Annotated in this window: 51 protein-coding genes (2 of these 51 running past the window's edge); 28 read left to right on the top strand and 23 right to left on the bottom strand. The window is 73.4% G+C overall.

The features are described 5' to 3' along the window. The 15 genes from ACH495_RS11470 to ACH495_RS11400 all read right to left on the bottom strand — a co-directional run. Window positions 1-218 carry the 5' end (the start) of a class I SAM-dependent methyltransferase gene (locus ACH495_RS11470; RefSeq protein ID WP_396857625.1) on the bottom strand. It extends 895 nt beyond the left edge of the window, so 218 of the gene's 1,113 nt are visible here — the first part of the coding sequence; it begins with the start codon at window positions 216-218; the stop codon falls past the left edge of the window. A 54-nt stretch (window positions 219-272) separates the two neighbouring features. Beyond that, window positions 273-1,487: a cytochrome P450 gene (locus ACH495_RS11465; protein WP_396857624.1), complete on the bottom strand. Its 1,215-nt coding sequence runs from the start codon at window positions 1,485-1,487 to the stop codon at window positions 273-275. 42 nt (window positions 1,488-1,529) lie between these two features. Beyond that, window positions 1,530-1,841, bottom strand: a complete 312-nt coding sequence (locus tag ACH495_RS11460) for a hypothetical protein (protein ID WP_396857623.1) — start codon at window positions 1,839-1,841, stop codon at window positions 1,530-1,532. A 136-nt stretch (window positions 1,842-1,977) separates the two neighbouring features. Next, window positions 1,978-2,418: an SRPBCC domain-containing protein gene (locus tag ACH495_RS11455; RefSeq protein WP_396857622.1), complete on the bottom strand. Its 441-nt coding sequence runs from the start codon at window positions 2,416-2,418 to the stop codon at window positions 1,978-1,980. Next, a complete protein-coding gene (locus ACH495_RS11450; protein ID WP_396857621.1) occupies window positions 2,415-2,759 on the bottom strand; it encodes an ArsR/SmtB family transcription factor in 345 nt (114 codons plus the stop codon). The genes ACH495_RS11455 and ACH495_RS11450 overlap by 4 nt, the downstream gene beginning before the upstream one ends. 2 nt (window positions 2,760-2,761) lie before the next feature. Next, window positions 2,762-3,151 (bottom strand): VOC family protein, encoded by a 390-nt coding sequence (locus ACH495_RS11445; RefSeq protein ID WP_396857620.1) that lies wholly within the window; start codon window positions 3,149-3,151, stop codon window positions 2,762-2,764. 131 nt (window positions 3,152-3,282) lie between these two features. Beyond that, the gene (locus ACH495_RS11440) at window positions 3,283-4,092 is read right to left on the bottom strand and encodes an ABC transporter permease (RefSeq protein ID WP_396857619.1); all 810 of its coding nucleotides are present in this window, start codon (window positions 4,090-4,092) and stop codon (window positions 3,283-3,285) included. After that, a complete protein-coding gene (locus ACH495_RS11435) occupies window positions 4,089-5,093 on the bottom strand; it encodes an ATP-binding cassette domain-containing protein (RefSeq protein WP_396857618.1) in 1,005 nt (334 codons plus the stop codon). Before ACH495_RS11435 ends, ACH495_RS11440 begins: the two co-directional genes overlap by 4 nt. A 113-nt stretch (window positions 5,094-5,206) precedes the next feature. Next, entirely contained in the window at window positions 5,207-5,578 is a 372-nt protein-coding gene (locus ACH495_RS11430) for a VOC family protein (protein WP_396857617.1), read from the bottom strand. A gap of 26 nt (window positions 5,579-5,604) precedes the next feature. Beyond that, window positions 5,605-7,968 carry a xanthine dehydrogenase family protein molybdopterin-binding subunit gene (locus tag ACH495_RS11425; protein WP_396857616.1) on the bottom strand — a complete coding sequence of 788 codons (2,364 nt, stop codon included), beginning with the start codon at window positions 7,966-7,968 and terminating at the stop codon, window positions 5,605-5,607. After that, window positions 7,965-8,468: a (2Fe-2S)-binding protein gene (locus ACH495_RS11420; RefSeq protein ID WP_396857615.1), complete on the bottom strand. Its 504-nt coding sequence runs from the start codon at window positions 8,466-8,468 to the stop codon at window positions 7,965-7,967. Before ACH495_RS11420 ends, ACH495_RS11425 begins: the two co-directional genes overlap by 4 nt. A gap of 12 nt (window positions 8,469-8,480) precedes the next feature. Then, window positions 8,481-9,359, bottom strand: a complete 879-nt coding sequence (locus ACH495_RS11415) for an FAD binding domain-containing protein (protein ID WP_396857614.1) — start codon at window positions 9,357-9,359, stop codon at window positions 8,481-8,483. Between the two features lie 30 nt (window positions 9,360-9,389). Continuing rightward, the gene (locus ACH495_RS11410) at window positions 9,390-10,448 is read right to left on the bottom strand and encodes a methyltransferase (protein ID WP_396857613.1); all 1,059 of its coding nucleotides are present in this window, start codon (window positions 10,446-10,448) and stop codon (window positions 9,390-9,392) included. Window positions 10,449-10,536: 88 nt separating this feature from the next. After that, window positions 10,537-11,631, bottom strand: a complete 1,095-nt coding sequence (locus ACH495_RS11405) for a 12-oxophytodienoate reductase (RefSeq protein ID WP_396857612.1) — start codon at window positions 11,629-11,631, stop codon at window positions 10,537-10,539. Between the two features lie 28 nt (window positions 11,632-11,659). After that, a complete protein-coding gene (locus tag ACH495_RS11400) occupies window positions 11,660-12,043 on the bottom strand; it encodes a MerR family transcriptional regulator (protein ID WP_396857611.1) in 384 nt (127 codons plus the stop codon). A 132-nt stretch (window positions 12,044-12,175) separates the two neighbouring features. Between ACH495_RS11400 and ACH495_RS11395 the strand changes: the two genes are divergently transcribed. From ACH495_RS11395 to ACH495_RS11355, 9 genes are all read left to right on the top strand, one after another. Continuing rightward, window positions 12,176-13,108: an STM4015 family protein gene (locus tag ACH495_RS11395; protein ID WP_396857610.1), complete on the top strand. Its 933-nt coding sequence runs from the start codon at window positions 12,176-12,178 to the stop codon at window positions 13,106-13,108. A gap of 42 nt (window positions 13,109-13,150) precedes the next feature. Further along, a complete protein-coding gene (locus tag ACH495_RS11390) occupies window positions 13,151-14,257 on the top strand; it encodes an STM4014 family protein (RefSeq protein WP_396857609.1) in 1,107 nt (368 codons plus the stop codon). Continuing rightward, complete coding sequence (locus ACH495_RS11385) at window positions 14,245-15,048, top strand: STM4013/SEN3800 family hydrolase (protein ID WP_396857608.1); 804 nt, start codon at window positions 14,245-14,247, stop codon at window positions 15,046-15,048. The genes ACH495_RS11390 and ACH495_RS11385 overlap by 13 nt, the downstream gene beginning before the upstream one ends. Then, complete coding sequence (locus ACH495_RS11380; RefSeq protein WP_396857607.1) at window positions 15,045-16,370, top strand: STM4012 family radical SAM protein; 1,326 nt, start codon at window positions 15,045-15,047, stop codon at window positions 16,368-16,370. Before ACH495_RS11385 ends, ACH495_RS11380 begins: the two co-directional genes overlap by 4 nt. After that, window positions 16,367-17,236, top strand: coding sequence for an STM4011 family radical SAM protein (locus tag ACH495_RS11375; protein ID WP_396857606.1), 870 nt, complete (start codon window positions 16,367-16,369; stop codon window positions 17,234-17,236). The genes ACH495_RS11380 and ACH495_RS11375 overlap by 4 nt, the downstream gene beginning before the upstream one ends. A gap of 283 nt (window positions 17,237-17,519) precedes the next feature. Beyond that, the gene (locus tag ACH495_RS11370; protein WP_396858040.1) at window positions 17,520-18,959 is read left to right on the top strand and encodes an arabinofuranosidase catalytic domain-containing protein; all 1,440 of its coding nucleotides are present in this window, start codon (window positions 17,520-17,522) and stop codon (window positions 18,957-18,959) included. A gap of 92 nt (window positions 18,960-19,051) precedes the next feature. Further along, a complete protein-coding gene (locus tag ACH495_RS11365) occupies window positions 19,052-20,965 on the top strand; it encodes an alpha-L-fucosidase (RefSeq protein ID WP_396857605.1) in 1,914 nt (637 codons plus the stop codon). A gap of 37 nt (window positions 20,966-21,002) precedes the next feature. Further along, window positions 21,003-22,454 (top strand): arabinofuranosidase catalytic domain-containing protein, encoded by a 1,452-nt coding sequence (locus ACH495_RS11360; RefSeq protein WP_396857604.1) that lies wholly within the window; start codon window positions 21,003-21,005, stop codon window positions 22,452-22,454. A 205-nt stretch (window positions 22,455-22,659) separates the two neighbouring features. Next, window positions 22,660-24,366: a serine/threonine-protein kinase gene (locus ACH495_RS11355; protein WP_396857603.1), complete on the top strand. Its 1,707-nt coding sequence runs from the start codon at window positions 22,660-22,662 to the stop codon at window positions 24,364-24,366. 9 nt (window positions 24,367-24,375) lie between these two features. Here the strand turns inward: ACH495_RS11355 and rph are convergent, their stop codons facing one another. The 3 genes from rph to ACH495_RS11340 form a co-directional block, all read right to left on the bottom strand. Further along, window positions 24,376-26,976: a rifamycin-inactivating phosphotransferase gene (gene rph, locus ACH495_RS11350; protein WP_396857602.1), complete on the bottom strand. Its 2,601-nt coding sequence runs from the start codon at window positions 26,974-26,976 to the stop codon at window positions 24,376-24,378. Between the two features lie 163 nt (window positions 26,977-27,139). Beyond that, the gene (locus ACH495_RS11345; protein WP_396857601.1) at window positions 27,140-27,973 is read right to left on the bottom strand and encodes a YybH family protein; all 834 of its coding nucleotides are present in this window, start codon (window positions 27,971-27,973) and stop codon (window positions 27,140-27,142) included. Between the two features lie 56 nt (window positions 27,974-28,029). Then, complete coding sequence (locus ACH495_RS11340; protein WP_396857600.1) at window positions 28,030-29,034, bottom strand: sigma-70 family RNA polymerase sigma factor; 1,005 nt, start codon at window positions 29,032-29,034, stop codon at window positions 28,030-28,032. Between the two features lie 184 nt (window positions 29,035-29,218). Here ACH495_RS11340 and ACH495_RS11335 point away from each other — a divergent pair, with 184 nt between their 5' ends. The 8 genes from ACH495_RS11335 to ACH495_RS11300 all read left to right on the top strand — a co-directional run bounded on the left by ACH495_RS11335 (window position 29,219) and on the right by ACH495_RS11300 (window position 41,934). Beyond that, complete coding sequence (locus ACH495_RS11335) at window positions 29,219-33,373, top strand: SpoIIE family protein phosphatase (protein ID WP_396857599.1); 4,155 nt, start codon at window positions 29,219-29,221, stop codon at window positions 33,371-33,373. After that, window positions 33,370-33,720, top strand: a complete 351-nt coding sequence (locus tag ACH495_RS11330; protein WP_396857598.1) for an STAS domain-containing protein — start codon at window positions 33,370-33,372, stop codon at window positions 33,718-33,720. Before ACH495_RS11335 ends, ACH495_RS11330 begins: the two co-directional genes overlap by 4 nt. A gap of 289 nt (window positions 33,721-34,009) precedes the next feature. Then, window positions 34,010-35,992, top strand: a complete 1,983-nt coding sequence (locus ACH495_RS11325) for an alpha-L-fucosidase (protein ID WP_396857597.1) — start codon at window positions 34,010-34,012, stop codon at window positions 35,990-35,992. Window positions 35,993-36,027: 35 nt separating this feature from the next. Then, the gene (locus ACH495_RS11320) at window positions 36,028-37,098 is read left to right on the top strand and encodes a sugar ABC transporter substrate-binding protein (RefSeq protein WP_396857596.1); all 1,071 of its coding nucleotides are present in this window, start codon (window positions 36,028-36,030) and stop codon (window positions 37,096-37,098) included. Beyond that, complete coding sequence (locus tag ACH495_RS11315; RefSeq protein WP_396857595.1) at window positions 37,095-38,636, top strand: sugar ABC transporter ATP-binding protein; 1,542 nt, start codon at window positions 37,095-37,097, stop codon at window positions 38,634-38,636. The genes ACH495_RS11320 and ACH495_RS11315 overlap by 4 nt, the downstream gene beginning before the upstream one ends. Further along, the gene (locus ACH495_RS11310; RefSeq protein ID WP_396857594.1) at window positions 38,629-39,675 is read left to right on the top strand and encodes an ABC transporter permease; all 1,047 of its coding nucleotides are present in this window, start codon (window positions 38,629-38,631) and stop codon (window positions 39,673-39,675) included. Before ACH495_RS11315 ends, ACH495_RS11310 begins: the two co-directional genes overlap by 8 nt. A 61-nt stretch (window positions 39,676-39,736) precedes the next feature. Next, entirely contained in the window at window positions 39,737-41,056 is a 1,320-nt protein-coding gene (locus tag ACH495_RS11305; protein WP_396857593.1) for an enolase C-terminal domain-like protein, read from the top strand. Further along, window positions 41,053-41,934, top strand: a complete 882-nt coding sequence (locus ACH495_RS11300) for an amidohydrolase family protein (RefSeq protein ID WP_396857592.1) — start codon at window positions 41,053-41,055, stop codon at window positions 41,932-41,934. The genes ACH495_RS11305 and ACH495_RS11300 overlap by 4 nt, the downstream gene beginning before the upstream one ends. 9 nt (window positions 41,935-41,943) lie before the next feature. Here ACH495_RS11300 and ACH495_RS11295 read toward each other — a convergent pair whose 3' ends face one another. After that, window positions 41,944-42,639 (bottom strand): FadR/GntR family transcriptional regulator, encoded by a 696-nt coding sequence (locus ACH495_RS11295; RefSeq protein ID WP_396857591.1) that lies wholly within the window; start codon window positions 42,637-42,639, stop codon window positions 41,944-41,946. A 160-nt stretch (window positions 42,640-42,799) separates the two neighbouring features. On the opposite strand from ACH495_RS11295, the gene ACH495_RS11290 reads away from it, so the two are divergent. The 6 genes from ACH495_RS11290 to ACH495_RS11265 all read left to right on the top strand — a co-directional run bounded on the left by ACH495_RS11290 (window position 42,800) and on the right by ACH495_RS11265 (window position 47,876). Continuing rightward, window positions 42,800-43,744 (top strand): aldo/keto reductase, encoded by a 945-nt coding sequence (locus ACH495_RS11290; protein ID WP_396857590.1) that lies wholly within the window; start codon window positions 42,800-42,802, stop codon window positions 43,742-43,744. A 1-nt stretch (window position 43,745) separates the two neighbouring features. Continuing rightward, a complete protein-coding gene (locus ACH495_RS11285; RefSeq protein ID WP_396857589.1) occupies window positions 43,746-44,081 on the top strand; it encodes an L-rhamnose mutarotase in 336 nt (111 codons plus the stop codon). Beyond that, window positions 44,078-45,103, top strand: coding sequence for a zinc-binding dehydrogenase (locus ACH495_RS11280; RefSeq protein ID WP_396857588.1), 1,026 nt, complete (start codon window positions 44,078-44,080; stop codon window positions 45,101-45,103). The genes ACH495_RS11285 and ACH495_RS11280 overlap by 4 nt, the downstream gene beginning before the upstream one ends. Beyond that, window positions 45,100-45,861: an SDR family oxidoreductase gene (locus tag ACH495_RS11275; RefSeq protein WP_396857587.1), complete on the top strand. Its 762-nt coding sequence runs from the start codon at window positions 45,100-45,102 to the stop codon at window positions 45,859-45,861. Before ACH495_RS11280 ends, ACH495_RS11275 begins: the two co-directional genes overlap by 4 nt. Window positions 45,862-46,059: 198 nt before the next feature. Next, window positions 46,060-46,539, top strand: coding sequence for a hypothetical protein (locus ACH495_RS11270; protein ID WP_396857586.1), 480 nt, complete (start codon window positions 46,060-46,062; stop codon window positions 46,537-46,539). Between the two features lie 77 nt (window positions 46,540-46,616). Further along, window positions 46,617-47,876, top strand: coding sequence for an MFS transporter (locus ACH495_RS11265; protein ID WP_396857585.1), 1,260 nt, complete (start codon window positions 46,617-46,619; stop codon window positions 47,874-47,876). Here the strand turns inward: ACH495_RS11265 and ACH495_RS11260 are convergent. Then, window positions 47,798-47,977: a helix-turn-helix transcriptional regulator gene (locus tag ACH495_RS11260; protein WP_396857584.1), complete on the bottom strand. Its 180-nt coding sequence runs from the start codon at window positions 47,975-47,977 to the stop codon at window positions 47,798-47,800. The two genes, ACH495_RS11265 and ACH495_RS11260, sit on opposite strands and share 79 nt — an antisense overlap. Window positions 47,978-48,155: 178 nt before the next feature. Continuing rightward, window positions 48,156-50,333: a carbohydrate-binding module family 20 domain-containing protein gene (locus tag ACH495_RS11255; protein WP_396857583.1), complete on the bottom strand. Its 2,178-nt coding sequence runs from the start codon at window positions 50,331-50,333 to the stop codon at window positions 48,156-48,158. A 361-nt stretch (window positions 50,334-50,694) separates the two neighbouring features. On the opposite strand from ACH495_RS11255, the gene ACH495_RS11250 reads away from it, so the two are divergent. Beyond that, on the top strand, window positions 50,695-51,522 hold the full coding sequence (locus ACH495_RS11250) for a hypothetical protein (RefSeq protein ID WP_396857582.1): 828 nt from the start codon (window positions 50,695-50,697) through the stop codon (window positions 51,520-51,522). Window positions 51,523-51,597: 75 nt separating this feature from the next. Then, window positions 51,598-53,130, top strand: a complete 1,533-nt coding sequence (locus ACH495_RS11245) for a glycoside hydrolase family 43 protein (RefSeq protein WP_396857581.1) — start codon at window positions 51,598-51,600, stop codon at window positions 53,128-53,130. A gap of 26 nt (window positions 53,131-53,156) precedes the next feature. Here the strand turns inward: ACH495_RS11245 and ACH495_RS11240 are convergent, their stop codons facing one another. Next, the gene (locus ACH495_RS11240; protein ID WP_396857580.1) at window positions 53,157-53,855 is read right to left on the bottom strand and encodes a hypothetical protein; all 699 of its coding nucleotides are present in this window, start codon (window positions 53,853-53,855) and stop codon (window positions 53,157-53,159) included. Window positions 53,856-53,989: 134 nt separating this feature from the next. Between ACH495_RS11240 and ACH495_RS11235 the strand changes: the two genes are divergently transcribed. The 3 genes from ACH495_RS11235 to ACH495_RS11225 are packed head-to-tail and all read left to right on the top strand — an operon-like array spanning window position 53,990 to window position 56,470. Next, window positions 53,990-55,153, top strand: coding sequence for a sensor histidine kinase (locus ACH495_RS11235; protein ID WP_396857579.1), 1,164 nt, complete (start codon window positions 53,990-53,992; stop codon window positions 55,151-55,153). Then, complete coding sequence (locus ACH495_RS11230; RefSeq protein WP_396858039.1) at window positions 55,132-55,854, top strand: response regulator; 723 nt, start codon at window positions 55,132-55,134, stop codon at window positions 55,852-55,854. Before ACH495_RS11235 ends, ACH495_RS11230 begins: the two co-directional genes overlap by 22 nt. Before the next feature lie 52 nt (window positions 55,855-55,906). Further along, window positions 55,907-56,470: a GNAT family N-acetyltransferase gene (locus ACH495_RS11225; protein WP_396857578.1), complete on the top strand. Its 564-nt coding sequence runs from the start codon at window positions 55,907-55,909 to the stop codon at window positions 56,468-56,470. Window positions 56,471-56,544: 74 nt separating this feature from the next. Here ACH495_RS11225 and katG read toward each other — a convergent pair whose 3' ends face one another. Further along, window positions 56,545-57,671: the final stretch of a catalase/peroxidase HPI gene (gene katG / locus ACH495_RS11220; RefSeq protein ID WP_396857577.1), read on the bottom strand. Its footprint extends 1,150 nt past the window's final position; the window shows 1,127 of its 2,277 coding nt (coding positions 1,151-2,277); its start codon lies off the right edge, out of view — the gene reads right to left on this strand; its stop codon occupies window positions 56,545-56,547.

Here is a 57,671-nt window from a genome sequence, read left to right as displayed (position 1 = left end):
CCGGTGCGGTCGGCGAGTTCGGCCGCGGTGGCCGGCCCCGAGCGGACCAGTTCGGCGAAGAGGCCGAGCCGGCTGCCGATCGCGCACATGACGACGGTGCCGGCCGCCGACACGTCGGCGACGAAACGCTGCATGAAGGACATGAGCGCGCTCATGTCGAGCTGTCCCGGCGGCCCGGACGGCTGCGGGGCGTCGGAGGTCAGGGTGGGCTGGTTCACGTCATCACCTCTCGGAGGGGACGGGGCCGGTGGCCGGGACGGTCGGTGCGCGGTTCACCAGTGCACGGGGATCTCGCCCGGGGTCCGGAACGCGGGCACCGGCAGCCACTGGAGCTGGTCGGCCGGTACGGCCAGACGCAGCCCCGGGAAGTCCCGGGCGAGGCCGGCGAGCAGGGCGGTCAGCTCGATGCGGCCCAGCGGGGCGCCGAGGCAGTGGTGGATGCCCTGGGCGAAGGTCAGGTGCGGGTTGGGCCGCCGGGCCAGGTCGAGACGCCCGGCGTCGGGGAAGACCGACTCGTCGAAGTTGGCCGCGTTGAACGACGGGATCACCGGGTCGCCGGCCGGGATGGTGACCCCGGACAGCTCGACGTCGGCCATCGCGATCCGCACCGAGCCCAGCCCGCCGCCGGCCGACTGCGAGTGCCGGAGCAGCTCCTCCACCGCGGTCGGCACCAGCTCCGGCTCCGCGTGCAGGGCCGGCAGCCCGGCCGGGTCACGGAGCAGGTTGAGCAGCAGGTGCACGATCTCCGCGGTGACCGGCTGGTCCCCGGCGCCCACCAGGTCGAAGATCAACGCGATCAGCTCGGGGTCGGCGAGCTGGTCGTCGCCGTCCGGGCGGACCAGGTCGCTCAACGCGTCGTCGGCCGGTTCGTCCCGGCGGGCCCCGATCAGGTCGAGCAGGTACTGCTGGAGCCCGCCCATCGCCGCCATCTGCTCCTCGGGGGCGACGGCGCCGAAGCTGAACGCGGTCCGGATCAGCTCGGCGAACGGCGGGTACTCGTCGTCCGGTACGCCGAGGACGGTGGCGACCACCGCCAGCGGCAACGGGCGGGCCACCAGCCCGAGCACGTCCGCCGGCTGGTCCGCCCCGGCCAGCCGGTCGAGGTGCGCGGCGACCACCCGCTCGACGCGGGGGCGGAGCCGGGCCAGCCGGTCCGGGTCGAACGCGCGCGCGGCGAGCCGGCGGACCCGGGTGTGGTCCGGCGGGTCCAGGTAGAACAGCGACGGCAACGGGGGGATCGGCGCGAGCCGGGGCGCGTCGGGGCCGGTCAGCGCCCGCCGGCTGAACCGCTCGTCGCCGAGGACCGTCAGCACGTCCGCGTGGCGGGTCACCAGCCAGGCGCGGTCGCCGGTGGGCAGCACCACCGGGGTCACCGGCGCGTCGGCGCGGAGCGCCGCGTACTGCGGTGGCGGCAGGCACGGGTCGTCCTGCGGGAACGGGAAGGTCGTGACGGTGGTGGACTGCGCCGTCTCGGCTCGGGTGCTCATGCTGCGGCCTCCATTGTCGACATCGATGTGTGGCCCGTCGGATCACCAGGTGACCGGCAGCGCCCGAAGGCCCCGGACGGTGGGAGTTGGCATGCTGAGCAGCGACACCTGCGTCATCGGCCGGGGGAACGTCCGGGGCAGGTCCGCGCCGAGGATGCGGGCCCGGCCGAACCGCCGGTCGGCCAGCACGGCCCGGTTCGCGGCGGGGTCCCGCACGAGCCACGCCTCACCGCCGTACGGGGGCGTCACCGGGGAGATCGACTGCTCGTACGGGAGCCGCCGGTGGCGCTGGTCGATGGTGCGGCCGACGTCCCGGGTGAACGGGTACGCGGGCGCCGCGTCGTCACGGCTCACGGAGCCACCTGCCGTTTCCGGTGCACTGCGAGGGCGGACGCCGCGGTCGTGATCAGCGGCGTACGGCCACGCTATGCGGCCGGACGAGCGGCGGGCTTCCTCCACCTTGCTCCGGGTGGGAACCCGCGCCGGTGGGTCAGTGCTCCTGTTCGAGCACGGTGAGCATGGAGCGGATCACCGAGGAGCGCCAGCCGCTGCCCATCGTGCGGTGGGCGACCGCCTGGAAGGGGCTGTCCAGGTCGAACCCGTCGTGCTCCATCAGCATCCGGGTGCCCCGGCCCTCGGGGACCAGCCGCCAGGTGACGGTGGAGTCGAGGCCGTTGCCGCTGCGGTCGACCCAGGTGATCTGGAGGAGGCGCTCCGGCTCGACGGCGAGGACCTCGCAGTGGATCGTCCCGGCGAAGTGCAGGGCGGGCATCGGCTTGGCCTGGAAGGTGAAGCGGTGCCCGACGACCGGCTTGAAGTCGTTGGGCATCAGCCATCGGGCCATCAGATCGGGGTCCACCAGGATCCGCCACACCTGCGCCGGCGGATAGGGAAGGAACTGGTCGACTTCGATCCTGCCTGATTCGATCACTCGGGGTTCCCCTCGGACGCGGACTCCTCGGCGACCAGCGCGGCGAAGTCGCTCAGCCGCTCGCGCCAGAACCGCTCGTAGGGGGTGAGCCAGTCGCGCAGGTCCATCAACGGCGCCGGCTCCAGGCGGTAGAGCCGCTTGCGGCCGGCGCGGCGCTCGGAGACCAGGCCGGCGTCGCGGAGCACCTTGAGGTGCTCGGAGACGCTCGGGCGCCGCATGTCGAAGGAGGCGGCGAGATCCTGCACGGACTGCGGCCCACCGTCGCGCAGCAGCCGGATCAGGTCGCGTCGGACCGGGCTGGCCAGCGCGGCGAAGACGTCGACCCCGGTGGTGGCGGGCATGGTCAGCCGCCCGATTCGCGGGTCGCCGGGACCTCGCCGGTCACCAGGACGAAGCCGTTGCCGTCGGGATCGACGAAGGTGGCGTCCCGCCCCCACGGGCGGTCGTGCGGGCCGTCGACCTTCACCCCGGCGGCGCGCAGGCGCGCGCAGTCGGCGTCGAGGTCGTTGGTCTCCAACTGGACTCCCTGGAGGTCACCGGGCCCGAAGCCGGTGCGCCCCGGCACCAGAACGATACCAGTCGCGCCCTTCTCCGGCCCGACCTGCAACCAGCGCATGGGGCCCATCGTCAGGTCCTGGACGACCGTCAATCCCAACACGTCGGCGTAGAACTGCCGTGCCCGGTCCTGGTCCGACACGGAGACCGTGATGAGCCTGATCTGGGTGATGGTCATGAACAGGACGATAGGTAGGAGGTTTCCTACCTGTCAACCAGCGGGCCGGAACGTCGCAACCGGCGAGAAACATGCCGGCGGCCCGCGTCGCCCGGGACCGGGGCGACGCGGACCGCTGGCACGACAGCCGGTCAGCGGCTCCGGTACCGCGTGATCGCCAGGCCCGCGAAGACCACGATCAGCACCGCGATCCAGATCAGCGCCCGGGTCACGTAGTAGCCGGTGCTGTGGCCGAGCAACGCCTCGGCGGACGCACCCTGGGTGAGCGTCCGCACCGCGTTGACCACCACCGTGACCGGCTGGTGCTCGGTGAACGCCTGCAACCAGCCCGGCATGCTGGAGGTCGGCACGAACGCGCTGGACGCGAAGCTGATCGGCATCACGATGAAGGAGATGCCCTGCGCCGCCTGGACGCTGCCGGCCAGCAGCCCGATCGCCACGAAGATCCAGACGAAGGCGAACCCGAAGAGCACCAGCAGACCGAACGCGCCGAGCGCGGACGCCCAGTCGGTGTGCACCCGCATGCCGACCGCGAACGCGATGGCGATGGTGGGGATGAGCACCGCGACGGTCATCGCCAGGTCGGCGAGCACCCGGCCGGTCAGGACCGCGCTGCGCGGCATGGGCAGCGACCGGAGCCGGTCGAACAGGCCGCCGACGTGATCCTCGGCCACCCCCAGCGCGGTGCTGATGGTGGCGAACATGATGCCCACGGTGAGCAGGCCGGGCGCCATGAAGTCGACGTAGCGCATCGTGCCGGTGCCGATGGCCCCGCCGAAGACGTACCGGAAGATGAGCAGGAACGCCACCGACTGCACGATCCGCAGGATCAGCAGCTGCGGCGTCCGGCGGTAGATGCGCAGGGCACGCCCGGTGAGCACGCCGATGCTGGGAAACAGGCCGGCGGTGTTGGCCGGGTGCGGCGCGGCCACGGCGGTCATCGGGCACTCCTCGAAGCGGTCTCGGGCTCGACGCCCACGGGGGATCCGGACGGTCCCGACCCGGTGTCGGACGCGGACGACGACCCGGTCAGCGACAGGAAGACCTCGTCCAGCGTGGGCCGGCGGAGCGCGACGTCCTCGACGTGCACGCCCAGCTCGCCGACCTCCTGGAGCGCCTCCCGGAGCCGCTCCGGGCCCGCGTCGACCGCCACCGAGACCATCAGCGAGCCCTGGTCGACCACCGGCGCCTCGGCGCCGATGCGGGCCAGGGCACGGCTCGCCGGGTCGAGATCCTCCCGGTCACGGACGTGCAGCTCCACGATGTCGCGGCCGGCCCGGCTCTTCAGCTCCTTGCCGGTGCCGGAGGCGATGACCCGGCCGCGGTCGATGATCAGGATGGTGTTGGCGAGCCGGTCCGCCTCTTCCAGGTATTGCGTGGTGAGCAGCACGTCGGTGCCCTCCACGGTGAGCGCCCGGATGGTGTCCCACAGCTCGATCCGGCTCTGCGGGTCGAGGCCGGTGGTGGGCTCGTCGAGCAGCAGCACCTGCGGGCGGCCGACCAGGCTCGCGCCGAGGTCGAGGCGGCGCCGCATGCCGCCGGAGTAGGTGCGGACCAGGCGGTCGCCGGACTCACCGAGGCGGAGTCGGTCGAGCGTCTCCTCCGCCGCGGCCCGGGCCGCCCGGCGGCTGCGGCCGAACAACCGGGCGATCATCTCGAGGTTCTCCCGCCCGGTCAGCGCGGGCTCGACCGTGGCGTGCTGCCCGGCGAGGCCGATCATCTGGCGGACCCGGGCCGGCGCGGTGGTCACGTCGACCCCGCAGACACGCAGGACACCGGCGTCCGGCCGGGTCAGCGTGGAGATCATCCGGAGGAACGTCGTCTTGCCGGCGCCGTTCGGGCCGAGGATCGCGGCGACCTGGCCGGGCTCCAGGCGCACGTCGAGCCCGTCGAGCGCGACGACCTTACCGAAGGACTTGGTGAGGCCCACGGCCTCGATCATCAATGACATGGCACTCTCTCGACTGAGATCGGGTGTCCGCCGGGCCGGAACGGTCGCGGTGACCCCGCCCGGGGGGAGGGCGCCCGGGTCACCGCGACCGCGAAGGGGCCGGACTACTGGCCGCCGGGCGCCGACATGAGCACGAAGCCGTTGCCGTCCGGGTCGGAGAAGTTGGCGTCCCGGCCCCACGGCCGGGCGTTGGGACCGTCCACCTTGACGCCGGCGGCCCGCAGGCTCTCACAGTCGCCGTCGAGGTCGTCGGTGAACAGCTGGACACCCTTCAGGCCGCCCGCCGGCACACCCAGCACGCTCGGCAGCAGCGCGAAGCTGACCGGCGAGCCCTTGGGCGCGACCTCGAGCCAGCGCATGGGCCCCATCTGAGAGTCCTGAGACACCTCGAAACCGAGCTGTTCGACGTAGAACTGCTTGGCGGCGTCCTGGTCGGACACGGGCACGGTGATCATCTTGATTCCGTTGATGCTCATGCCGACGACAATAGGTAGGGAATCTCCTACGTGTCAAGCAGCCGCGCCGGCGACGCGCCGGTCTTACGCAGGGCCGCGAGCACGAACGCCGGCGTCACCGACTGCTGGGTGATCTCGGTGCCCAACGCGTCGGCGAGCGCGTTGGTGATGGCCGGCGGGGCGCAGATCGCGCCCCCCTCACCGACGCCCCGGTGGTCCGGCGGCCCCTCCCCCGGCTCCGGGCCCAGGTGCACGATCTCGATCGGCGGCACGTCCACGGCGGTGGGCAGCAGATAGTCCCGCAACGTCGCGGTCAGCGGCCGGCCCGCCGCGTCGTAGTCCAGGCGCTCGAACAGCACCCCGCCCAGGCCCTGCGCGGTGCCGCCCCGGATCTGGCCCTCGACGACCGCCGGGTTGATCATCGACCCGCAGTCCTCGACCACCAGGTAGCGGGTGATCGTCACCTGCCCGGTCCCCGGGTCGACCCGCACCCAGCAGCAGTGGGTGGCCTGCGCGAAACCCCCGTCCTCCCCGCCGTGGGTGGCGGTCGCGGCCAGCTCCGTCGGGGTGTCCGGCGGGAGGTACGCCGGGGCCAGCGACACCATGCCGGCGAGCTGCACCATGGTCAGCGCGGTGGTCGGCCGCTCCCGCACGTAGACCCGCCCGCCGCCCAGCGCCAGTTCCTCCGGCGGCGCGCCGAGCATCCCGGCGGCGAGCCGGAGCACCTGCTCGCGGACGGCCCGGGCGGCCCGGCGCGCGGCGCCGCTGCCGAACGTCGCGGCCCGGCTGCCCCCGGTGCCCACCATGCTGAACGGCGTGGCGTCGGTGTCGCCGTGCACCACCCGCACCGCGGTGTACGGCAGGTCGAACTCCGCCGCCACCACCTGGGCCAGCGTCGTCTCGTGCCCCTGGCCGTGCGGCACCTGGGAGGTGAACAGCGACACCTCGCCGGTCGGCTCGACGCGCACCCGGGCGGTCTCCTTGCCGCCGCCGGACATGGCGAGGAACTCCGCTCCGCCCGGCGCCGGCTCGATGAACGTGGCCAGCCCGAACCCGAGCACCTCGCCGCGTTCCCGGGCCCGCCGCTGAGCCACCCGGAACGCCGGCACGTCGGCCAGCTCCAGGGCCCGTTCCAGGGTGGCCGGCGCCCGGGTGTCCGCCAGCCGCCAGCCCGCCGCCGTCCGGTACGGCTGCTCCTCGACCGGCACCAGGTTGCGCCGGCGGATCTCCACCGGGGTCAGCCCCAGCTCGCCGGCGACGATGTCGAGCAGCACCTCCCGGGCCCAGGTCTCCACCGCCCACGGGCCCCGGTACGCGACGTACGGGCCCTTGTTCGTGCAGACCGTGGTCACCTCGAAGTCGTACGCCGGCACGCGGTAGGGGCCGGGGATCAGCAGGCGCAGCGCGAGCGTGAAGAACGCCGGGTTCATCGGGACCACCGAGTACGCCCCGACGTCCATCACCAGCGCGGCCCGCAGCCCGAGCAGCGTGCCGTCGGCCCGGACCGCCGCCTCCAGGCACATCGAATCGTCCCGGGCGTGGCCGCCGACCAGCAGGTTCTCCCGGCGGTCCTCGATCCACCGCACCGGCCGGCCGGTGCGCACGGCCGCCGCACAGATCAGCAGGTCCTCCCGGGTGATCCCCCACTTCGAGCCGAACGAGCCGCCCACGTCCGGCACCACCACCCGGATCCGGTTCGGCGCGATCCCGAGGTGGGCCGCGAGCACCATCCGCATCAGGTGCGGCGCGTGCACGGCGGCGTGGAACGTCAGCTCCCCGCCCGCCGGCTCGTACACCGCGAGCCCGCCCCGGGTCTCCAGCGGGGCGGCCATGTAGCGGTGCTGCCGCAGCGTCCGCGCGACCACGCGGTCGGCCGCGCGGAACGCCGCCGCGACGTCGCCGTAGCGGACGCGGTCGTGGTAGGGCACGTTGCCGGGCGCCACGTCGTACAGCGCTGGCGACGCCGGGTCCAGGGCGGTCGCCACGTCCGGCACCGGCGGCAGCTCCGTGTAGCGCACCTCGATCAGCTCCAGCGCGTCCTCGGCCAGGTAGCGGCTCTCCGCCACCACCATCGCGATCGGGTCGCCGACCAGCCGGACCCGGTCGTCGGCCAACGCCGGGTGCACCAACTGGGTCATCCCGGGGATGGAGGCGTCGAAACGCACCGGGGTCAGCGTCCCGACGAGGTCCGCCGCGGTGAACACCGCGACCACGCCGGGCGCGCGGCGCGCCGCGCGCACGTCCACGGTGACGGTGGCGTGCGGCACCGTGCTGCGCAGGAAGGCGACGTGCGCGAGGTGCGGCGCGGTCAGGTCGGCCACGTACCGGCCGCCGCCGGTGAGCAGCCGCGGGTCCTCCAGCCGTCGCGCCGGGCTGCCGACCCGCCCCCGCTCGGTGTCGTCGTCGGTCATCGCGCCGCTCCCTCCGTCCCGGGCACGGCGGCCGGGTCCGGGCGTCGCGCGGCGGCGAGCCGGACCGCGTCCACGATGCTCTGGTAGCCGGTGCACCGGCACAGGTTCCCGGCCAGCGCGGCCCGGATCGCCGGCTCGTCCGGCGTCGGCTCGTCGGCGAGCAGCGCGTGTGCCGCCAGCACCATGCCCGGCGTGCAGAAGCCGCACTGCACCGCGTGGCAGCGCCGGAACGCCTCCTGCACCGGCCCCAGCTCGCCGGGCGGGGCCAGCCCCTCCACGGTGGTGATCTCGTGCCCCCGGGCCTGCACCGCGAACATCAGGCAGGCGTACACCGGCTCGCCGTCGAGCAGCACCGTGCAGGCGCCGCAGGCGCCCTGCTCGCAGCCGACGTGCGTGCCGGTGAGCCCGAGCTCCTCGCGGAGGAAGTCGGCGAGCGTCCGCCGGGGTTCGGCCGGCGCGGCCCGCCGGACCCCGTTGACCACCAGTTCGACCGCGTCCATGCGTACCCCCGATCAGTGGGTGTGCGGCGCGGCCCGGCGCGCCGCGTCGGTCAGGGCGCGGCGCAGCAGCGTCACCAGCGCCTCGCGGCGGTGGGCCGCGTCGGCGGCGACGTCGCCGACCGGCGCCACCTCGTCCACCAGGCCGGCCGCCGCGTCGGCGAGCGCGGCGTCGTCGAGGGCGCCGCCACGCAGCGCCGCCTCCACGCCGGGCAGCCGGCGGGGCGCGGGGCCGCCGCCGAGCACCGCGACCCGGGCGTACGCGCAGCCGCCCGCGCCGTCCCGGCCGAGCACCACCGCGGCGCCGGCCAGCGCGAAGTCCCGGGCCCGGCGCCCCGTCTCGTGGAACCCGTGACCGGCGCCGGCCGGCGGGACCGGGAACCGGATCCGGGTCAGCACCTCGTCCGGGCCGGCGATCGAGCCGCCCTCGGGCGCGAAGAAGTCGCCGGCCGGCACCTCGCGTTCCCCGCCGGCCCGGGTCAGCACCAGCCGGGCGTCCAGCGCGAGCGCCACCGCCGGCAGCTCGGCCGCGGCGTGGCCGACGACGAGGCTGCCGCCGACCGTGCCCCGCGCGCGCACCTGCGGGTGGCCGATGTGGCCGACCGCGGCGGTGAGCAGCGGCAGCCGCGCGGCGATCGACGGCGAGCGTTCCACCGCGCGCTGGCGGACCAGCGCGCCCACGGTCACCTCGCGCGGGCCATCGGTGATCTCCGCCAGCCCGGCGACCCGGTTCAGGTCGACCAGCACGGCCGGGCGGGCCAGCCGCAGCGCCATCAGCGGGACCAGGCTCTGGCCGCCGGCGATCACTGCCGCGTCCGGCCCGTGCCGGGCGAGCAGGTCGTGCGCCTCGGCCAGACTGCGGGGGGCGTGGTACGCGAACGGCGCGGCCTTCACCGCCACCTCCCTCGGCTCGGCGGGTCAGCGTCAGTCGGCGGCCCGCGTCTCCAGGATGGAGTGCGTGGAGGCGGTCGGGTGGATCCGGACGAGTTCCAGCCCGGCCCGGTCGAGGACGTCCCGGAACTCCTGTTCGGTCCGCTCGTAGCCGCCCGGTGTGTTGAGCCGCACCCACATGCCGGCCATCAGGTACTTCAGCGGGCGGCGCGGTGGCGCCGGCACCAGGTGCGCGGCGACCAGGATCCGGCCGGACGGCGGCAGCACCTCGCGCACCCGGCGCAGGATCTCCACCGACTCGTCGTCGCTCCAGTCGTGCAGCACCTGCTTGAGCACGTACGCGTCCGCGCCGGCCGGGACGCCGTCGAAGAAGCTGCCCCCGACGCAGGTGTACCGGTCGGCGACCGCGCTCCCGGCGATCCGGGCCCGGGCCTGTTCCACCACCGGCGGCAGGTCGAACAGCACGCCCTCGATGCCCGGGTGCTTGAGCAGGATCTTCTCCAGGAAGGTGCCCTCGCCGCCCCCGAGGTCGACGAGGGTCTTCACGCCCTCGAAGTCGTACGCCTCGACGATCGCGTCGTCCTTCGGCCCGGAGAAGATCGTCTGGGCGCGGCTGAACACGGCGTACTGGTCCCGGTTCGCGGTCATGTAGGACCAGATGTCCTGCCCGAAGACGTGCTCGAAGGCCGGCTGCCCGGTCCGGATAGTGTGCAGCACCTCGTCCGGCTCCCACACCTTCGAGGCCCAGTCCGCGCCGAGCATCTCGGCGATGCCGTGCAACGAGTGGGGCGCGTCCCGGAGGAGGTAGCGCGACTCCTCGGTGTGCGCGAACACCCCCGGCTCGACCTCCTGGAAGATCGACTCGCTGGTCAACGCGCGCATGAACAGCAGGAGCACGTCCCGCTCGCCACCGATCTCGGCGGCCAACGCGTCGATGGACCTGGGCCCGTCCTTGAGCCGTTCCGGCAGGTCGAGGCCCACCGTGGCGACCTGGATGCAGACGGAGGTCAGCCGGCCCAGCACTTTCTCCAGCACCTTCTCCAGCACTGCCGTCGACATCGGCGGTGCGAACTGCTGCGGTGGGTTCTCCATCATCGGCCTCCTGCCGTCGCGAACGCCAGGCACCCCAGCTTTCCAGCGCGGACCGACCGGATCTTCTCCTGCGTTGCGGAACCGCGGCCTAGGGATACCGGTCCTCGTGCGCCTTGCGGTAGTCCTCGATCGCGGTGGCCCGCCCGGCCGCCGCGTGCGTCGCCCAGGCCGGGTTGCCGAGCAGCGCGCGGCCCAGCGCGACCAGGTCGAACTCGCCGTCGGTCAGCCGGCGGGTCAGCCCGGACACCGTCTCCGGCCCGCCCGGCCGCAGGAAGTCGCGGGTCAGGCCGACCGACCCCACGGTGATCGCGGGCAGCCCGGTGAGCCGCTTCGCCCAGCCGGCCAGGTTCAGCGCCGAGCCGGCGAACGCCGGCTCCCAGAAGCGGCGTTGCGACGCGTGCAGGGCGCCCGCGCCGGCGTCCGCGAACGCGTCGAGGACCTCGGCCAGCTCGGCCGGCGTGTCGGCGATGCGGGCGGCGTAGGCGCGCTCCTTGAACTGCGAGAACCGGACGATCACCGGGCGGTCCGCCGGCAGGTGCGCGCGGACCGCCCGCACCACCGCGGCCGGGAACGCCGCCCGCCGCGCCGGGGAGCCGCCGTACGCGTCGGTGCGCCGGTTGGTGTGCGGCCAGAGGAACTCGTCCAGCAGGTAGCCGTGCGCGGCGTGGATCTCCACCGCGTCGAACCCGGCCCGGCCGGCGACCCGCGCCGCGTCCGCGTACGACGCCAGCAGCTCGTCGGCGTCGGCGAGCGTCATCGCGTGCCCGGCCGGCCGCCCCGGCTCGGACACCCCGGACGGCGTCCACGCCGGACGGCCGTCGACCGGCTCGCGCCGGCTGCCCAGGTGCCAGAGTTGGGCGGCGATCCGGCCGCCGGCGTCGTGGACCGCGTCGACCACCCGCCGCCAGCCCGCCTCGGCCGGCCCGGCCGTCATCCGCGGCACGGTGTCCTCGTGGCCGGCGGTGGGATGGTCCACCAGCACGCCCTCGGTGACGATCAGCCCGATGCCCTGCTCGGCGCGGCGACGGTAGTAGTCGGCCGCCTCCCGGGCCGGCACCCCGCCGGGGGCGCGGTTGCGGGTCATCGGGGCCATCACGAGGCGGGATCGCAACGGCATCCCGGCGACGGTGACGGGCTCGGTCAGCGGCGCCACCGGCGATCCGGCGGCCAGGGTCGTGGTCATGGCCCGACGGTAGGAGGTGACACCGGTGTCAGGGGCAAGCCCGACCGGCGGCGGGGGTGCGGGCGGTGTCGTCGACCGTCATGTCGGTGACGATCTCGTCGAGCACCGAGACGGCGCGGGAGAGCTGCGCCATCTCGGCCGTCATCCGGGCCCGTTCCTCGCGCAGCCGGTCGGTGAGCCAGTGGGTGCGGATGTCCGGGTCGGTCACGCAGGGCAGCAGCTCGGACATCCGCCGGCTGCTCAACCCGGCCGCGAAGAGCCGCTGGATGAGCCGCACCCGCTCGACCGCCGACTCGGCGAACAGCCGCTGCCCGCTGGCCGTGCGCCGGGCCGCGAGCAGACCCTGCTGCTCGTAGTACCGGATGGACCGGGCGCTGACCCCGGTCCGCGCCGACAACTCCCCGATCCGCATCACGCCTCCCGCCGTCGCGTCCGACGCCCGGACCGAGCATGCCAGGAGCGGTGGCCGGCCGCCGCCCCTCGTCGTGTCGGGCCCGCCTGTTACGGTTCCGCCGCCCTTGCCGCTGCCGCACCGGAGGTTGGTGTGATCAACTCGCACGTCTCGTCGTTCGCCGGGTTGCCGGTCCTGCCGTTCACACCGGGCATGGCGCTGCCGGACGATCCGTCCGCCGTGGCCTGGCGGCTGGAGGTCGAGGAGTTCGACGCCGACCCGGCCGAGTTCGCCGGCCTGGTCCGCGCCATGCTCGACGAGGTGCCGGCCGAGGCGGTGCGGGCCGTGGTGGTGGGCGAGTGGGGTGAGGCGTACGAGCGCCCGCTGCCGGTCGACCTGCTGGTCGACGCCGCGTCGAAGTGGACCGGGCTGCGGGCGGTGTTCCTCGCCGACCTGGTCGCCGAGCAGTGCGAGATCTCCTGGCTGACCCACGGGGACGTCACCCCGCTGCTGGCGGCCTGCCCGGCGCTGGAGGTGCTGGGCATCCGCGGCGCGCAGGGGCTGCGGCTGGAGCCGGTCCGGCACCCCGCGCTGCGCGAGCTGCGGATCGAGTCCGGCGGCCTGCCGGCCGCAGTGGTACGGGCGGTAGGGGGTTGCGACCTGCCGGCGCTGCACCGGCTCGACCTGTGGCTCGGCGTCGCCGACTACGGCGGTGACGCCACCGTGGACGACCTGGCGGCGGTGCTGGCCGGCGACCAGCTCCCGGCGGTGCGGCACCTCGCGCTCTGCAACGCGGAGCAGGCCGACGCGATCGCCGCGGCGGTGGCGGACGCGCCGGTGGTCGGCCGGTTGGAGGTCCTCGACCTGTCCATGGGCGTGCTGGGCGACACCGGCGCGGCGGCGCTGCTGGCCGGCCAGCCGCTGACCCACCTGCGCCGGCTCGACCTGCACCACCACTTCCTCTCCGCGGAGGTGGCCGCCTCGGTGGTCGCCGCGCTGCCGGGCGTCGAGGTCGACGTCTCCGACCCGCAGTCCGCCGACGAGCACGACGGCCGCTACTACTACTTCACCGCGGTCGGGGAATGACCGCCGTCGGGCGCCAGCCGCGCGGGTGGGGTCGCCGGTGACATGCGGCTGACCGTGGTGGGCAACCCCGCCAACCGCCGGGTGGCGCTGTTCACCCGGGCGGTGCGCGCGGCGGGGCTGCCCGCGCCCGACGTGCTGCCCTGGGTCGACGTGCTGACCGGGGCCGCAGCGCCGTCGGCCGGCACGCTGGTGCGGGTCGACTCCGCGGGCGAGGACCCGCTGGTCGACCGGTTGCTGCGGCGCTCGCCCACCGCCGCCCGGCACGGCGAGCTGGTCGGTCTCGCCGACGCGTACGCCGGTCTGGTGGCCGGCCTCGCCCGGGTGGCCGCCGGCGGCGCGGAGCTGCTGAACCGGCCGGCGGACGTCGCGGTGCTCTGCGACAAGCGGCGCTGCCACGCGGTGCTGGCGGCCGCCGGCGTGCCGGTGCCGGCCGCGCTGCCGCCGGTCGGCGGCCCTGCCACGCTGCCCGCGGTCGGCGGTTACGCCGCGCTGCGCGAGGCGATGGCGGCGGCCGGTTGGCGGCGGGTGTTCGTCAAGCCGGCGCACGGCTCGTCCGCCGCCGGGGTGCTCGCGCTCGCGGTCGGCCCGCGCGGCGTGCAGGCCGACACCACCGTCGAGCCCACGCCGGACGGGTTGTTCAACTCGCTGCGGGTGCGCCGCCACACCGACGAGGCGACGATCGCCGCGATCGTCGACCGGCTGGCCCCGGACGGGCTGCACGTCGAGCGGTGGCTGCCCAAGGCCGGCCTGGGCGACCGGGTGGTCGACGTGCGGGTGCTGGTGGTGGCCGGGCGGCCGACGCACGCGGTGGTGCGCGCCGCCCGGGGGCCGCTGACCAACCTGCACCTCGGCAACGCCCGGGGCGACCTCGCCGAGCTGCGGGCCGCGGCCGGGCCGGCGGCCTGGTCGGCGGCGATGGAGACCTGCGAGCGGGTCGCCGCCTGCTTCGCCGGCTCGCTGCACGTCGGCGTCGACCTGATGTTCCTGGCCGGGTGGCGGCGGCACGCGGTCGCCGAGGTGAACGCGTTCGGCGACCTGCTGCCCGGCGTGCTGGCCGACGGCCGGGACAGCTACGCCGAGCAGGTGCACGCGCTGACCACCGGCCGGTGGCGGCGGTGGCGGGCGGGGGTGGCGGCGTGCGCGGCCTGATCGGCAGTCACGACCTGCTCCTGGTCACGCTGGACACGCTGCGCCACGACGTGGCCGCCGAGCTGGTCGCGGCGGGGCGGACGCCACGGCTGGCCCGGGTGCTGCCCGGTGGGCGGTGGGAGCGCCGGCACTCCCCCGCCAGCTTCACCTACGCCGCCCACCACGCGTTCTTCGCCGGCTTCCTGCCCACGCCGACCACGCCGGGCCCGCACGAGCGGCGGTTCGCGGCGGCGTTCCCCGGCAGCGAGACCGCCGGCGCGGACACCTGGGTGTTCGACGCGCCGGATCTGCCGACCGCGCTGGCCGCGGCCGGCTACCACACGCTCTGCCTGGGCGGGGTCGGCTTCTTCAACCGGCGCAGCCCGCTCGGCGCGGTGCTGCCCGGCCTGTTCGCCGAGGCGCACTGGGAACCGGAGTTCGGCGTCACGTCCCCCACCTGCCTGGACGCTCAGCTCGACCGGCTGGCCGAGGTGCTGGCCCGGGTGCCGGCCGAGCGGCCGCTGTTCACCTTTCTCAACGTGGCCGCGCTGCACCAGCCGAACCGGCACCACCTGCCCGGCGCGCAGGCCGACAGCCGGGCCAGCCACGCCGCCGCCCTGGAGTACGTCGACGGCCGGGTCGACCGGTTGTTCCGGCTGGTCACCGGCCGGGGCCGGCCGGTGTTCACGATCGTCTGCTCCGACCACGGCACCGCCTACGGGGAGGACGGCCACACCGGCCACCGGATCGGCCACGACGTGGTGTGGACCGTCCCCTACGCCGACTTCACCCTGCATCCGGGAGAATGGTGACCAGCACCGATCCGAGCCTCGACGGCTCCGTCTACCAGCAGTACCTCTACGCGTACCCGCACAAGACCTCGTACCGGCCGCTGCGGCCCCGGCCCCGGCTGGCCGACGTGTGGCGGGCCGAGGCGCGCGACGCGCTCTTCCTCTATCTGCACGTGCCGTTCTGTGAGATGCGGTGCGGCTTCTGCAACCTGTTCACCCGCGCCAACGCGCCGGCCGAGCAGGTCACCGCATACCTGCGGCAGTTGCGCCGGCAGGCCGAGCGGGTCGCCGGGGCGCTCGGCGACGACGCCGGGTACGCCCGCGCGGCGTTCGGCGGCGGCACCCCCACCTATCTCACCGCCGACGAACTGACCGCGCTGTTCGCCGTCGCCACCGACACGCTCGGCGCGCGCCTGCCGGGCGTACCGCTGTCGGTGGAGACGTCGCCGGCCACCGCGACGCCGGACCGGCTCGCGGTGCTCGCCGCGCACGGCACCACCCGGGTGAGCATCGGCGTGCAGAGCTTCCTCGACGTCGAGGCCCGCGCCGCCGGCCGGCCGCAACGCCGCGCCGAGGTGGAGGCCGCGTTGGCCGCGATCCGGGACGCGCGGATCCCGTCGCTCAACATCGACCTGATCTACGGCATCGACGGGCAGACCGCCGACACGTGGCGGCAGAGCCTGGACGCGGCGCTGGCCTGGCGGCCGGAGGAGCTGTTCCTCTATCCGCTCTACGTCCGGCCGCTGACCGGTCTGGGGCGGCGGGCGCACGCCCGCGCCGACTGGGACGCCCAGCGCCTGACGCTCTACCGGCAGGCGGTGGAGACGCTCGGCGCGGCCGGCTACCGGCAGGAGTCGATGCGGCAGTTCCGCCGCGTCGACGCGCCAGCGGCGGACGGCCCGGGCTACTGCTGCCAGGACGACGGCATGGTCGGGCTGGGCTGCGGCGCCCGCTCCTACACCACCGCGTTGCACTACTCCTTCGACTACGCGGTGAGCGTCACGCAGGTGCGCGCGGTGCTGGACGACTACCTGGCCCGGCCCGCCGACGACTTCGCGTACGCCGAGTTCGGTTTCCGGTTGGACGGCGCGGAACAGCGCCGCCGCTGGCTGCTCACGTCGCTGCTGCGCGCCGACGGCGTGGACGCCGACGCCTACCGGGTCCGCTTCGGGCGCCTGCCGGTCGACGACTTCCCGCAGCTCGGCCGGCTCGTCGAGCGGGGCTGGGCCACCGACGGCGGGCTGCGGCTCACCGCCGCCGGGCTGGCCCGTTCCGACGCCGTCGGCCCGTGGCTCACCTCCGCCGAGGTCCGGCACGCGATGACCGGGTACGCGCTGCGATGACGCTGTCGATCCTCTACCGGGGCCCGCTGGCGAGCTGCAACTACGACTGTCCCTACTGTCCGTTCGCCAAGCGGCGCGACCCGCCGGAGCTGCTGCGGGCCGACCGGGCGGCGCTGGCCCGGTTCACCGGTTGGGTGGCGGCGACCACCGACGTGCGGTTGTCGGTGCTGTTCACGCCGTGGGGCGAGGCGCTGACCCGGCGCTGGTACCGGGACGCGATGGTGTCGCTGTCGCACCTGCCGCACGTGGACCGGGTGGTGGTGCAGACCAACCTCGCCGCCCGGGTCGACTGGTTGGCCGACGCGGATCCCGGCTCGGCCGCGCTCTGGGCGACCTACCATCCGGGGCAGGTCGAGCGGGCGCGGTTCCTGGGCCGGTGCGCGCGCCTGACCGAGCTGGGTATCCGATACTCGGTCGGGGTGGTCGGCCTGCCGGAGCACCTCGACGAGGCGCGGGCGTTGCGGGCCGCGTTGCCGCCGGCCGTCTACCTGTGGGTCAACGCGGCCGAGGGTCACCGCTACACGGCTGCGGAGGAGGCGACCTGGACCGCGCTGGATCCGCACTTCGGCTACAGCGTCCGTCCGCACCTGTCGCTCGGCCGGCCCTGCCACGCCGGTGAGACCGCCGTCTCGGTGGTGGGCGACGGCACGGTCCGCCGTTGCCACTTCATTCCCGCCCCGATCGGCAACCTCTACGACGGGTCGTGGCGGGCGGCCCTGAAACCCCGGATGTGTGGCGTCGCGGTCTGCGACTGCCACATCGGGTACGTCCACCTCAAGCCGCTCGGCCTGCGCGACGTCTTCGCCGGTGGGGTGCTGGAACGCATCCCCGCCGGCTGGCCGCCGCCGGCCTCGACGCCGCGCTGACGGCTGGTCGAAACAGCTTCGCCCATTGACAGGCATCAGATGTTAACGCAAACATTGGTGGGTGCCCCCTTCGGGTGGGCGCCGGGAGCTCGCCACTTTGCACCACCGCCGGTCCAGGGCAGACCGGTGCTGCGCGGCACGCAGGTGACCGAGGGGCGGCAGGGGTCGACAACCAGCCGTCCTTCGCGCGGGGCATACATCATACGAATGATGTGAACGCTAACTCCGCCTCGGTCGGGCGTCGCCACCCCCACTCACGGACCGGGAGGTCCCCGTGCGACTCATGCACCATCCCCGCCACCGGGCGGCGTTGATCGCCGCCGCCACCACCCTCGCGGTCACCACCGCCGGCCTCACCGCCACCCAACTCCCCGCCGCGGCCGCCACCGGCTGCGCGGTCACCTACACCGTCTCGTCCTCCTGGCCGGGCGGCTTCAACGCCAACGTCTCCGTCACCAACCTCGGCGACCCGGTCAGCAGTTGGCGACTGACCTGGAACTTCACCGCCGGCCAGACCGTCACCCAGTACTGGAACACCACGCTCACCCAGACCGGCGCCGCCGTCACCGCCGCCAACGTCTCCTACAACGGCGCCATCCCCACCGGCGGCAGCACCAGCTTCGGCTTCAACGGCGCCTGGACCGGCAACAACCCGGCCCCCACCAGCTTCGCCCTCAACGGCACCACCTGCACCGGCGGCGTCACCACCCCGCCCACCACGACCCCACCGCCCACCACGCCACCGCCCACCACCCCGCCGCCGGGCACCAGCGCACCGTGTGACATCTACGCCGCCGGCGGCACCCCCTGCGTCGCCGCGCACAGCACCACCCGGGCGCTCTTCGGCGCCTACAGCGGCCGGCTCTACCAGGTGCGCCGCGCGTCCGACAACACCACCCGCGACATCAACGCGCTCAGCGCCGGCGGCCCGGCGGACTCCGCCGTGCAGGACTCCTTCTGCGCCAACACGAGCTGCCTGATCACGGTCATCTACGACCAGACGACCCGCGGCAACAACCTCACCCAGGCGCCCCCCGGCGGGTTCTCCGGCCCCGCCCCGGGCGGGTACGACAACCTCGCCGACGCGAAGGCGGCGCCGACGACGGTGCTCGGGCACCGGGCGTACGGGGTGTTCGTGGCGCCCGGCACCGGCTACCGCGACAACACCACCAACGGCATCGCCACGGGCGACCAGCCCGAGGGCATGTACGCCATCTTCGACGGCACCCACTACAACGGCGGCTGCTGCTTCGACTACGGCAACGCCGAGACCAACAGCCGCGACAACGGCAACGGCACCATGGAAGCCATCTACTTCGGCAACATCAAGGTCTGGGGCTACGGCACCGGCAACGGCCCCTGGGTGATGGCCGACCTGGAGAACGGGCTGTTCTCCGGCGTCAACCCCGGCTACAACGCCAACAACCCGTCGATCAGCCACCGCTACCTGACCGCCATCGTCAAGGGCGAGCCGAACCACTGGGCCATCCGGGGCGGCAACGCCCAGTCCGGCGCGCTGTCCACCATCTACGACGGCAAGCGGCCGAACGCCTCCGGCTACAACCCGATGAAGAAGGAAGGCGCGATCATCCTCGGCATCGGCGGCGACAACAGCCACGGCGCGGCCGGCACGTTCTACGAGGGCGTGATGACCTCCGGCTACCCGTCGAACGCCACCGAGGACGCGGTCCAGGCCAACATCACCGCCGCCGGCTACCGCTGACGGCACCGCGGCCCGCCACCGGCGCCCGGCCGGCGGCGGGCCGACCCCACCCGCCCGACCACCAGCCCAACCTACCCAGGAAGGGACCGGACATGTCATCGTCACGACTCTCCCGCCGGAACCTGCTCATCGCGTCCGGCGCCGGCACGGCCGCCGCCGCCGGCCTGCTCAGCGTCCGGCGGGACGCCCTGGCCACCGCCGGCCCGCAGAGCTACACCGCGAGCTGGTCGTCCGTCGACCAGCACCCACCCGCTCCGGAGTGGTTCCAGGACGCCAAGTTCGGCGTCTACTACCACTGGGGTGTGTACAGCGTGCCGGCGTTCGCCAACGAGTGGTATCCGCGGAACATGTACCACAGCGGCTCGAACGAGAACAACCACCACAAGGCGGTCTACGGCGACCCGTCGGCGTGGCCGTACCACAACTTCATCAACGGCGCCCGCGACAAGGCCGGCAACTGGGTGCAGTTCGCCCCGAAGCTGAAGTCCGCCGGCGGCAACTTCGACCCCAACGAGTGGGCGCAACTCTTCGCCGATGCCGGCGCGCGCTTCGCCGGGCCGGTCGCCGAGCACCACGACGGCTTCTCCATGTGGAACAGCCAGGTCAACGAGTGGAACGCGGTGGCCAAGGGCCCCAAGCTGGACCTGGTACGCCTGCACGCCGACGCGATCCGCGCCAAGGGCATGAAGTTCTGGGTGTCGCTGCACCACGCGTACAACTTCACCGGCTACTACGAGTGGGTCCCGGCGCAGTCCGACGCGAGCCTGCGCAAGCTCTACGGGCAGCTCGGCGCCGCCGAGCAGCAACTGTGGTACGACAAGCTCCGCGAGGTGATCGACGGCTACCAGCCGGACATCATCTACCACGACTTCAACCTGCCCCGGATCGACGAGGCGCAGCGGCTGAAGTTCCTGTCCTACTACTACAACAAGGCCGTCTCCTGGAACAAGGACGTGCTGACCACGTTCAAGGACACCGGCTTCAACACCCGCGGCGAGGTCTACGACTACGAACGCGGCGGACCGTCCGGCCTGCTCTCCCCGTACTGGCTGACCGACGACAGCGTCTCCAGCTCGAGCTGGTGCTACACCCAGGGCATCGGCTACTACTCCGCGAAGTCGCTGCTGCACGCGCTGCTGGACCGGGTCAGCAAGAACGGCACCATGGTGCTCAACATCGCGCCGATGGCCGACGGCACCATCCCCGCCGGCCAGCAGTCCGTGCTCCGCTCCATCGGCGACTACCTGGGCCGGTTCGGCGAGTCGCTCTACTCCACCCGCGCCTGGTCGGTCTTCGGCGAGGGACCCACACCGATGGGCGGCGGCTCGTTCCAGACCCCCCGCGAAGGCACCAACCGGGACATCCGCTTCACCCGCAGCAAGGACAACTCCGTCCTGTACGCCACGGTGATGGGCTGGCCCGGCAGCACCCTGACCATCTCGACGATGACCTCGAGCCGGGTCAACCTCAGCGGCCTGACCGGCGTGCAACTGCTCAACAACACCGCCGGGACGTACGTCGACCTGCCGCGGCCCACCCAGGACGGCTCCGGCCTGCACATCACCATGCCGTCGTCCAGCGCTCCGTTCTCCGCCATGGCATACGTGGTCAAGCTGACCTTCGGCGTGGGCGGAACGCCGACGCCGCCGCCGTCGCCGTCGCCGACGGTCACCCCGACCTTCGTCCCGACCTCCGCGCCGCCCGGACAGGCCACCGCCACCTACAAGATCACCAATTCGTGGTCCGGCGGCTTCCAGGCGGACGTCACCGTCACCGCCGGTTCGACGCCGATCAACGGTTGGACGGTGACCTGGAGCTTCCCCGACGGGCAGACGATCCAGCAGATGTGGAACGGCACGTACACCCAGAGCGGGTCGAACGTCAGCGTCCGCAACGTCTCCTACAACGGGTCGCTCGCCGCGGGCGCGTCCACCACGTTCGGCTTCCTGGCCGGCTCGACCGGCACGAACAACCCCCCGACCAACCTCACCGTCACCGTCGGCTGACCACCGCCGGTCCACCACTCACGTCCGGAGATCATTCATGACCCGTCCTCCTCGGCCCCGGTGGGCGTTCCTCGCCACCGCCGCCGCGCTCACCCTCACCACCGCCGGGCTCACCGGTACGCAGTTCGCGTCCGCGGCCGCCGCCGGCTGCTCCGTCACCTACACCGTCTCCTCCTCCTGGTCCGGTGGGTTCGGCGCGAACGTCTCCGTCACCAACCTCGGCGACCCGGTCAGCAGTTGGCGACTGACCTGGAACTTCACCGCCGGCCAGACCGTCACCCAGTACTGGAACACCACGCTCACCCAGACCGGCGCCGCCGTCACCGCCGCCAACGTCTCCTACAACGGCGCCATCCCCACCGGCGGCAGCACCAGCTTCGGCTTCAACGGCGCCTGGACCGGCAACAACCCGGCCCCCACCAGCTTCGCCCTCAACGGCACCACCTGCACCGGCGGCGTCAGCACGCCGCCCACGACGACGCCGCCGACGAGCACCCCACCGACCACGCCGCCCCCGACCACCCCACCCCCGGGCGGCGACGGGCCGTGTGACATCTACGCGGCCGGCGGCACCCCCTGCGTCGCCGCACACAGCACCACCCGGGCGCTCTTCCGCGCCTACAGCGGCCGGCTCTACCAGGTCCGCCGCTCCTCCGACAACACCACCCGCGACATCACCACGCTCAGCGCGGGCGGTCCCGCCAACGCCGCCGCGCAGGACTCGTTCTGCGCCAACACCACCTGCGTCATCACCTGGATCTACGACCAGACGACCCGGGGCAACAACCTCGGCTACCAGGGGACCGGCGGCATCGGGGGCGCGGTCCAGCCGGCCGTCGCGAACCGGGAGTCGGTCACGGTCGGCGGCGCGAAGGCGTACTCGCTGTTCATCCCCGGCAACAGCAGCTACTGGCGGGACGGTCACCTGACCGGCGTCCCCACCGGCAGCGCGCCCGAGGGCATGTACATGGTCACCAGCGGCACGCACGTCAACAGCGGCTGCTGCTTCGACTACGGCAACAGCGAGACCACCCGGCGGGCCGACGGCGCCGGCGCGATGGACGCGATCAACTTCAGCACGAGCTGCTGGTTCGGCGGCTGCTCCGGCAGCGGCCCCTGGGTGCAGGCCGACCTGGAATGGGGCCTCTACCCCGGCGGCAGCTCCTCATGGAACCCCAACCAGCGCGCCTTCACCAGCAAGTTCGTCACCGCCACGCTGAAGAACAACGGCACCTCACGGTTCGCCATCAAGGGCAGCAACGCCCAGTCCGGCGGCCTCTACACGCTCTACGACGGGTCGCTGCCCCCCGGCTACAGCCCGATGAAGAAGCAGGGCGCGATCATCCTGGGCAGCGGCGGCGACTGCTGCATCGACAACAAGAACCAGAGCGTCGGCACGTTCTACGAGGGAGCCATGGTGGCCGGTTACCCCTCGGACGCGACCGAGAACGCGGTCCAGGCCAACGTCGTGGCCGCCGGCTACCGCTGAGCCGTACCGGCCGCCGTCACCCGATCCGTGGGGGGCGGCGGCCGGATCACGGACGGACCCCGGGCAGGCCCGGACGGGAGCCCGCACGCCGGGCGGACGCCGCAGAGGCGGACGGTAGGCTGCGGACGATCGTCGGGGTGTCCGAAGGGGAACGCGTGACAGGCGTGTCGATTCGCGGGGCGGTTGTGGCCTGCGGAGGTCCGGAGTGAGCGAGGGGCTGCGTCCCGGCGACCCGGTCCGGCTCGGTGGCTACGAACTGCTCGGCCGGCTCGGCGAGGGCGGCATGGGCAGCGTGTTCCTGGCCCGCTCGCCGCAGGGCCGGCGGGTCGCGGTCAAGGTCGTCCGCGCCGAACTCTCCCACCACGACGAGTTCCGGGGCCGGTTCCGCAGTGAGGTGAACCGGGCCCGCCAGGTGCCGCCGTTCTGCACCGCCGAGGTCCTGGACGCCGACCCGGACCACGAGCCGCCCTACCTGGTCGTGGAGTACGTCGACGGGCCCAGCCTGGTCCAGGTGATCCGGGAGAAGGGACCGATGACGGCGGCCGGCGTGCACGGCATCGCGGTCGGGGTGGCCACCGCGCTCACCGCCATCCACGGCGCCGGGGTGATCCACCGGGACCTGAAACCGGCAAACGTCCTGGTCGCGCCCGGCGGGATCAAGGTCATCGACTTCGGCATCGCCCGCGCGTTCGACGCGACCAGCCAGCACACCCGGACCAACCAGATGGTCGGCACCGTGGCGTACATGGCGCCGGAGCGGTTCGAGACCGCGTCCGGCCACCGCACGGGCCCGGCCGCGGACATCTTCGCCTGGGGCGCCGTGGTCGCCTTCGCCGCGACCGGACGCACCCCGTTCGAGGGTGAGTCCGCCACCGCCACCGCGATGCGGATCATGACCCAGCCGCCGGACCTGACCGGGCTGGAGGGGCCGCTGCGGGACCTGGTCTCCCGCGCGCTGGAGAAGGACCCGACCGACCGGCCCTCGGCCCGGGACCTGCTCGACGGCTTGTTGACAGCGGCCCACCCGGCGGGCGAGTCGGCCGGCCGGGCCGCGGGCCCGGGTGCGCCGGCCGGCCCCGGCTCCGCCGCGAGACCCGCAGCCCTCCCCGGAACGGGCGGCGGAACCGGAACGGGCGGCGGACCAGTGGGCCGCGGGACCGGAACGACGGGAGACGGCTTCGACGGCACGGACCGGGCCGGCCCGGCGGGTTCCGACGCGGTCCCGAAGCGCCGCCGCCGACTCGTCGGGCTGGCCGCCGGCGCGGCGGTGATGGCGGTGCTGGTGCCGGCCGCGATGTTCGGCCCGGACCTGGTGCGTGACCGGTCCGGCTCGGCGCCCACCGGCTCCCCCGGCGCCGGCACGCCGTCCGCGGCGGCGGCGACCGGCGGGCCGGCCACCGGCGGCACCCCCTCCGCAACGCCCACGTCCCGCGCCCCGAGCGGGTCGCCGTCGGCGGCGGTCGACCGGACCCGGGCCATGCTGGCCGGGCAGCGGCGGCTCCTGCTGCACGTGGTGGAGATCGACCGGGACCTGTCGCTGCCGTTCGACGGCAAGCTCACGGTCGGCGACGGCACCGGTAAGGACGCGCTCTTCGTGCTCGAACCGGTCGGCGTCGACTACATGATCAGGTCGGTGAACCCGGACGTCGCGCACCGTCCGTGCCTCGGCGTCAAGCTCGACGCCGAGGGGTACGCGTCCCTGGTGGGCGCCGAGTGCGAACCCACCGGGGCCACCATGTTCGGGATCTCCCCCGAGGGCAAGGACGACAAGGCTCGCACCTCCTACTCGATCTTCAACGATAAGTACGGCCTGGTGCAGTGGGACGACACCGAGAAGGAGATCTACGTCCAGGAGATGGGCGACGCCCCGATCGACACCACGTTCAGCCTGGTCGACCGCGGCGCCGCCTGACCCTGAGCGTCAGAGCAGCTCGACGTACCCGCCGGAACCGTGCACGCGGATCCGCTGCCCGTCCCGGATCAGCCGGGTGGCCCGCGGCACGTTCACCACGGCCGGCAGGCCGTACTCCCGCGCGATGACCGCGCCGTGCGTCATCGGGCCGCCCACCTCCGTCACCAGTCCGGCCACGGCCACGAACAGCGGCGTCCAACTGGGGTCGGTGTGGACCGTGACGAGGATGTCGCCCGGTTCGAGGTCCGCGCGGGCCAGGTCGAGGACGACCCGGGCCCGCCCCTCGACCGTCCCGGCCGAGACCGGCACGCCGGCCAGGGCCCCGCTCGGCACGTCGTCGCGCCGGTACGCCCCGTGGACCGCCTCGCCGTCCGAGGTGAGCACGCGGGGTGGCGTGAGCGACTGGTGGAACCGGTACGTCTCCTTGCGCTCGCGGATGAGCCTCGCGTCCACCCGGCGCGTCCGCACCACGTCGTGGAACTCCTCGAAGGTCAGGAAGAAGACGTCCTCCCGGTCGGGCAGCACCTGGTCCCGCACCAGCCGGTCGGCCTCCGCCATCAGCGCCTGCTTGTAGACGAAGGAGCGGCTCACGATGCCGTACTTCGGGTACTCGCGGTAGCCGATGAAGGTCCGGACCCGGTCGATCATCCGCTGGGTCTCGTCGGCCTTCCGCTCCCCGTCCGGCAGGGCCCGGAGCCGGTCGAGCACCTCCCGCGCCTTCCGCTGCACCGCCTGCCGGCCCTGCGCGAAACGGTCCCCGGCGGCGCCCGGCGCGAAGTTCCGGACGTGGTCGAGGATCAGCGGTACGAGGGTGGCCGGACGCTCGCTCCACCGCGGTCGGGTGATGTCGATCTCGCCGACACAACGCATGCCGTACCGGTCGAGGTAGTCCTGGATCGCGTCACGTGCCTCCCGCCCACCCGGAAGCTTCGGCAGCTCGTCCAGGAAGCCGTCGTCGTCCGAGGCGTCCCGCAGGAACGCCACCACCTCGGCATGGGGACGGATCACGTCGGCGACGTCGAGGAGCGCCAGCCCCATCTCCGAGGTGACGTTGCCGGGGGCGGACAGCGTGAGCGTGTCGGCCGCGTTCCGTTCGCCCAGCCACTCCCCCAGCTTGTCGTTGAGCCACCAGGTGGCCTCCATCCCCGCCATGATCGCCTGCATGTTCACCGGATCGACGAGGGTCCGCTTGTGCTCCGGGAACGCCTCCTCCCGCAGGAAGTCGAAGAGCGCCGGTCCGGTCCGGGCGCCGATGTCGCGCCGCAGCGCGGCGATGCTGGCGCGGCTGCGCTCGATCAGCGCCGTGACGACTGCCGGATCGGTCTCGATCGTCGCCGTCGGCAGGCCGGGGGGCGGACCGGCGGGGCCGTCGTCCGGCAGCGTCGGCACGACGTCGCCGCGCTCCAGGATGGTCTCCAGCGCGTCCCGGGTCAGCGGATCCGATCGCGTCATCAGGTCCAGGAAGGCGGCCCGACCCGCCGGCGTCGCCAGGTGCCGGGTGGCGTCGACGAACAGCCGGCCACCGGCCTCGTGCATCGGCGCCATGGCGGTGAGCCGCCACATCGACAGCCCCAACGGCTTCATCGCGTCGGTCATCATCTGCTGGTGCCCGACCGAGAGGTAGACGTGGTTCTCCCCGTCGTCGACCACCGGGACCGGGAACAGCGTGGTGATCGGCCGGCTCTGGAGGATGTGCAGGTCCCCGTCGGCCAGCGCCCACTCCACGTCCTGGGGGCCGCCGAACCGCGCCTCGATCCGCCGCCCGAGCCGGACCAGCCGGACGACCTGCGCGTCGGTCAGCGCCGGTTGCTGCCGCCGGGCCGGCTCGACCGCCTCCTCCCGCGTCCCGCCGCCCGGCACGGCGCGGACGGCTCGCAGCTTGGTGGCGATCGTCCGGGAGACGACCGTGTCGTCCCGCACCGTGAACACGTCCGGTTCCACCAGACCGGAGACCAGGGCCTCACCCAGCCCGAACCCGGCGTCCACCGAGGCGACCTTCCGGTTCCCGGTGAGCGGGTCGGCGGTGAACAGGATCCCGGCCGCGTCCGGGACGACCATGCGCTGCACGACCACGGCCATGTGCACCGTACGGTGGTCGATGCCGTTGCGCAGTCGGTAGGTCACCGCCCGCTCGGTGAACAGCGACGCCCAGCACCGGACGACGTGGGTGAGGATCTCGTCCGGGCCCACCACGTTCAGGTAGGTGTCCTGCTGGCCGGCGAAGGAGGCCGTCGGCAGGTCCTCCGCCGTCGCACTGGACCGCACGGCGTAGGCGTCGTGCGCGCCGAGCCCGGCCAGCGCCCGGCCGACCGCCGCCGCGACCTCGCCCGGCACGGCCGCTTCCGCGACGACGCGGCGGATCTCGGCGCTGGCCGTCCGGATCGCCTCCCGGTCGTCGGCACGCAGCCGGGAGAGTCGGTCGAGTGGCTCGTCGAGCGCCGGCAGGCCCGCCACGACCCGCCGGTACGCGTCGGTGGTCACGCAGAAGCCGGCCGGCACGCTCACCCCGTCGATCCGCGACAGCGCCCCCAGGTGCGCGCCCTTGCCACCGACGGTCCCGACCTGCCTCTCGTCGACCTCGTCGAACCCGACCACGTAGCGTCCAGCCATCGCCATGCCCCCCGTTTTCGCAGCTCATCCACGTCCGGCCGACGATTCTGCGGCAGCACCCGGGGCTTGCCGCAAGCCCCCGGGTGCGGTATACGTTAGAAGTGGCAGGGAGCGTGTTCTCCCTGCCTTTGCCGTTCTTCCGACGCTGCGCCGTCCTCGGCCGTCACGGCGACAGATCCGTCCGCGCCCGCCCGGTGCCCGGGTCGAGCGGGAACGACAGGTGCTGGTGCGTCAGCCGCCACCCCTGCGCGGTCCGGCGGAACACCCGGGTCCCCCGCGACCAGACCTCCACCACGTCCCCCTGCCCATCCCGCGCCGTCACCCGGTTCAGCCCCCACGACACCGCCAGATCGTCCCGGACGACGACTGTCATGTCCGGCACGGTCCAGGTGACGTCTCCGCCGACTCGCAGGCCGGCGGCGCAGATCTCGCGCACCCGGTCCCGCCCGACGTACTCCAGGGGCTGTTCGTGCTCGTAGGAGACGACGTCCGCCGCGATCGGGCGCATCAGTCCCGCCAGGTCGCCGGCCGCGGTGGCCTCGAACCAGTGCCGGTGCACCGCCCGCACCTCCCGCTCGGACGCCGCGCGCTCCCGCGCGCCGTCGTCGACCGGGAACGAGTGGTGCTCGTGCGCGACGACCCAGCGGCCGTCCCGCTTACGCAGGCCGAGCGTCAGACGCAACCGGAGCTCCGGCCGGCGGGCCAGCTCGTCGGGTGTCCCACACCGCAGCAGGGCGTACGCGAAGGCGACCGTCCCGCCGGCCACGACCGCCAGGTCGGTCAGCTCGAACCGGGCGCCGCCGGTCTGCCAGCGCAGGAAGTCGGGCCACGAGCGCTCGTACGCCTCGATGCCGCGGGTGCCCGCGGCGGGCGGCGGCACGTCGTACATCACGATGTCGTCGGCGCGGTCGGCGAGCACGCCGGCCAGGTCACCGGCCTGCACCGCGCGCACCCAGCGTTCGACCAGCTCGCGGATCTGGTTCTCGTCGTCGGTCATCCTCGTCCTCCCGGGTCGGGTCCTCTGCCTCCTACAACCCGGGTGGCACGTCGAACTCATCGGGTGCGGCGGACGACTTCCGGACCCAGCGCGGCCGGCAGACCGAACGCCGGAAAGATCCCCGGGTCCAGGAACGAGACGACCTCGGCGATCCGAGCGCCGCGGACGGCGACCAGGTCCAGGGCGACCGCCGTGAAGGCGGCTGCGTCCGGCTGCCGGGCGTAGGTGCCGAACGCGAGCTGCCCGTTCGCGGACGTCGGCACGAACCGCCACGGCAGCGCGAGCGGCCCCCGCCGTAGGAACGCGCCGATCTGCTCGCGACCCGCGTACCACTGCGCCAGCGGCGGCATCGAGTAGCGGGCGTCCTCGGTCAGCATCGCCAGGATGGCGTCGACGTCGCCCCGCTCCCACGCGTCCGCGTACCGCCGGGCCAGCTCGCGGAGCCGCCGCTCGCCGAGCGTGCGGAACTCCGCCTGCTGGGAGGTGGCCGGGCGCTGCGTGCCGGTCACCCGGCGGGCCCGTTGCAGGGCGCTGTTGACCGCCGCGACGGACGTGCCGAGGATGCCGGCGACCTCCCCGGCCGGGTAGCCGAGCACGTCCCGCAGCAGCAGCGCGGCCCGCTGCCGACCGGACAGGCGTTGCAGTGACGCGACGAACGCGAACTCGACCTGTTCCCGGGCCACCACCCGGCGGGCCGGGTCCTGCGCCTCGTCGAGATCCGGCCGGCGGTCCGGGTACGGTCCCAGCCAGGCCGTCTCCGTCGCCGGCGCACCCGGCGTGAGGTCGGTCGGCAGCTCCCGGCGGCGGCCCCGACGTTCGATCAGGGTCAGGCAGCGGTTCGTCGCGATCCGGTGGAGCCACGCCCGGAGGGTGCCGCGGTCGTCGTACCGCTCCCGGTGCTGCCAGGCCCGCAGCAGGGTCTCCTGCACCGCGTCCTCGGCCTCGTGGAGGGAGCCGAGCATGCGGTAGCAGTGCGCGGTCAGCTCGCCACGGTAGGCATCGGTCAGCCGCGCGAACGCCGACGTGCCGTGCTCGCGCCGCTCCGGTGGTTCCGGCTGCACCGCGAAATTGTGGCAGTCCCGACCGGGGTCGGCGGCATGACCGGGACGCCGCGGGGGCAAGAGCGGACGGAGAGCTAATCTGGGAGACCGTCCGCACCGCGATGCCGTTGGTGACCGGATTCGTCGCCCGGATCGGCTCGGGGGCCTGAACGCGCAGGAACGGGTGTGGGGGGAGACACGGGCGATGACCGGCGCTGGCACCGACCCGCGGACACGTGCCGACGTGTTCGCCGTCGACGGTGAGATCGGCCCGGATCTGGCGCGGGTCGACTGGTCGGCGCATCCGCTGGGGCAGCCCGACGCCTGGCCGCAGAGCCTGCGGACGGCGGTGCGCATCCTGCTCTCCTCCCGCTTCCCGATGTGGATGGCCTGGGGCCCCGAGCTGACGTTCTTCTGCAACGCCGCCTACCGCCGCGACACGCTGGGCCGCAAGTACCCGTGGGCGTTGGGCCGGCCGGCGAACGAGGTGTGGGCGGAGATCTGGGACGACATCGGCCCCCGCATCGACACCGTGCTACGCACCGGCGAGGCGACCTGGGACGAGGCGCTGCTGCTGTTCCTGGAGCGCTCCGACTACCGGGAGGAGACCTACCACACGTTCTCCTACAGCCCGCTGCGCGACGACGACGGCGCGCTGGTCGGGATGCTCTGCGTGGTCAGCGAGGAGACCGAGCGGGTCATCGGCGAGCGCCGGATGGCCACGCTGCGGGACCTCGGCTCGGACCCGAGCGTGATCCGCACCGAGCAGGAGACGCTCGCGTTCGCCGGCCGCCAGTTGGGGCGCAACCCGTACGATCTGCCGTTCACGCTGACGTACCTGTTTGGTGACGAGGGTGAGGCGCGATTGGCGGAGGCGACCGGGTTCGCCGCCGGTCATCCGGCGGCGCCGACGAGGCTGCCGCTCGGCGACCTCGACGCGGTCTGGCCGGCGCGGGCCCTGACCGATGGAGACCCGGTTCGGGTGCCGCTGGACGGCGCCGCGTTCGACGGGCTGCCGACGGGCGCCTGGCCGGACCCGCCGACCGAGGCGCTGCTGGTGCCGCTGCGCCAGCAGGGCGGCACGCCGTACGGATTCCTGGTGGCCGGGCTCAACCGCTACCGGGCCCTCGACGACGGCTACCGCGGGTTCGTGGAGCTGACCGCCGGGCACGTCGCGACCGGGATCGCCAGCGCCCGCAGCTACCAGGCCCAGCAGCGGCGGGCCGAGGAGCTCGCCGAGCTGGACCGGGCGAAGACCGCGTTCTTCTCCAACATCAGCCACGAGTTCCGCACCCCGCTGACGCTGATCATGGGGCCGGTGGACGAGCTGCGCGGCCGGCTACGGGACGCCGACGGCCCGATCCGCGAGGAGCTGGAGGTCATCCGCCGCAACGGGCTGCGCTTGGGCAAGCTGGTCAACAGCCTGCTCGACTTCTCGCGGATCGAGGCCGGCCGGATGCAGGCCCGCTACCAACCGGTGGACCTGGCCGCGGTGACCGCCGACCTGGCCAGCGTCTTCCGGTCGGCGATCGAACGCGCCGGCCTGACCTTCGAGGTCGACTGCCCGCCCCTGCCCGAGCCGGTGCACATCGACCCGGGCATGTGGGAGAAGGTGGTCCTCAACCTGCTCAGCAACGCCCTGAAGTTCACCTTCGACGGCACCGTGCGGGTGGTGCTGCGCGCCGAGCACGGGCAGGCCGTCCTGCGGGTCGCCGACACCGGCATCGGCGTCGCCGAGGAGGAGATGCCCCGGCTGTTCGAGCGGTTCCACCGCATCGAGAACGCCCGGTCCCGCTCCGACGAGGGCAGCGGCATCGGGCTGGCCCTGGTCAAGGAACTGGTCACGCTGCATGGCGGCACCATCACCGCCAGCAGCGCGGTCAGCCGCGGCACCGAGTTCACGGTCCGGCTGCCGTTCGGCGACACCCACCTGCCGGCCGACGCGATCGCCCCGGCCGGCTCCGGCCGCGTCCCGCTCTCCGCCGAGCCGTTCGTGCAGGAGGCGCTGCGCTGGCTGCCCGGCGACTCGACGGCCGGGGTCGTCCCGGACGACGCGACGCCGGTCGAGGGCCCGGCGCCGGTGCTGCCGGGGCAGGTCCCGGCCCGGATCCTGGTCGCCGACGACAACGCCGACATGCGCGAGTACCTCACCCGCCTGCTGCGCTCCGCCGGGCACCGGGTGCGGGCCGTGGCCGACGGGCAGGAGGCGTTGGAGGCCGCCCGCACCCACACGCCGGACCTGGTGGTCAGCGACGTGATGATGCCCCGGCTGGACGGCCTGCAACTGGTGGCCGCGCTGCGGGCCGACCCCCGGACCGCCAGCACGCCGGTGCTGCTGCTGTCCGCCCGCGCCGGGCAGGAGGCCTCCATCGAGGGCCTGGAGGCCGGCGCCGACGACTATCTGGTCAAGCCGTTCCCGGCCGCCGAGCTGCTGGCCCGGGTGCGGGCGAACGTGGAGCTGGCCCGACTGCGCAACCACCACGCCCGTTGGCGCACCGCGCTCGTGGACTCGTTGCAGGAGGCGTTCTTCGTCTGCGACGAGGCCGGCGCGGTCGTCGAGATCAACACGGCCTTCACCGACATCCTCGGCTACGGGCCGGAGAACCTGCCCTACCTGCCGGTGCAGCCGTGGTGGCCGGACCCGGAGGCCGAGCCCGAGGCACACCGTCAGGTGTCCGCCGCGTTCTCGCTGCTGATCGGCCAGTCGAAGGGCACCTACACCGTGCCGGTGACCCACCGCGACGGGCACCGGATCTGGATCGCCACCGCGTTCAACCAGGTCGACGACCCGGACACCGGACGCCGGGTCATCGTGGGCACGTTCCGCGACGTCACCACCGAGCACTACGCCGTGCAGCGCGAGACCGCGCTGGCCGGGCTGAGCCTGCGGCTGTCGCAGGCGGACGACCTCACCGACGCCCTGCACGGGGTGCTGGACGAGATGCGCAAGCTGTGGCGGGCCGCCGGCGTGGTCACCGCCGTCTTCGGCGACTCCCCCCTGCCCGACCTCACCGCGACCGACCCCCTGCTGCGGTGGGACGCGCTGCCCGACGAGCGCCGGCAGGCGCTGCTCGCGGTGCGGGACACGCCGCTGCTGACCCCGGTGGCGACGCCGGCGCACGGCGCCGGCGTCGCGCTGGAGCATCCGGACGGCACCATGGCGCTCTGGATCGACCTGGGCGAGAAGCGGCCCTTCACCGAGCAGGACCAGACGCTGCTGGCGTTGCTCGCCGGCCACGTCGCCCAGGGACTGCACCGCGTGCGCCAGATCGACCAGCAACGCGAGACCGCCCTGGCCCTGCAACGGGCGATCCTGGGCCCGGCCCAGCTCCCCGCCGGTTTCGCCGTGCGCTACGCGCCGGCGTCGCTTCCGCTCAAGGTCGGCGGCGACTGGTACGACACGGTCGAGCTGCCGGACGGGCGGATCGGGATCGTGGTCGGCGACTGCGTCGGTCACGGCCTGCGGGCCGCCACCGTGATGGGGCAGCTGCGCAGCGCCTGCCGCGCGCTGCTGTTGCAGGACGCCAGTCCGGCCCAGACGCTGATGGCCCTGGACCGGTTCGCCGCCCTGCTCCCGGGCGCGCAGTGCGCGACCGTCCTCTGCGGTGTGCTGGACCCGGCGACCGGGCGGCTGCGCTACTCCAGCGCCGGGCATCCGCCGGCCGTCGTGGTGCACCCCGACGGCACGTCCGAGTTCCTCGACCAGGGTCGGTCCCGGCCGCTCGCGGTGCGGACCGGCCGGGAACGCCCGGAGGCCGAGGCCACCGTGCCGGCCCGGGCCACGCTCATGCTCTACACCGACGGCCTGGTCGAACGTCGCCGCCAGCCGCTCACCGCCGGCATCGACCGGGCCACCTCGGCGATCCAGGAGGGCCGGGGCCTCCCGGTCGAGGCGCTGGCCACCGAGGTGATGGACCAACTCACCCCGGAAGGCGGGTACGACGACGACGTGGCTCTGCTCCTCTACCGCCACCCGGGGCCGCTGGAACTGGACTTCCCCGCCGAGTCGTCGCGCCTGGCCGAGGTGCGCACCGCGTTGCGCGGGTGGCTGGACCGGTGCGGGCTGGCCCCGGCGCATTCCTACAACGTCCTGGTGGCCGCCGGTGAGGCGTGCGCCAACGCGATCGAGCACGGCCACCGGGACAGTCCCGGCGGGCGGATCCGGCTCCGCGCCGCCGCCACCGCCGACGCGCTGCGGCTGAGCGTCACCGACAGCGGGCACTGGCGGGACCGGGACCGGCCGTCCGACCCGCACCGGGGCCGCGGGTTGGTGCTCATGCGTGCTCTGATGGACTCCATCACGGTGACCCCGGGGGCCACCGGCACCACCGTCGACATGCAGGCAAGGATCATCCGATGAGCACGGCCCTGACGCTCACCACCGGCAGCGACCCCGACGGCACGCGCGTGCTGACCGCGGTCGGCGAGATCGACATGAGCAACGCGACCGCCTTCGCCGCCGCGCTCGACGACGCCGTCCGGCCCGACGGTGACCCCCTCGTGGTGGACCTGACCGCTGTGGAATATCTCGACAGCGCCGGCCTGGCCGTGCTGTTCCCGCACGCCGAGCACATCGCACTCGTGGCCAGTCCGCTGCTGGAGCCGCTGCTCACCATCTCCGGCCTGGCCGACCTCACCACCGTCCGGAGCGGTCGAGGCACCGACGGTCACCTCGGGGCGGTGGGCTCGCCGGACCCGACCAGGTGACGCGCCAGGTCGAGCAGCCTGGTGTTGGTGTGCCGGCTGCTCAGGACGGGTAGCCGGCACGCCTGCTCGCCGACACAGCCCCGAGATCCATTCCGCCACCCCGATGGGCATCGATGTTAGCGTTCACCCAGGTGGTGGCCCCGACGCGCCATTCATATGACGTATGGCCGCTGACTCAGCCGCTTTCGCGGGAAACCGGGCGTTGACGTCACGCGGACGTAACGCCTAACGTCTGATGTCTGAGTCAGCAAGGCCCTCACCACCCACCACCACTTTCGGAGGGATCACCATGTCCCGTCCCCACCTCACCCGTCGTTCGCTCCTGGCCGCTCTCGGTGCCGGCGGAGCCGCGGTCGCCGCCGGCGGCATCCTCCGTCCCGGGCCCGCCGCCGCTGCCATCCCCGGGCCCGCCAGCTATGCCGAGACCTGGGCGTCGGTCGGGCAGCACCCGGCCGCACCGGAGTGGTTCCAGGACGCCAAGTTCGGCGTCTACTTCCACTGGGGCGCGTTCAGCGTTCCGGCCTACGCCAACGAGTGGTACCCGCGCAACATGTACAACAACGGCTCGAACGAGAACAACCACCACAAGTCCGTCTACGGTGACCCGTCGGCGTGGCCGTACCACAACTTCATCAACGGAGCCCGCGACAAGGCCGGGAACCTCGTCCAGTTCGCCCCGAAACTGAAGTCCGCCGGCGGCAACTTCGACCCCAACGAGTGGGCCCAGCTGTTCGCCGACGCCGGGGCGAAGTTCGCCGGGCCGGTGGCCGAGCACCACGACGGCTTCTCCATGTGGAACAGCCAGGTCAACGAGTGGAACTCGGTGGCCCGCGGCCCCCGGCTCGACCTGCTCCGCCTGCACACCGACGCGATCCGCGCCCGCGGCCTCAAGGTCATGGTCGCCATGCACCACGCGTACAACTTCACCGGCTTCTATCAGTGGGCGCCGCAGCAGTCCGACGCCAGCCTGCGCAAGCTCTACGGGCAGTTGGGCACCGCCGCGGAGGAACAGCTCTGGTACGACAAGCTCCGCGAGGTCATCGACCAGGCCCAGCCGGACATCATCTGGCAGGACTTCAACCTCAGCCGGATCAGCGAGGCGCAGCGGCTGCGGTTCCTGGCCTACTACTACAACCGGGCCGTGGCGTGGGACAAGGAGGTCGTCGCCACCTACAAGGACGGCCTGGACCTCGGCGGCACGGTCTTCGACTACGAGCGCGGCGGTCCCGCCGCCCTGCGCCAGCCCTACTGGCTCACCGACGACAGCATCAGCAGCTCCAGCTGGTGCTACACGGTGGGCATCGGTTACTACTCGCTGAACCAGATGCTGCACTCGCTGCTCGACCGGGTCAGCAAGAACGGCAACATGGTGCTCAACATCGCGCCGATGGCCGACGGCACCATCCCCGCCGGGCAACGCACCATCCTGCTCGGCATCGGCGACTACCTGCGCCGCTTCGGCGAGTCCGTCTACGCCACCCGGGCCTGGACGACGCACGGCGAGGGCCCCACCCAGATGGGCGGCGGCTCCTTCAGCACCCCGCGCGCCGGCACCGCCCAGGACATCCGGTTCACCCGCAGCAAGGACAACCGGGTCCTGTACGCCACGTTCCTCGGCTGGCCGGGCAGCACGGCCACCATCACCACGCTGGCGTCCGGCCGGATCAACCTCGGCACGCTGACCGGCGTGCAACTGCTCGACACCAACGCCGGCAGCTACGTCAACCTGCCGACCCGCACCCAGGACACCACCGGCCTGCGGATCACCATGCCGTCGGCCGGCGCGCCGTTCAGCGCGCCCGCGTACGTGGTCAAGCTGACGTTCAGCGGCCCGATCCCGGTGCTCGGCGGCGGCTCGACCACCTGGCAGCGGATCACCAACGTGACCAACGGCCTGGTGCTGGACAGCGGCGGCAACGTCGCCTCGGGGTCCGCGCTGAAGCAGTGGAGCTGGGACGGCAGCACGAACCTCCAGTGGCAGCTCGTCGACCTGGGCACCGGATACCACCGGATCGTCAACCGGACCAACGGCATGGTCGTCGACGGCTTCGGCCAGACCACCAACGGCGCCGCCGCCCAGCAGGCGTCCTGGAACGGCGGCACCAGCCAGCAGTGGCAGCTCACCGACCAGGGCAACGGGCGGTACCGGATCGCCAACCGGGCCACCGGCCTGGTGCTCGACGGTGGCGGCCAGGTCGCCTCCGGCTCCACCGTCAAGCAGTGGAGCTGGGACGGCAGCACGAACCTGCTCTGGACCCTCACCACCGTCTGAAGCCCCGAATCCACGTCCCGATTTGGAGGACCACGATGACCCGTAGAGCTCTGCTGGGGCTGGGGTTGACCATGACGCTCGTCGCCTCGGCCACGCTCGCCGCCGGCTGCGGTGACGATGCGGCCGAGGGCACCGGCTCGGGCGGCTCCGCCCCGCTCGTCGGCGTGGACTACCCGCGCTCCGACACCGACTTCTGGAACTCGTACATCAGGTACGTGCCGACGTTCGCCGACGAGCTGGGCGTCGAGCTGAAGACCACGAACTCGCAGAACGACATCGCGAACCTGATCTCCAACGCCCAGACCTTCGTGAGCCAGGGGGTCAAGGGCGTGGTGATGGCCCCGCAGGACACCGCCGCCATCGCCCCGACCCTGCAGCAACTGGCCGCCAAGAAGATCCCGGTGGTCACCATCGACACCCGCCCGGACACCGGCGAGGTGGCGATGGTGATCCGCGCCGACAACCGGGCCTACGGCACCAAGGCGTGCAAGTTCCTCGGCACCAAGCTCGGCGGCAAGGGGAAGGTGGTGATGTTGCAGGGCGGCCTCGACTCGATCAACGGCCGGGACCGCACCGAGGCGTTCCAGGACTGCATGCGCTCCGACTACCCGGGCATCACGGTGTTCGGGGAGGCCACCGACTGGAAGGCCGACGTGGCGGCCACGAAGCTCCAGACCCGGTTCGCGTCGGACCCGGACGTCAAGGGCATCTACATGCAGTCGTCCTTCGCGCTCTCCGGCACGCTCCAGATCCTCAAGCAGCGTGGCCTCCAGGTCCCGGCGAGCGACCCGAAGCACGTCTTCGTCGTCTCCAACGACGGCATCCCGGAGGAGCTGTCCGGCATCGGCCAGGGTCTGATCGACGCCACCGTCAGCCAGCCCGCCGACCTCTACGCCAAGTACGGCCTGGAGTACGTGAAGGCGGCGATCGACGGCAAGACGTTCCAGCCCGGCCCGACCGACCACGGCAGCACGATCATCAAGGTGCGGGAGGGTCTGCTGGAGGACCAGCTCCCGGCGCCGCTGGTGACCAGGGACGGCGCGCAGATCGCGGGCGAGCCCACCCTGACGTTCGACGACAAGTCCCTGTGGGGCAACAACGCATGAGCGTCCGCTCCCAGGCCTCGACGGACGGGCCGGCCGGCGATCTCCGGCCCGTCGTCGAGGCCGTACGCATCACCAAGCGCTTCGGGTCGACGACCGCACTCTCCGACGCCGGCATCGTGGTCCGGCCCGGCGAGACGCACGCCCTGGTGGGCCGCAACGGCGCCGGCAAGTCGACACTGGTCGGCATCCTCACCGGCCTCCAGGCGCCGGACGACGGGGCGGTGGCCTTCGACGGCCGTCCCGCGCCGCCGCTGGGCGACCGGGACGCCTGGCGGCAGCGGGTGGCCTGCGTCTACCAGAAGTCCACGATCATCCCCACGCTCACCGTGGCGGAGAACCTGTTCCTCAACCGGCACGACCGTGGTCCCGGCGGGCTGATCCGCTGGTCGCGACTGCGTCGTGCGGCGGAGGAGCTGCTGGCGACGTGGTCGGTCGACGTGGACGTGCGGCAGCCCGCCTCGACGCTGTCGGTCGAGCAGCGACAGTTCGTGGAGATCGCCCGGGCGTTGTCGTTCGGCGCCCGGTTCATCATCCTCGACGAACCGACCGCGCAGCTCGACGGCGCGGGGATCAACCGTCTGTTCACCCGCATCCGCGACCTGCGCGCGCACGGGGTGACGTTCCTGTTCATCAGTCACCACCTGCAGGAGATCTACGAGATCTGCGACCAGGTGACCGTCTTCCGCGACGCCCGGCACGTCGTCACCGCGCCGGTGGCCGAGCTGGGCCGACCGGCCCTGGTGGCGGCCATGACCGGAGAGGACGTGACGATGCCCGAGGCCGACCATCCGCCGCTGCCGGCCGAGGCCCCCGTACTGCTGTCCGTGCGCGACCTGGTCACCTCGTCCGGCGCCGAGCTGTCCCTGGAGGCCCGGGCCGGCGAGGTGGTCGGCGTCGCGGGCGGCGGTGGCAGCGGCAAGCTCGAGGTGGCCGAGGCGATCGTCGGCCTGGCCCGCCGCGCCGGTGGGACGGTCGCGCTCGACGGGCGCGTGCTGCGGCCGGGCAGCGTGCCCGACGCCCTCGACGCCGGAGTCGGTCTGGTGCCGCAGGACCGTCACCGCGAGGGCCTGGTGCCGCTGCTGTCCATCGCGGAGAACGTCACGATGACCGTGCCGGAGCGCATCGCGCGCCGGGGCCTCATCTCACCGGGACGGCGGGACGCCCTGGCCCGCACCGCCATCGCCGAGCTGGCCGTCAAGGCGGCCGGGCCGCACGTCCCCGTCGCCGACCTGTCCGGGGGCAACCAGCAGAAGGTGGTGATGGCCCGGGCGTTGGCCAACGATCCGAAACTGCTGGTGCTCATCACCCCGACGGCCGGCGTCGACGTGCGCTCCAAGCAGACCCTGCTGGGTGTGGTGGAACAGGTGCGCCGCCGGGGCACCGCCGTACTGATCGTCTCCGACGAACTCGACGACCTGCGGATCTGTGATCGCGTCCTGGTCATGTACCAGGGGCGGGTCATCCGCGAACTGGCGCACGGCTGGCACGACAACGAGCTGGTAGCCGCCATGGAAGGGGTGGATCTCCACCATGCCTGAGACGCTGTCCACCACGACGTCGCCGCCGTCCGGGGCATCCCCGCCGGCACCGCCGTCGCCCTCGCCACGGAGTCTGGTCGTCACCCGCCTGCGGGACCTGGCCCTGGTGCCGGCGATCATCGCGGTCGCCGTCGTCGGTTCGCTCGTGAATCCCGTCTTCCTCAGCACCGACAACATCCTCAACGTGCTGCAGAGCATGTCGGAGATCGCCATCCTGGTCCTGGCCCAGACCATCGTGCTGATCACCGGCAAGATGGACCTGTCGTTGGAGTCCACCTTCGGCCTGGCCCCGGGCATCGCGGCCTGGCTGGTCGTCGACCCCGCGCTCACCCGCGGTCTCGGCCTCGACGTGCTGCCCGACGGCCTGGCGGTGCCGGTGGTCCTGCTCGTCGGCGCCCTGGTCGGCGCCGTCAACGGGCTGCTCATCGTCCGCTTCGGCCTCAACGGCTTCATCGTGACGCTGGGCATGCTGATCGTCCTGCGCGGGCTGCTCACCGGCATCTCCGGCGGCCAGACGTTCTTCGCGTTGCCGGACTCGATGACCTATCTCGGCTCGGCCACCTGGTTCGGGGCGCCGGCCTCCATCTGGGTGTCGCTGCTGTTGTTCGCCGTCGGGATCGTCGTGCTCGGCTACACCCGCACCGGCCGGGCGTTGTACGCCATCGGCGGCAACGTCGACGCGGCCCGCGCGGCCGGCATCCGCACCGACCGGGTGCTGTGGGCCGTCCTGGTCGTGGCGAGCACGCTGGCCGCGCTCGCCGGGTTGCTGATCAGCGGGCGGCTCGCCGCGGTGCCGGCGGCGCAGGGCGACGGCGCCATCTTCCAGGTGTTCGCGGCGGCGGTCATCGGCGGGGTCAGCCTCAACGGCGGCAAGGGCAGCGTGTTCGGCGCCTTCACCGGCGTCCTGCTCCTCTTCATGATCATCAACGTGCTCACGCTCGCCGGAGTGCCCGCCCAGTGGACCACCTTCCTCAACGGCGCCGTCATCCTGGTCGCCCTGACGGTCTCCCGGATCACCGGGGGCAAGGCGCAGACATGACGCCACGGCCACATCCGGCGCCGCCGGCGAGCCAGCCCATCTCGATCGACCGGGAGAACCGTTGTCCGAGCACATCACCTCCGTAGAGACCATCGACGTACGGTTCCCGACGTCGCGCCACCGCGACGGGTCCGACGCGATGAACCCGTTCCCGGACTATTCCGCCGCCTACGTCATCCTGCGCACCTCGGCCGGCGCCGAGGGGCACGGCCTCGTGTTCACCGTGGGACGGGGCACCGAGATCCAGGTCCGGGCGCTGAGGTCGCTGGCCCCCATGGTGGCGGGTCAGCCGGTCGACGCGCTGGTCGCCGACCCCGGTGCGCTGGCGCGCCGGTTGGTCGGCGACAGCCAGATCCGCTGGCTGGGGCCGGAGAAGGGGGTCGTGCACATGGCGGCCGGCGGCCTGGTGAACGCGGTGTGGGACCTCGCCGCCCGGCGGGCCGGCAAGCCGTTGTGGAAACTGCTCGCCGACCTCACCCCGGAGCAACTCGTGGCGCAGGTCGACTTCCGCTACCTGCGCGACGCCCTGACCGAGGACGAGGCGCTGGCGCTGCTGCGGGCCGCGGTCGACGGGCGGGCGGACCGGGAGCGCCGGCTGCTGGCCGAGGGCTTTCCGGCGTACACCACGACGCCGGGCTGGCTCGGCTACGACGACGACAAGCTGGCCCGGCTCTGCAAGGAGGCGGTCGAGGCCGGGTTCCGACTGATCAAGCTGAAAGTGGGCGGGAACCTCGCCGAGGACGTCCGCCGGTTGGGCATCGCCCGGCAGGCCGTCGGTCCGGACGTCCGGATCGCGGTCGACGCGAACCAGGTGTGGGGGGTGCCCGAGGCGATCCGGTGGATGCGCGAGCTGGCCCCGTTCGACCCGTACTGGATCGAGGAGCCGACCTCACCCGACGACATCCTCGGGCACGCCGCCGTACGCTCGGCCGTCGCACCGACGAAGGTGGCCACCGGCGAGCACGGGCACAACGCCGTGATGTTCAAGCAACTGCTGCAGGCCGGCGCCGTCGACGTGGTCCAGATCGACGCCTGCCGGGTCGCCGGGGTCAACGAGAACCTGGCCATCCTGCTGCTCGCGGCGAAGTTCGGCGTCCCGGTCTGCCCGCACGCCGGCGGGGTGGGGCTGTGCGAGCTGGTGCAGCACCTCGCCATGTTCGACTTCGTCGCCCTCAGCGGCACCACCACCGATCGGGCCATCGAGTACGTCGACCACCTGCACGAGCACTTCGCGGACCCGGTACGGATCAGTGAGGGCCGTTACCTCGCGCCCCGCTCCCCCGGCATGAGCGCGGAGATGCTCGCTCCCTCGCTGGCCGACTACCGGTTCCCCGACGGCCCCCGGTGGGCGGCGCCGGCGACGGGAGCCGCACCCCAATGATCATCGACGCGCACCACCACCTCTGGCAGCCCGACCGCGGCTACCACTGGCTCGACGAGCCGGGGCTGGCCGCCATCCGCCGTCCCTTCACCCCCGCCGACCTGACCGCCGAACTCGCCTCGACCGGGGTGGACGGCACCGTGCTGGTGGAGGGTGGCCGCTGCCACCTCGACGAAGCGGCCGAGTTCCTCGGCCACGCCGCCGACACGCCGGCGATCCTGGGCGTGGTGGCCTGGGTCGACGTCGCCGGGGGCGAGGTGCCCGCCACCGTCCGGCGCTACCGGTCGCTCCCCGGCGGGGAGCTGCTGGTCGGGCTGCGCTCGCAGGTCCAGGGCGAGGCGGACCCGGACTATCTCGACCGTCCCGACGTGCGGCGCGGTCTCGCCGAGGTGGCCGACGCGGGCCTGGTGTTCGATCTGGTGGTCCGCGTCGACCAACTGCCGGCCGCGGCGCGGGCGGCCCGGGCCGTGCCGCACCTCTCGTTCGTCCTCGACCATCTCGGCAAGCCCCGCATCGACGAGGGCGCCGCCGGGCTGGCAGGCTGGCGCGACCCGCTCGCCGCGCTGGCCGCCAGTGGCAACGTCGCCGGCAAGCTCTCGGGTCTGGTCACCGAGGCGGCCCCGGACTGGTCGCCGGCCGACCTGAGTCCGTACGTCGAGGTCGCCGTCGCCGAGTTCGGTCCGGATCGTCTGATGTTTGGCTCGGACTGGCCGGTGTGCCTGCTCAGGTCGGACTACCCGGGGGTGCGGCGGGCCCTGGCGGCCGCGCTGCCGCACCTGTCGCCCCGGGACCGACGGGAGATCTTCGCCGGCACCGCCGTGCGCACCTATCACCTGACGCCGCCCGCCGAACCGGGCGCGTCCGGGCCGGCGACATGAACCGGTCGGTCAGGTGCCCGTCGCCTGGGCGGCGAGCACGGTGCGCAACCACGCCTCGGAGGTGTTGACATGCATCAGCGCGGTGGCCTGGGCGAGCAGCTGGTCGCGCGAACGCAGGGCGAGGTAGATCGCGTGGTGCTCCTCGATCGTCTGGTGGGCCGCGTTGGCCTCGATCAGCCCACGCCACACCCGGGCCCGCAGCGTACGGCCGGACAGCCCGTCGAGCAGCGAGGTGAGTGTCTCGTTGCCGGTGGTCGCGACCACGGTGTGGTGGAAGGCGGTGTCGAACTGGATGAGCTTCTCGGCGTCGTCGGCGGCGGCCCGCATGTCCTGCAGGATCCGGTCGAGTTCGTCCAGCTCGGAGTCGGTCATCCGCAGCGCGGCGAGACCGGTGGCCACCGGTTCCAGCATCCGCCGGACCTCCATCACCTCCAGCAGCGTGTCGTCGCGGAGCAGCTCCACCGCGACCCCCAGGCCCTCCAGCAGCAGCCGCGGGGCGAGGCTGGTGACGTAGGTGCCGTCGCCGCGACGCACGTCGAGCACCCGGGCCGACTCGAGCACCTTCACCGCTTCCCGTACCCCACTGCGCGACAGGCCCATCTGCGCGGCGAGCTGCGGCTCCGGTGGCAGCCGCGCGCCCGGCGGCAGCTCACCGCTGGAGATCATGCCGCGGATCCGCGCGATCGCGTCGTCGGTCAGTGCCATCCCCGCCCCCTTCGGACCGGCCCACCGGGTGCCGTGGGTGTGGCTCCATCACCTGCGGTGGGCAGCGGCCGTCCCCACCACTATAGATTCATCCGACGTCTGCCCGGCCACGGCCGTCGTCGCCGCCCCGTCCCCCACCTGCCGGAAGGGCCCTGACGTCATGCGATACCGCCCGCTCGGCCGCACCGGCCTGACCGTCTCGATGCTCGGCTACGGCGCCTCGCCCCTCGGCGGCGTCTTCGGCCGGATCGACGAACGGGCCGGCATCGAGGCTGTCCGCACCACGCTGGAACTCGGCGTGAACATCATCGACGTCTCCCCCTACTACGGCGCGACCACCGCGGAGACGGTGCTCGGACGCGCCCTGCGTGGCGTCGACCGGGCCAGCTACGTCCTGGCCACCAAGGTCGGCCGGTACGGCGACGCGACGTTCGACTTCTCCGCGGCCCGCACGATCCGCAGTGTCGAGGAGAGCCTGGCGCGGCTCGGGACCGACCACCTGGACCTGGTCCAGTGCCACGACATCGAGTTCGGCGACCTCGACCAGATCATCGGCGAGACGTTGCCCGCGTTGGCCCGCCTGCGCGACGCGGGGAAGGTCCGCTTCCTCGGCGTGACCGGCTATCCCCTGGCCGCGCTGCGCCGGGTCGCGGCGGCGGTCCCGCTGGACACCGTGCTCTCCTACTGCCGCTACACGCTGCTGGACCGCGCGCTGGCCGACACCGAGCCGGAGTTCACCGCCCGGGGCACCGCGGTGATGAACGCCTCCCCGCTGGCCATGGGTCTGCTCTCCCGGCGCGGCGCACCGGACTGGCATCCGGCCCCGGCGGAACTCCGCCGGGCCGCGGCCGCCGCCGGCGACCTCTGCGCGCGGCGTGGGGTCGACATCGCCCGGGTCGCACTCGGCTTCGCCGCCGCCCCGACGCGGTTCGCCACCACCTTCGTCGGTTCCGCCGACGCTCGGAACATGGCGCGCAACGTGCGCTGGGCCCTGTCCGAGCCCGACCCCGACCTGCTCGACGACATCGAGAAGCTGCTGACGCCGGTGCGCAACCTCACCTGGCCCAGCGGCCGACCGGAGAACACCCCTATCGGAGAGGCATGAGGTGCGACGTTACGGCTGTGTGATCCGGCTGCGGCCGGATCACCGGGAAGACTACCTGCGGCTGCACTCCGCCGTCTGGCCCAGCGTCGAGCAGACGCTGCGGGCGGCGCACATCCGCAACTACAGCATCTTCCTGCACGGGGACCTGCTGTTCGGCTACTACGAGTACGTCGGCGACGACCACGACGCGGACCAGCGTCGGATCGCCGCCGATCCGCAGACCCAGGCGTGGTGGCGGCTGACCGACCCGTGCCAGGAGTCGCTCGCCGAGCCCGGCTCCGGGCACTGGTGGGCACCGATGCGTGAGGTCTGGCACCTGACCGAGGAGGCTTGGTGAACCGCAGCGCGCACTACGTCGGCGACCAGAGGTTCGTCGTCGAGGACACCCGGGAGGTGCCGCCCGGCCCGGGCGAGGTACGCATCGCGGTGACGTACACCGGCATCTGCGGGACGGACCTGCACGTCGCGCACGGCGCGATGGATCACCGCGTCCACGTGCCGGCGGTGATCGGGCACGAGATGTCCGGCCGCGTCGCCGAGATCGGCCCCGACGTCACCGACCGCCGGGTGGGTGAGCCGGTGACCGTGATGCCGCTGGAGTGGTGCGGCCGGTGTCCCGCCTGCCGGGCCGGTCACCAGCACATCTGCCACCGGCTGAACTTCGTCGGCATCGACTCCCCGGGCTCGATGCAGCGCTCGTGGACGGTGCCGGCCCGGCTCGTGGTGCCGCTGCCGGACGACCTGCCGCTGGCCGAGGCCGCCCTGGTCGAGCCCACCGCGGTGGCCGTGCACGACGTGCGGCGCTCCCGCCTGGCGGCGGGCGAGCACGCGGTGGTCATCGGCGCCGGTCCGGTCGGCCTGCTCATCGGCGCGGTGGCCCGGGCGACGGGCGCCACGGTGACGGTGCTGGAGATCGATCCGCGACGCCGCGCGCTCGCCGTCGACCTCGGCCTGTCCGCCGTGGACCCGGTGGCCGTGGACGCGGTCGGACACATCCAGGAGGCGACCGGGGGCGCCGGGGCCGACGTGGTCTTCGAGGCGTCCGGGTCGGCGACCGGGGTACGCGTCGCGACCGACCTGCTCGCCGTGCGCGGACGCCTGGTGGTGGTGGCGATCCACCCCGCCCCGCGCGAGGTCGACCTGCATCGGATCTTCTGGCGCGAGCTGGAGGTGATCGGGGTACGGGTCTACGAGCGGGAGGACTACGCCGAGGCGGTCCGCCTGGTGCACCGCCGGCAGGTGCCCGCGGCGAAGCTCATCTCCCGGATCGTGCCGCTGGACGACGTGGCCGAGGCGTTCCGGGCGCTCGCCGCCGGCGGCGACGTCAAGGTGCTGGTGGATTGCGGAGGTGGGGTGTGAACCCGTTCGACCTGAGCGGCCGGCTCGCCGTGGTCACCGGCTGCCGGCGCGGGATCGGCCTGGCGATGGCGGAGGCGCTGGCGGCGGCCGGCGCGGACGTGATCGGGGTCAGCGCCTCCATCGAGGAGACCGGCAGCGAGGTCGGGGCGCGGGTGACGGCGCACGGCCGCGCGTTCGTGCCGCGCCGGTGCGACCTGGCCGACCGGGCTGCCGTGCAGGCGCTCGCCGGGTGGCTCGACCGGCGGGAGCGGCCGGTGGACATCCTGGTCAACAACGCCGGCACGATCCGCCGCGCCCCGGCTTCCGCGCACTCGGACGACGACTGGGAGCACGTCCTCGAGGTCGACCTGACCGCCCCGTTCGTCCTCGCTCGCGAGGTCGGCCGGGACATGGTCCGGCGCCGCTCCGGCAAGATCATCTTCACCGCCTCGATGTTGAGTTTCCAGGGCGGCGTGACCGTGCCGTCCTACGCGGCGGCGAAGTCGGGGATCGCCGGGCTGACCCGGGCGCTGGCCAACGAGTGGGCCGGCCACGGCGTCAACGTCAACGCGATCGCGCCCGGCTACATCGCCACCGACAACACCCAGGCGTTGCAGGACCAGCCGGAACGCAACCGGGCGATCGTGGCACGCATCCCGGCCGGGCGCTGGGGCCGCCCCGAGGACATCGCCGGGGCCACCGTGTTCCTGGCCTCCGAGGCCGCCGCGTACGTCCACGGCACGGTGCTCGCGGTCGACGGGGGCTGGCTCGCTCGCTGACGCCCGACCGGGCGGGAGCCGTCTCCCGCCTCCCCCAGCCGCGGCTCCGCCGCTCACCGCCACGGTGCGCTCCTTCCGACACGCCAACGACGAGCTGCCGATCGACGCCCTCACCACCACCGACAGGACGCCACGATCCGGGTGACCTCCTGACCCGCGCCGGTCGGGCCGGCGGACGTGTCAATGTAGTGTTGACGGGTGACCCCGGAGGTGGCGCGGCTGGCGGAGATCGGGCCCGCGCGGGCCCGGTTGGACGAGCGGGAGCTGGAGCTGATCGAGCGGGCCCGGCACGACGGCGCGACCTGGGCCGAGATCGCCGGCGCGCTGGGGCTGGGCAGTCGGCAGGCCGCCGAGCAACGCCGGCACCGGCTGGTGGCGGCCCGCCGGTCCCGGCTGGGACGGCTCGACCGGGCCTGGTCGGCCGAGGTGGTGGCGCTGCGGGCCGCCGTCACCGACCTGCACCGGTGGATCGACGCCGACCGGGCCTGGGACGGCCGGTTCCGCCACGCCGCGCTGGTGCGCAGCACGTGCGCGGCCGCCCGCGACGCCGACCCGGGGCCGTTGTACGCGCTGGCCGCGTACCTCGTGGGTGATCTGGCGGCGGTCGGGCCGCGGCTGCCGGCGCCGGCCCGGAGCGCGGCGGACCGGATCGCCGCCGCGCTGTCAACAAAGGATTGACGTGCTTCGACAGCATTGCCCGGACCCCGCTCAACACCTGACGATGTGAGTCTTCCCCGCTCAACTCCGGAGGGCTCATGCGTCGCAACGCCGCACTGTTCGTGACCATCTCGCTGCTGTCCGGGCTCGGCGGCGGCGCCATGGCGCTGGTCGCCGGCATCTGGGTGCTGGACCTCACCGGCTCCACCGCGCGGGCCGCGCTCGCCGGGCTCTGCGTCTACGTCCCGGTGCTGGCCGGGCCGTGGCTCGGCGGATTGCTCGACCGGGTGCCCCGGCGACTGCTGGTCATCGGCGTCAACCTGGCGCTGGCCGCGGTCCTGCTCTGCCTGCTCGCGGTGCGCGGGCCGGGCCAGGCCTGGCTGATCTTCGTCGTCTCGGCCGCCTACGGCGTCAGCTACGTGCTGATCGACGCCGGCGAGACGGCGCTGCTGCCGGCGGCGCTGGCCCCGACGCAGCTCGCCGACGTCAACGGCTGGCGGTCCAGCGCCCAGGAGGGCATGAAGCTGGTGGCGCCGCTGGCCGGGGTGGGCCTCTACGCGTGGCGGGGCGGCCACCCGGTCGCCGTGCTCAGCGCCGCCGTGCCGGTGCTCGTCGCGCTCCTCTACGGCGCGCTGCGGCTGAGGACCGCGCCGGACACGGCACCGGCCGACGGGCCCTCCCGGATGCCCTCGCCCACGCCTCGGCGCCCGCTCCGGGCCGGGCTCGCCGCCCTGCTCGGCCGGCGCGCGGTCCGCGTACCCGTGATGCTCGCCGCGGTCTCGATCGCGATGTCCGGCTTCACCACCGCGGCGCTCTACGCCGTGGTGACCGCGGAGCTGGGCCGACCGTCGACGTTCCTCGGCGTGCTGGCCAGCGCGCAGGGCGGCGGTTCGGTGCTCGGCGGCCTGGCGGTCGGACGGCTCGTCGACAGGAGGGGCGCGGTGGCCGTCGGCATCGCCGGCACGGCGCTGTTCGCCGCCGGCTGCCTGGGTCGGTGCCTGCCCTGGTGGCCGGCCGCCGTCGCCGCCTCGGCGGTGATCGGTGTCGGTCTGCCGTGGACGCTGGTCGCCGCCCTCACCGCGGTCCAGACACACACGCCCCCGGCACTGCTCGGACGGGCGTCCGGCACCGCGAACACGCTGATGTTCGGGCCGATCACGCTGGCCATCCCGCTCGGCTCGGCGGCCGTGCACCTCGGCGGCCGGCCGCCGCTCGTCGCCGCCGCCGTGGCCTGCCTGGCCGCGACGCTGGTGGCGGTCGCCGGGCGCGGGCGGCGACCTCACTCCGCACCGGACACCGGCCGCCGGGACAGGTGGCGGATCAGCTCCGGCCGGGAGCGGATCGGCAATGTCCGGTAGACGTTGCCGAGGGGGTACTCGACGGTCCTGGGCGACCGGAAGATCCGGGTGGCGATCTCCCGGTTCGTCAGCCCGGCCGCGACGGGCAGGCCGGGCAGCACTGGTCGCCGGTGGGCCAGAGCCCGTACCCGTTCGTCAACGGTTCAGCGGCATGTGCGTGGACGCCCGCAACGGCGTCGACGCCGACGGCACGCCGTGGCGACAGTGGGCGTTCTCGCCGGCCTGACCGGTGGGCGCGGCTCGTCCCCGAGGTGCGGGGACGGGCCGCGCCGCGCGTGGTCAGCGCCAGGTGTCGGTGGCGGCGCGGGTGCCGCCGGCCGGCGTGGTGAAGCTCCGGTTCGCGCCGGACTCCCAGGTCACCGAGCCGTCCGGGTTCTTCTTGACGTACTTGTACTCGACCGCGGTGTTCGGCGGCAGGTCGACGGTGGCCCGCCAGACCGGGTAGGTGGCCGGGGAGAGTGCGACCGCGTTGGCCGGGTTCCACCCGCCCAGCGCCGCCACGTTGCCGACCACGAAGACGTTCTGGCCGTAGGCAGTGGTCGCGGTGACCGCGAACGAGGTGGCCACCGCCGTCGACACGGTGTCGCCGCGGAACGTCTCGGTCACCGCGTACGTGCCGGTGGCCGGCGTGGTGAGGGTGCGGTTCGCGCCGGACTCCCAGGTCACCGCGCCGGCCGCGGTCACCTTGACGAACTTGTACTCCAGCGGGGTCGACCGGGGCAGGTCGACGGTGGCGCGGAAGGTGCCGCCGCCCTGCGCGGTGAGCCGGACGCCGTTGGCCGGCGTCCACGAGCCCAGCTCGGGGACGCTGCCGACGACGTACACGTCCTGGCCGGCGGTCGGGGTGGCGCTCACCGTGAACGTGGTGGCGACCCGGTCGGTGGGGCTGGTGGTCGGGCTGGCCGTCGGGGACGCGGTCGGCGACGGACCGGTCCCGGGCCGCGCGTCGACGTGGACGGCGACGGCGTTGTTGGCCGGGACGGTCACGGTGGCCCGGCCGCCGGCGACGGTCACCGTGCCGCCGGTGCAGCCGGCGGCGGTGGCGACACCCGTGATGACGTCGCAGTAGCTGCCGTCGGCCAGCCCGGTGGTGAAGGTGGCGGTGGTGGCGGAACCGGAGTCGTTGATGCCGATCCACGCCCGGTCGCCCCGGTGGAAGCCGATCACGTTGCTGTTCACCGCGGTGAAGTCCGAGACCGTCTTCACCGGGCGGGCCGCGTTGGCCCAGCCGACCATGCCCTTGATGCCGGCGCTGCGGGTCAGGCAGTTCCAGGCCGCGCCGCACACCGTGTCGGTGACCCGCCCGGTGCTGTCGCTCGGCGGGGACTGGTTGCGGTTCGACCAGGTGAAGCTGTCGTAGACCGACGGCTTGCCGTGCGGGTACGCCAGCGCGAAGTAGTTGGCGAGCACGTAGTCGCTGCCGTTCTGGTACGACAGGACCACCCCGTCGCGCTCCAGGTCGTGGTTGGTGACCATGGCGAACACGTTGGCGCTCGGCGCGTCGAGGTTCCAGCTTCCGACGTTGGCCAGCGAGGAGATGGAGCCCTGGAACGCCGAGCGGATGCCCTTGGCGTACCCGAAGTCGAGCACGTCGCCGTTGCCGGTGAACGCCCGGGCCTGCAACGCCGGGTTGCTGGCGCCGTCGAAGATCTCCTGCGCGACGTACGGGCGCCGGCCCTCGGCCACGGTGTTGTTCAGCTTGCCGAGGATCGCGGCGAAGTCGTCCTTCTTGACGTGCTTGACCGCGTCCACCCGGAAGCCGTCGACGCCGAGGCCGATCAGGTCGTTCAGATACCCGGCGATCGTGGTGCGGACCGTCTCCTTCTCGGTGTAGAGGTCCGACAGGGACAGCAGCTCACAGCTGGTCACCTGGGCCTCGTTGTTCCAGTCGCTGATGCCGCCGGCGGTCGGGCAGTTGTCCCCCGGCCGGTGGAAGTCCCCGCTGCCATAGGGCACCGCCGGATAGCTGTAGCCGCTGAACTCGGTGCCGGCGTACCCGCGCGTGCCGGCCGGGTTGTTGGTGCCGGCCATGTGGTTGACCACCGCGTCCACGTAGACCCGGACACCGGCGGCGTGGCAGGCGGTGACCATCGCGGCGAACTGCTGCCGGCTGCCGAACCGGCTGTCCAGCTTGTACGACACCGGCTGGTACACCTCGTACCAGGGGTGCACGCCGTCGGGGCTGTTCGGCAGGCTGACGGACTCCTGCGGCGGGGCCACCTGCACCGCGCCGTACCCGGCGGGCCCGAGATGGTCGGTGCAGGCGGCGGCGACCGAGGGCCAGTTCCATTCCCAGAGGTTGGCGGTCACCTCGCTGGCGTTGAGGACGGTGGCGGCGCGGGCGGGGGTGGCGGTGGTGGCAGCGGCGACGACCGCCGTCCCGCCGGCCGCGACGAGCGCGGCGGCGAGCAGCAGGCGTGCGGCGCGGCCACGGGGGTGTGGCCTGGCGGATGTCATGGCAGGGGTACCTCTTCCGGGTGTTCGACGGGGTGCGCGGGGGATGGACGGCCGTCCCGGTAGCGAACACCATGCGGGATTCATGAAAGTCTTTGCAAGACCTTGCGGCAAACTTTTCGAAACCGGTGCGCAACATGAATCCCGGCCAGACCACCGGTGACCAGCGTCGATGCGCTCCGGGCCGCGCCCCGGACCCGAGTATCCTTCCCGTCCGACAGGACATCCTGGACGTTCAGCGGGCCGGGCTCGTAACCTCGCGGCAAGAATTCCAACGCTTGCGAGGCTGGTGCCGCGGCAGGTTGAGCCGGCCCGGCATGATCGGGACAGCCGCACCGACGCCCGCACCATGGAAGGCCCCGCCATGGCACACACCCGGACCACGCCCACCGCAGCACCCGCCGGGCGGGTGCTGCCCGCGCTGGCGGGGATCGCGCTGCTGATCGCGACCGCCGGCTGCGGCGGCCCGGCCGAGCCGGCGGGTGACCCGACGAACCCCGGCACGCCCGGCGCCTCCGCCCCGACGAGCCCGTCGACCGCCCCGAGCCCGGGCGACCGGGCCGACGTGGACGGCCGGACCGTCCCCGCGGTCGCGCCCGGCCTCGGCTTTCCCGACGGCAGCAAGGTCGACACCGTGTTCGGCGACCCGGGCTCGGCGACGGTGATCCTCACCGCTCCCCCACCGGAGCAGGTGCTGGCCCACTACCGCCGGACCGGTCCGGCGGCCGGCTACCCGGTACGCACCGACACCGCGGGAACGCTGCATCTCACCGGACGCGGATGGACCGTCACGGTCATCACCACCTCCCGGGACACCACCGTCACCTTCTCCCGCGAGCAACCGGCCGAGACGTCCGCCCCGCCCCGGCAGGACGAGACCGAGGTCGCGCTGACCGGCCGCGACCTAGGCGTGACGAACCTGCCGTTCAACTTCCGCTTCCCGCCGGGCAGCCGGCTGCGCGACCTCTCCGACACCACCGCCGGCGCACGGCTCACCCTGGTCGAACCCGCCCCGGAACGGGTGCTGGCCTTCTACCGCGACCACCTGCCCCGGGGCTTCTTCGACGTCACCGGCGACCGCACGGTCGACGGGACCACCACCATCACGTTCGACAAGGACGACGGCGAGTGGACCGGCAGCATCGAGGCGACCGGCGACCAGGTCACCGTGACGACCGTCCACCACCGGTAGACCGGATCTTCCGGGCGCCGGTCCGATGTGCTCGAATCGAGGTCCGTGACGGCGGCCCGCGGTGGGAGGCACAGGATGACGACGGACGACGGCGGTTGGGCCGGCGGCACGTTCGCCAACCCGGTGCTGCCCGGTTTCCACCCGGACCCGAGCGTCTGCCGGGTCGGCGACGACTACTACCTGGCCTGCTCCAGCTTCGAATACTTCCCCGGCGTGCCCGTCTTCCACAGCCGGGACCTGGTGCACTGGGCGCAGATCGGCAACGCGCTGGACCGGCCCGGCCAGCTCGACCTGCCGGCGGCGATGCCGTCCTCCGCCGGCGTGTACGCGCCGACGCTGCGCCACCACGACGGCCGCTTCTGGCTGATCGTCACCGTCTGCGCGGACGGTGGCGGCAACCTCCTCTGCACCGCCACCGACCCGGCCGGCCCCTGGTCCGACCCGGTCCGGCTACCCGGCGTCGCCGGCATCGACCCCGACCTCGCCTGGGACGACGAGGGCACCGCCTGGTGCACCTACGCCGGCATCGAGCAGGTGCGCCTCGACCCGGAGACCGGGCAGACCCTCGGCCCGCCCCGACGGTTGTGGTCCGGCGCCCCGGGCGCGCAGGCCCCGGAGGCGCCCCACCTGCACCGGCACGGCGACCACTGGTACCTACTGATCGCCGAGGGCGGCACCGAACGCGGCCACGCCGTCTCGGTCGCCCGCGCCACCACACCCGACGGCCCGTACCAGCCGTGCCCGGCCAACCCGATCCTCACCCACCGGGGCACCCACGCGCCGATCCAGAACACCGGGCACGCCGACCTGGTCGAGGCCGCCGACGGGTCGTGGTGGATGGTGCTGCTCGGCGTACGACCGGGCGGCGGCACCCCCGGCTGGCACGTGCTCGGCCGGGAGACGTTCCTCGCGCCGGTGACCTGGGTCGACGGCTGGCCCGTGGTCGGCGGCGTCAGCCCGGTCATGGCCGCGCCGCCGTGGCCGGCGCACCCCGTCCCGCCGCCGCCGACGCGCGACGACTTCGACGACGACCGGCTGCACCCGCGCTGGATCTCGGTGCGTTCCCGGCCGGCCGACACCTGGTCGCTGACCGACCGGCCGGGCTGGCTCACCCTGCGGGCGCGCGGCGCGTCACCGGACGCGCCGGACGTGACGTTCGTCGGCCGTCGCCAGGAGCACCCGGCGTGCCGCGTGCGTACCCTGCTCGACCCGGCCGGCGGTCGCGGCGGCCTCACGGTACGCCTGGACGAGCGGCACCACTACGACATCGAGGCGGGCGACGGCGAGGTGCGGACCGTGGCCCGGATCGGGTCGGTGCGGTCGGTCACCGCCACCCGGCCGGTGCCGGCCGGCCCGGTCCGGCTCCGGGTCGACGTGCTCGCCCCGGCGCCCGGCGACTGGCACCCCGGCAAGGAACCGGACCGGCTCCGGCTGGGCGTCGAGCAACCCGACGGCACGTACGACGTGCTGGCCGAACTCGACGGCCGGTACCTGTCGACCGAGGTCGCCGGCGGCTTCACCGGTCGCGTCATCGGCATGTACGCGGCGGCCGGCACTGTCGCGTTCGACTGGTTCGACCACGAGGAGACGCCCCTCGCGGGGGCATAGCGGGTCGACCGGGCCGCACGCTCGCCTCAGGCGACCGTGGTGGCGCGACCGTGCGAGGCCCGATGCCGCCGGAGGACGGCGCCGACCCCGTTGAGGGCCACCCCCCACAGCAGCGCCACGGTCGCCCAACGCGCCCACCCCGCGTCCCCGGGTGATTCGGCGAGCACCGCCCGCAGGGCCGCGTACGGGGTGAGCCAGTCGCGTGCCGCGGCCACCGGGGTCAGCAGCGCGTACGCGCCGAGCGGCAGCACGATCGTCGCCAGGCAGGCCCACACCGGCCGGCCGATCAGCAGACCCAGACCGGTCCCGACGAGCTGCGCGAGAACCTGCACCAGCACGCCCGCCACGACGATCGCGCCGACGTGCGCCCACGGATCCGGCGCGGTGGATCCGGCCACGGCCAGCGCGGCGAAGGAGAGGGCGTCGCCGGCGAGCCCCACGGCCACGGCGATCGACGCGGCTGCGGCGAGCGTGGGGAGCACCCGGGCACCGGGGGCCTGGCGGAGACCGTGCGCGAGCAGGACCCCGACGAACGGCAGCAGCACGGAGATCACCCCGTGCACCAGCTCGGCGACCGTGGCGACGGTGCGCTCGTCGGATGGGAGCCCGGCCGTGAGCGCCGCGGCGACGGCGCCGACCCCGATCGTCACCACCAGGAGGGCGCGGCGGGCCCGCGTCCCGACCGCACGCCGCAGCGTGCGGCCGACCGTACCGTGCTGGACCATGTCACCCTCCACATCGACGGACCGACGCCGACGACGATCGCCGACGGGCACGCATCGCGGCACGAGCCGGAGGGTCCGCCCGTGCCCCTACTTTGGTAGCTACCGCCCGCACCTCGACCGCCTAGGCTGCCGGCATGGCCGCCGCGCTGATCACCCTGCTCGTGCCGGACCCGACCGGCGCCCACGCGGTGGCGCGCGACCGCCTCGCCGACGCCGTGGCCGTCACCGTGTCGCTCGGGTACGGGTTGGCGATGCTGCGGATCGGCGACGCGACCGCGGCCGGCGCGGCGATCCCGTGGCCGGTCGACGTGCTGCTCGGCGTGCTCTGCGCCATCGGGTTGTCGGCGCGGCGGCGACGTCCCCTGACCGTGCTGCTCACCCTGCTTCCGGTCGGGGCGATCTCGGTGACGGCGACCGGGCCGGTCCTGGTGGCGCTGTTCACGGCGGCGATCCGGCACCGGGCCCGGCTGCTGTTCACGCTCGGCGCGGCGCACGTCGGCACCGGCGTGGTCTACTTCCTGCTCCAGGGCGACCCGCCGTACCCGGTCTGGGTGGACGTCGTCCTCCGCGCGGTGACCGGCGCGGCAGCGATCGGCTGGGGTCAGTTCGTGCAGGCGTACCGGCGGCTCACCACCTCGTTGCGGGCGCACGCCGCGCGACTTCAGGCCGAGCAGCACCTGCGCGTCGAGCAGGCGCGGCTCACCGAACGGGCCCGGATCGCCCGCGAGATGCACGACGTGCTGGCACACCGGATGTCGCTGATCAGCCTGCACGCCGGCGCGCTGGAGGTGCGGGCCGACGCGCGACCCGACGAGATCGCGGTCGCGGCCGGGGCGATCCGGTCCAGCGCGCACGAGGCCCTTGTGGAGTTGCGGGCCGTCGTCGGGGTCGCGGGCCGGCCGGAACCGCCGCAGCCCGGGCTCGCCGACGTGCCCGACCTGGTGGCCAGCGCCCGGGACGCCGGGATGCGCGTCGAGTTCGCCGACGAGGTGACCGGCGACGAACCGCCGACGATGGTGGGGCGGACTGTCTACCGGATCGCGCAGGAGGCGCTGACCAACGCGAGCAAGCACGGCAGCGACGCGAGCGCGACCATCCGGCTGGCCGGTCGGGTCGGTGAGGGGCTGCGCATCGTCGTGGCCAATCCCCATCCGGGTCCGGGCGGGCGGGCCGGCCAGCCCGGCGGGATGGGACTGGTCGGCATCGACGAGCGGGTGGCGATGGTCGGCGGCCGGGTGAGGTACGGCGCGGAGGGCGGGGAGTACCGGCTCGAGGCCTGGCTGCCGTGGCCGACCTGAGCAGCGCATCCGACGGGCCGCCCTCCGCCGCGTCGGATCCCGGCCGGCGACCGATCCGGCTGGCGGTCGTGGACGACGACCCGCTGGTCCGGGCCGGGTTGCGCATCCTCGTCGGCGGGTCGCCCGACATCGAGGTGGTCGCCGAGGCGGCCGACGGCGCGCAGGCCGTGTCGATGGCACACGCGCACTGGCCGGACGTGATCCTGATGGACGTCCGGATGCCCCGCGTCGACGGACTCACCGCCACCCGGCGCATCCGGTCCCGACCCGGCGCACCGGAGATCATCGTCCTGACCACGTTCAACGCCGACGAGTACGTGCTCGACGCGTTGCGCGGCGGCGCGTGCGGGTTCCTGCTCAAGGACACCCCGCCCCGGGACATCCTCGCCGCGGTCCGCACCGTCGCCCGCGGCGCGGCGATCCTCTCCCCCGCAGCCGTCCGTCGGCTGATCGACCACATCGCGGACCCGGCCGCGGGGATCCGTCGGGCGCGTGCGCGGGACCGGCTGGCCGCCCTCACCGATCGGGAACGGGACGTGGTGGTGCTCGTCGGCGAGGGCCGGTCGAACGCCGAGATCGCCGCCGGGCTGGGCATGAGCCTGCCGACCGTGAAGGGGCACGTGTCGCGGCTGCTGACCAAGCTCGACCTGAACAACCGGGTGCAGCTCGCCCTGCTGGTGCACGACGCCGAACTCCCGTGAACCCGGGCATAAACCTGTGGGCGGCCCGACACGCCTCCCGCATGATCGACTCGTGGACACCTACCTGGAGACCGAACGCCTGGTTCTGCGCCGGTTCACCGCCGACGACGCGGACCTGCTGATCGAACTGGACAGCGACCCGGCGGTGATGCGCTACCTGACCGGCGGCAAGCCGACCGCGCCGGAGCTCATCCGCGAGCGCCAACTCCCGAACATCCTCGCCGGCTACGAGAAGTGGAACGGCGACCTCGGCCTGTTCGCCGCGCACGAGAAGGACGGGGGCGCGTTCATCGGCTGGTTCATCCTGCGTCCCGCGCCGCAGGGCCCGCTGGACGAGGTCGAACTCGGCTACCGGCTGCGGCAGGCGGCCTGGGGCAACGGCTACGCCACCGAGGGCTCACGGGCGCTGCTGGGCAAGGCGTTCACGCAGCTGGGCGTGCGCACGGTCTGGGCGGACACGATGTCGGTGAACCGCGGTTCGCGTCACGTCATGGAGAAGCTCGGCATGACGCTCGTACGGACGTTCCCCACTCCCTCCGACATCACCGTGATCGAGGGCGCCGAGCACGGCGGCGTCGGGTACGAGATCACCAGGGAACGGTGGGAGCGGCGGTAGCCGCCGGCCGGAACGCCGGACGAGCCCCGGCCGATCCGTCACGGATCGACCGGGGCTCGCCGGTGCGCGGTGGATCAGGACAGGTCGAACCGGTCCAGCTCCATCACCTTGGTCCAGGCGGCCACGAAGTCGGCCACGAACTTCTCGCGGGCGTCCTCGCTGGCGTAGACCTCGGCGATCGCCCGGAGCTGCGAGTTCGAGCCGAAGACGAGGTCGACCGCGGTGGCGGTCCACTTCACCTGGTCGGTCGCCACGTCCCGGATCTCGTACACGTGCTCGTCGGACTCCGCCGCCTTCCACCGGGTGCCCGGAGAGAGCAGGTTGGCGAAGAAGTCGTTGGTCAGCACGCCGGGACGGTCGGTGAGCACACCGTGCGCCGTGCCGCCCACGTTGTTGCCGAGGGCACGCAGACCGCCGACCAGGACGGTCATCTCCGGCGCGGTCAGGCCGAGCATGTACGCGCGGTCGACGAGCAGCACCTCCGGCTCGGTCTTCTCGCCCGGCCGCAGGTAGTTGCGGAACCCGTCGGCGCGCGGCTCCATCACCCGGAACGACTCGACGTCGGTCTGCTCCTGGGTGGCGTCGGTGCGACCCGGCCGGAACGGCACGGTCACCTCGACGCCGGCGTCCCGCGCCGCCTTCTCGACCGCCGCGGAGCCGGCCAGCACGATCAGGTCCGCGAGCGAGATCTGGGCGCCGCCGGCGGCGTTGAACTCCCGCTGGACGCCCTCCAGGGTCGCCAGCACGGTCGCGAGCTGCTCGGGCTGGTTGACCTCCCAGTTGCGCTGCGGCTCCAGCCGGATCCGCGCGCCGTTGGCGCCACCGCGCTTGTCGGTCGAGCGGTAGCTCGCGGCCGAGGCCCAGGCGGTGGAGACGAGCTGGGCGGTGGTCAGGCCGGAGTCGAGCACCTTGGCCTTGAGCGCGGCGACGTCGGCGTCACCGACCAGCTCGTGGTCGGCGGCCGGCACCGGGTCCTGCCAGAGCTGGGCCTCCGGGACCCACGGGCCGAGGAAGCGGCTGACCGGGCCCATGTCGCGGTGCAGCAGCTTGTACCAGGCCTTGGCGAACGCCAGCGCGAACTCGTCCGGGTGCTCCAGGAAGCGGCGCGAGATCTTCTCGTACGCCGGGTCGACGCGCAGCGACAGGTCGGTCGTCAGCATCGTCGGCTTGTGCTTCCTGGCCGGGTCGTGGGCGTCCGGGA

It is taken from the genome of Micromonospora sp. NPDC018662 (assembly GCF_044391475.1).
Taxonomy (GTDB): Bacteria; Actinomycetota; Actinomycetes; order Mycobacteriales; family Micromonosporaceae; genus Micromonospora.
Note: the sequence above shows the minus strand (reverse complement) of the source record. Positions and strands in the feature narration are given on the sequence as shown.

What these genes read in the sequence shown, in the direction of transcription:
- ACH495_RS11465 (WP_396857624.1), bottom strand. Translation starts at nt 1,487, where the DNA reads ATGAGCACCCGAGCCGAGACGGCGCAGTCCACCACCGTCACGACCTTC.
- ACH495_RS11450 (WP_396857621.1), bottom strand. Translation starts at nt 2,759, where the DNA reads ATGCCCGCCACCACCGGGGTCGACGTCTTCGCCGCGCTGGCCAGCCCG.
- ACH495_RS11445 (WP_396857620.1), bottom strand. Translation starts at nt 3,151, where the DNA reads ATGACCATCACCCAGATCAGGCTCATCACGGTCTCCGTGTCGGACCAG.
- ACH495_RS11440 (WP_396857619.1), bottom strand. Translation starts at nt 4,092, where the DNA reads ATGACCGCCGTGGCCGCGCCGCACCCGGCCAACACCGCCGGCCTGTTT.
- ACH495_RS11435 (WP_396857618.1), bottom strand. Translation starts at nt 5,093, where the DNA reads ATGATCGAGGCCGTGGGCCTCACCAAGTCCTTCGGTAAGGTCGTCGCG.
- ACH495_RS11430 (WP_396857617.1), bottom strand. Translation starts at nt 5,578, where the DNA reads ATGAGCATCAACGGAATCAAGATGATCACCGTGCCCGTGTCCGACCAG.
- ACH495_RS11425 (WP_396857616.1), bottom strand. Translation starts at nt 7,968, where the DNA reads ATGACCGACGACGACACCGAGCGGGGGCGGGTCGGCAGCCCGGCGCGA.
- ACH495_RS11420 (WP_396857615.1), bottom strand. Translation starts at nt 8,468, where the DNA reads ATGGACGCGGTCGAACTGGTGGTCAACGGGGTCCGGCGGGCCGCGCCG.
- ACH495_RS11410 (WP_396857613.1), bottom strand. Translation starts at nt 10,448, where the DNA reads ATGGAGAACCCACCGCAGCAGTTCGCACCGCCGATGTCGACGGCAGTG.
- ACH495_RS11405 (WP_396857612.1), bottom strand. Translation starts at nt 11,631, where the DNA reads ATGACCACGACCCTGGCCGCCGGATCGCCGGTGGCGCCGCTGACCGAG.
- ACH495_RS11400 (WP_396857611.1), bottom strand. Translation starts at nt 12,043, where the DNA reads ATGCGGATCGGGGAGTTGTCGGCGCGGACCGGGGTCAGCGCCCGGTCC.
- ACH495_RS11390 (WP_396857609.1), top strand. Translation starts at nt 13,151, where the DNA reads ATGCGGCTGACCGTGGTGGGCAACCCCGCCAACCGCCGGGTGGCGCTG.
- ACH495_RS11375 (WP_396857606.1), top strand. Translation starts at nt 16,367, where the DNA reads ATGACGCTGTCGATCCTCTACCGGGGCCCGCTGGCGAGCTGCAACTAC.
- ACH495_RS11370 (WP_396858040.1), top strand. Translation starts at nt 17,520, where the DNA reads ATGCACCATCCCCGCCACCGGGCGGCGTTGATCGCCGCCGCCACCACC.
- ACH495_RS11365 (WP_396857605.1), top strand. Translation starts at nt 19,052, where the DNA reads ATGTCATCGTCACGACTCTCCCGCCGGAACCTGCTCATCGCGTCCGGC.
- ACH495_RS11360 (WP_396857604.1), top strand. Translation starts at nt 21,003, where the DNA reads ATGACCCGTCCTCCTCGGCCCCGGTGGGCGTTCCTCGCCACCGCCGCC.
- rph (WP_396857602.1), bottom strand. Translation starts at nt 26,976, where the DNA reads ATGGCTGGACGCTACGTGGTCGGGTTCGACGAGGTCGACGAGAGGCAG.
- ACH495_RS11345 (WP_396857601.1), bottom strand. Translation starts at nt 27,973, where the DNA reads ATGACCGACGACGAGAACCAGATCCGCGAGCTGGTCGAACGCTGGGTG.
- ACH495_RS11335 (WP_396857599.1), top strand. Translation starts at nt 29,219, where the DNA reads ATGACCGGCGCTGGCACCGACCCGCGGACACGTGCCGACGTGTTCGCC.
- ACH495_RS11330 (WP_396857598.1), top strand. Translation starts at nt 33,370, where the DNA reads ATGAGCACGGCCCTGACGCTCACCACCGGCAGCGACCCCGACGGCACG.
- ACH495_RS11325 (WP_396857597.1), top strand. Translation starts at nt 34,010, where the DNA reads ATGTCCCGTCCCCACCTCACCCGTCGTTCGCTCCTGGCCGCTCTCGGT.
- ACH495_RS11320 (WP_396857596.1), top strand. Translation starts at nt 36,028, where the DNA reads ATGACCCGTAGAGCTCTGCTGGGGCTGGGGTTGACCATGACGCTCGTC.
- ACH495_RS11315 (WP_396857595.1), top strand. Translation starts at nt 37,095, where the DNA reads ATGAGCGTCCGCTCCCAGGCCTCGACGGACGGGCCGGCCGGCGATCTC.
- ACH495_RS11310 (WP_396857594.1), top strand. Translation starts at nt 38,629, where the DNA reads ATGCCTGAGACGCTGTCCACCACGACGTCGCCGCCGTCCGGGGCATCC.
- ACH495_RS11300 (WP_396857592.1), top strand. Translation starts at nt 41,053, where the DNA reads ATGATCATCGACGCGCACCACCACCTCTGGCAGCCCGACCGCGGCTAC.
- ACH495_RS11295 (WP_396857591.1), bottom strand. Translation starts at nt 42,639, where the DNA reads ATGGCACTGACCGACGACGCGATCGCGCGGATCCGCGGCATGATCTCC.
- ACH495_RS11290 (WP_396857590.1), top strand. Translation starts at nt 42,800, where the DNA reads ATGCGATACCGCCCGCTCGGCCGCACCGGCCTGACCGTCTCGATGCTC.
- ACH495_RS11265 (WP_396857585.1), top strand. Translation starts at nt 46,617, where the DNA reads ATGCGTCGCAACGCCGCACTGTTCGTGACCATCTCGCTGCTGTCCGGG.
- ACH495_RS11255 (WP_396857583.1), bottom strand. Translation starts at nt 50,333, where the DNA reads ATGACATCCGCCAGGCCACACCCCCGTGGCCGCGCCGCACGCCTGCTG.
- ACH495_RS11250 (WP_396857582.1), top strand. Translation starts at nt 50,695, where the DNA reads ATGGCACACACCCGGACCACGCCCACCGCAGCACCCGCCGGGCGGGTG.
- ACH495_RS11245 (WP_396857581.1), top strand. Translation starts at nt 51,598, where the DNA reads ATGACGACGGACGACGGCGGTTGGGCCGGCGGCACGTTCGCCAACCCG.
- ACH495_RS11240 (WP_396857580.1), bottom strand. Translation starts at nt 53,855, where the DNA reads ATGGTCCAGCACGGTACGGTCGGCCGCACGCTGCGGCGTGCGGTCGGG.
- ACH495_RS11235 (WP_396857579.1), top strand. Translation starts at nt 53,990, where the DNA reads ATGGCCGCCGCGCTGATCACCCTGCTCGTGCCGGACCCGACCGGCGCC.